General features: G+C 73.8%; 40 protein-coding genes, 1 tRNA gene and 1 other RNA gene. 29 read left to right on the plus strand and 13 right to left on the minus strand.

Annotation, left to right across the window (positions count from 1 at the left end):
• Nucleotides 1–458: 458 nt before the first annotated feature.
• The 5 genes from ACIPSC_RS25095 to ACIPSC_RS25115 all read right to left on the minus strand — a co-directional run bounded on the left by ACIPSC_RS25095 (nucleotide 459) and on the right by ACIPSC_RS25115 (nucleotide 6,047).
• On the minus strand, nucleotides 459–1,769 hold the full coding sequence (locus tag ACIPSC_RS25095) for a DUF58 domain-containing protein (protein WP_400828316.1): 1,311 nt from the start codon (nucleotides 1,767–1,769) through the stop codon (nucleotides 459–461).
• Nucleotides 1,770–1,889: 120 nt separating this feature from the next.
• Nucleotides 1,890–2,876, minus strand: a complete 987-nt coding sequence (locus ACIPSC_RS25100; RefSeq protein WP_400828479.1) for an AAA family ATPase — start codon at nucleotides 2,874–2,876, stop codon at nucleotides 1,890–1,892.
• Nucleotides 2,877–2,902: 26 nt separating this feature from the next.
• The gene (locus ACIPSC_RS25105) at nucleotides 2,903–4,186 is read right to left on the minus strand and encodes a DUF4350 domain-containing protein (protein WP_400828317.1); all 1,284 of its coding nucleotides are present in this window, start codon (nucleotides 4,184–4,186) and stop codon (nucleotides 2,903–2,905) included.
• Nucleotides 4,183–4,854, minus strand: coding sequence for a DUF4129 domain-containing protein (locus tag ACIPSC_RS25110; protein WP_400828318.1), 672 nt, complete (start codon nucleotides 4,852–4,854; stop codon nucleotides 4,183–4,185). The genes ACIPSC_RS25105 and ACIPSC_RS25110 overlap by 4 nt, the downstream gene beginning before the upstream one ends.
• A gap of 5 nt (nucleotides 4,855–4,859) precedes the next feature.
• Nucleotides 4,860–6,047 carry a hypothetical protein gene (locus ACIPSC_RS25115; RefSeq protein WP_400828319.1) on the minus strand — a complete coding sequence of 396 codons (1,188 nt, stop codon included), beginning with the start codon at nucleotides 6,045–6,047 and terminating at the stop codon, nucleotides 4,860–4,862.
• A gap of 285 nt (nucleotides 6,048–6,332) precedes the next feature.
• Between ACIPSC_RS25115 and mtrA the strand changes: the two genes are divergently transcribed.
• The 3 genes from mtrA to ACIPSC_RS25130 all read left to right on the plus strand — a co-directional run bounded on the left by mtrA (nucleotide 6,333) and on the right by ACIPSC_RS25130 (nucleotide 11,008).
• Nucleotides 6,333–7,010 (plus strand): MtrAB system response regulator MtrA, encoded by a 678-nt coding sequence (mtrA, locus tag ACIPSC_RS25120; protein WP_030061806.1) that lies wholly within the window; start codon nucleotides 6,333–6,335, stop codon nucleotides 7,008–7,010.
• A gap of 127 nt (nucleotides 7,011–7,137) precedes the next feature.
• Nucleotides 7,138–9,174, plus strand: a complete 2,037-nt coding sequence (mtrB, locus tag ACIPSC_RS25125) for an MtrAB system histidine kinase MtrB (protein WP_400828320.1) — start codon at nucleotides 7,138–7,140, stop codon at nucleotides 9,172–9,174.
• Nucleotides 9,152–11,008 carry an LpqB family beta-propeller domain-containing protein gene (locus ACIPSC_RS25130; RefSeq protein ID WP_400828321.1) on the plus strand — a complete coding sequence of 619 codons (1,857 nt, stop codon included), beginning with the start codon at nucleotides 9,152–9,154 and terminating at the stop codon, nucleotides 11,006–11,008. The genes mtrB and ACIPSC_RS25130 overlap by 23 nt, the downstream gene beginning before the upstream one ends.
• A gap of 34 nt (nucleotides 11,009–11,042) precedes the next feature.
• Here ACIPSC_RS25130 and ACIPSC_RS25135 read toward each other — a convergent pair whose 3' ends face one another.
• On the minus strand, nucleotides 11,043–11,798 hold the full coding sequence (locus ACIPSC_RS25135; RefSeq protein ID WP_400828322.1) for a ComF family protein: 756 nt from the start codon (nucleotides 11,796–11,798) through the stop codon (nucleotides 11,043–11,045).
• Nucleotides 11,799–12,165: 367 nt separating this feature from the next.
• Between ACIPSC_RS25135 and hpf the strand changes: the two genes are divergently transcribed.
• Entirely contained in the window at nucleotides 12,166–12,858 is a 693-nt protein-coding gene (hpf, locus tag ACIPSC_RS25140; RefSeq protein ID WP_400828323.1) for a ribosome hibernation-promoting factor, HPF/YfiA family, read from the plus strand.
• Between the two features lie 175 nt (nucleotides 12,859–13,033).
• Complete coding sequence (locus ACIPSC_RS25145) at nucleotides 13,034–13,792, plus strand: response regulator transcription factor (protein WP_238862835.1); 759 nt, start codon at nucleotides 13,034–13,036, stop codon at nucleotides 13,790–13,792.
• 66 nt (nucleotides 13,793–13,858) lie between these two features.
• Here ACIPSC_RS25145 and ACIPSC_RS25150 read toward each other — a convergent pair whose 3' ends face one another.
• Together ACIPSC_RS25150 and ACIPSC_RS25155 are read right to left on the minus strand one after the other, a co-directional pair.
• A complete protein-coding gene (locus ACIPSC_RS25150; RefSeq protein ID WP_400828324.1) occupies nucleotides 13,859–15,058 on the minus strand; it encodes a winged helix-turn-helix domain-containing protein in 1,200 nt (399 codons plus the stop codon).
• A gap of 111 nt (nucleotides 15,059–15,169) precedes the next feature.
• The gene (locus ACIPSC_RS25155) at nucleotides 15,170–15,820 is read right to left on the minus strand and encodes a GNAT family N-acetyltransferase (RefSeq protein ID WP_400828325.1); all 651 of its coding nucleotides are present in this window, start codon (nucleotides 15,818–15,820) and stop codon (nucleotides 15,170–15,172) included.
• Nucleotides 15,821–16,071: 251 nt separating this feature from the next.
• On the opposite strand from ACIPSC_RS25155, the gene secA reads away from it, so the two are divergent.
• A complete protein-coding gene (gene secA / locus ACIPSC_RS25160; RefSeq protein ID WP_400828326.1) occupies nucleotides 16,072–18,834 on the plus strand; it encodes a preprotein translocase subunit SecA in 2,763 nt (920 codons plus the stop codon).
• A gap of 245 nt (nucleotides 18,835–19,079) precedes the next feature.
• Here the strand turns inward: secA and ACIPSC_RS25165 are convergent, their stop codons facing one another.
• Nucleotides 19,080–19,586 carry an Rv3235 family protein gene (locus tag ACIPSC_RS25165; protein WP_400828327.1) on the minus strand — a complete coding sequence of 169 codons (507 nt, stop codon included), beginning with the start codon at nucleotides 19,584–19,586 and terminating at the stop codon, nucleotides 19,080–19,082.
• A 365-nt stretch (nucleotides 19,587–19,951) separates the two neighbouring features.
• On the opposite strand from ACIPSC_RS25165, the gene ACIPSC_RS25170 reads away from it, so the two are divergent.
• From ACIPSC_RS25170 to ACIPSC_RS25195, 6 genes are all read left to right on the plus strand, one after another.
• On the plus strand, nucleotides 19,952–21,085 hold the full coding sequence (locus ACIPSC_RS25170; RefSeq protein ID WP_400828328.1) for a patatin-like phospholipase family protein: 1,134 nt from the start codon (nucleotides 19,952–19,954) through the stop codon (nucleotides 21,083–21,085).
• 179 nt (nucleotides 21,086–21,264) lie between these two features.
• Complete coding sequence (locus ACIPSC_RS25175) at nucleotides 21,265–21,774, plus strand: DUF6912 family protein (protein ID WP_400828329.1); 510 nt, start codon at nucleotides 21,265–21,267, stop codon at nucleotides 21,772–21,774.
• A gap of 86 nt (nucleotides 21,775–21,860) precedes the next feature.
• Complete coding sequence (locus ACIPSC_RS25180) at nucleotides 21,861–22,517, plus strand: HAD family hydrolase (RefSeq protein WP_400828330.1); 657 nt, start codon at nucleotides 21,861–21,863, stop codon at nucleotides 22,515–22,517.
• 164 nt (nucleotides 22,518–22,681) lie between these two features.
• The gene (gene pruA, locus ACIPSC_RS25185) at nucleotides 22,682–24,307 is read left to right on the plus strand and encodes an L-glutamate gamma-semialdehyde dehydrogenase (protein ID WP_400828480.1); all 1,626 of its coding nucleotides are present in this window, start codon (nucleotides 22,682–22,684) and stop codon (nucleotides 24,305–24,307) included.
• A 358-nt stretch (nucleotides 24,308–24,665) separates the two neighbouring features.
• Complete coding sequence (locus ACIPSC_RS25190; RefSeq protein ID WP_400828331.1) at nucleotides 24,666–29,615, plus strand: NAD-glutamate dehydrogenase; 4,950 nt, start codon at nucleotides 24,666–24,668, stop codon at nucleotides 29,613–29,615.
• Nucleotides 29,616–29,721: 106 nt separating this feature from the next.
• A complete protein-coding gene (locus ACIPSC_RS25195; RefSeq protein WP_400828332.1) occupies nucleotides 29,722–30,543 on the plus strand; it encodes a hypothetical protein in 822 nt (273 codons plus the stop codon).
• 75 nt (nucleotides 30,544–30,618) lie between these two features.
• Here ACIPSC_RS25195 and ACIPSC_RS25200 read toward each other — a convergent pair whose 3' ends face one another.
• A complete protein-coding gene (locus ACIPSC_RS25200; RefSeq protein WP_400828333.1) occupies nucleotides 30,619–33,462 on the minus strand; it encodes an FtsK/SpoIIIE domain-containing protein in 2,844 nt (947 codons plus the stop codon).
• Nucleotides 33,463–33,873: 411 nt separating this feature from the next.
• On the opposite strand from ACIPSC_RS25200, the gene ACIPSC_RS25205 reads away from it, so the two are divergent.
• The 3 genes from ACIPSC_RS25205 (at nucleotide 33,874) to prfB (ending at nucleotide 38,415) form a co-directional block, all read left to right on the plus strand.
• Nucleotides 33,874–35,763, plus strand: a complete 1,890-nt coding sequence (locus ACIPSC_RS25205; RefSeq protein WP_400828334.1) for a protein kinase — start codon at nucleotides 33,874–33,876, stop codon at nucleotides 35,761–35,763.
• A 224-nt stretch (nucleotides 35,764–35,987) separates the two neighbouring features.
• Nucleotides 35,988–37,247, plus strand: coding sequence for a serine/threonine-protein kinase (locus tag ACIPSC_RS25210; protein WP_400828335.1), 1,260 nt, complete (start codon nucleotides 35,988–35,990; stop codon nucleotides 37,245–37,247).
• 58 nt (nucleotides 37,248–37,305) lie between these two features.
• Nucleotides 37,306–38,415, plus strand: coding sequence for a peptide chain release factor 2 (gene prfB / locus ACIPSC_RS25215; protein ID WP_400828336.1), 1,110 nt, complete (start codon nucleotides 37,306–37,308; stop codon nucleotides 38,413–38,415).
• Between the two features lie 63 nt (nucleotides 38,416–38,478).
• On the opposite strand, the gene ACIPSC_RS25220 is transcribed toward prfB, so the two are convergent.
• Nucleotides 38,479–38,673 (minus strand): hypothetical protein, encoded by a 195-nt coding sequence (locus ACIPSC_RS25220; RefSeq protein WP_238862823.1) that lies wholly within the window; start codon nucleotides 38,671–38,673, stop codon nucleotides 38,479–38,481.
• Between the two features lie 349 nt (nucleotides 38,674–39,022).
• Here ACIPSC_RS25220 and ftsE point away from each other — a divergent pair, with 349 nt between their 5' ends.
• The 8 genes from ftsE (at nucleotide 39,023) to ACIPSC_RS25260 (ending at nucleotide 47,995) form a co-directional block, all read left to right on the plus strand.
• On the plus strand, nucleotides 39,023–39,712 hold the full coding sequence (ftsE, locus tag ACIPSC_RS25225; RefSeq protein WP_148644607.1) for a cell division ATP-binding protein FtsE: 690 nt from the start codon (nucleotides 39,023–39,025) through the stop codon (nucleotides 39,710–39,712).
• A gap of 61 nt (nucleotides 39,713–39,773) precedes the next feature.
• Nucleotides 39,774–40,685 (plus strand): permease-like cell division protein FtsX, encoded by a 912-nt coding sequence (gene ftsX, locus ACIPSC_RS25230; RefSeq protein WP_238862822.1) that lies wholly within the window; start codon nucleotides 39,774–39,776, stop codon nucleotides 40,683–40,685.
• A gap of 112 nt (nucleotides 40,686–40,797) precedes the next feature.
• The gene (locus tag ACIPSC_RS25235; protein ID WP_400828337.1) at nucleotides 40,798–41,943 is read left to right on the plus strand and encodes a S41 family peptidase; all 1,146 of its coding nucleotides are present in this window, start codon (nucleotides 40,798–40,800) and stop codon (nucleotides 41,941–41,943) included.
• A 44-nt stretch (nucleotides 41,944–41,987) separates the two neighbouring features.
• Nucleotides 41,988–42,464 carry an SsrA-binding protein SmpB gene (gene smpB, locus ACIPSC_RS25240; protein ID WP_363571207.1) on the plus strand — a complete coding sequence of 159 codons (477 nt, stop codon included), beginning with the start codon at nucleotides 41,988–41,990 and terminating at the stop codon, nucleotides 42,462–42,464.
• 105 nt (nucleotides 42,465–42,569) lie between these two features.
• Nucleotides 42,570–42,951: a transfer-messenger RNA gene (ssrA, locus tag ACIPSC_RS25245) on the plus strand.
• Between the two features lie 153 nt (nucleotides 42,952–43,104).
• Nucleotides 43,105–45,408 carry a HelD family protein gene (locus ACIPSC_RS25250; protein ID WP_400828338.1) on the plus strand — a complete coding sequence of 768 codons (2,304 nt, stop codon included), beginning with the start codon at nucleotides 43,105–43,107 and terminating at the stop codon, nucleotides 45,406–45,408.
• Between the two features lie 323 nt (nucleotides 45,409–45,731).
• A complete protein-coding gene (locus tag ACIPSC_RS25255; RefSeq protein WP_400828339.1) occupies nucleotides 45,732–47,204 on the plus strand; it encodes an NAD-dependent malic enzyme in 1,473 nt (490 codons plus the stop codon).
• 509 nt (nucleotides 47,205–47,713) lie between these two features.
• Nucleotides 47,714–47,995: an HU family DNA-binding protein gene (locus ACIPSC_RS25260; RefSeq protein WP_030059737.1), complete on the plus strand. Its 282-nt coding sequence runs from the start codon at nucleotides 47,714–47,716 to the stop codon at nucleotides 47,993–47,995.
• A 74-nt stretch (nucleotides 47,996–48,069) separates the two neighbouring features.
• Here ACIPSC_RS25260 and murA read toward each other — a convergent pair whose 3' ends face one another.
• Nucleotides 48,070–49,410 (minus strand): UDP-N-acetylglucosamine 1-carboxyvinyltransferase, encoded by a 1,341-nt coding sequence (murA, locus tag ACIPSC_RS25265; protein WP_400828340.1) that lies wholly within the window; start codon nucleotides 49,408–49,410, stop codon nucleotides 48,070–48,072.
• 314 nt (nucleotides 49,411–49,724) lie between these two features.
• Between murA and ACIPSC_RS25270 the strand changes: the two genes are divergently transcribed.
• From ACIPSC_RS25270 to ACIPSC_RS25295, 6 genes are all read left to right on the plus strand, one after another.
• Nucleotides 49,725–50,309 carry a YqgE/AlgH family protein gene (locus tag ACIPSC_RS25270; RefSeq protein WP_238862816.1) on the plus strand — a complete coding sequence of 195 codons (585 nt, stop codon included), beginning with the start codon at nucleotides 49,725–49,727 and terminating at the stop codon, nucleotides 50,307–50,309.
• 110 nt (nucleotides 50,310–50,419) lie between these two features.
• Nucleotides 50,420–50,695 carry a DUF3039 domain-containing protein gene (locus tag ACIPSC_RS25275; protein ID WP_238862815.1) on the plus strand — a complete coding sequence of 92 codons (276 nt, stop codon included), beginning with the start codon at nucleotides 50,420–50,422 and terminating at the stop codon, nucleotides 50,693–50,695.
• A gap of 88 nt (nucleotides 50,696–50,783) precedes the next feature.
• A complete protein-coding gene (locus ACIPSC_RS25280) occupies nucleotides 50,784–52,457 on the plus strand; it encodes a beta-N-acetylhexosaminidase (protein ID WP_400828341.1) in 1,674 nt (557 codons plus the stop codon).
• A gap of 320 nt (nucleotides 52,458–52,777) precedes the next feature.
• Nucleotides 52,778–53,644 (plus strand): FAD binding domain-containing protein, encoded by an 867-nt coding sequence (locus ACIPSC_RS25285; RefSeq protein ID WP_400828481.1) that lies wholly within the window; start codon nucleotides 52,778–52,780, stop codon nucleotides 53,642–53,644.
• Entirely contained in the window at nucleotides 53,641–55,008 is a 1,368-nt protein-coding gene (locus ACIPSC_RS25290) for a 2Fe-2S iron-sulfur cluster-binding protein (protein ID WP_400828342.1), read from the plus strand. The genes ACIPSC_RS25285 and ACIPSC_RS25290 overlap by 4 nt, the downstream gene beginning before the upstream one ends.
• The gene (locus tag ACIPSC_RS25295; protein WP_400828343.1) at nucleotides 55,005–57,332 is read left to right on the plus strand and encodes a xanthine dehydrogenase family protein molybdopterin-binding subunit; all 2,328 of its coding nucleotides are present in this window, start codon (nucleotides 55,005–55,007) and stop codon (nucleotides 57,330–57,332) included. Before ACIPSC_RS25290 ends, ACIPSC_RS25295 begins: the two co-directional genes overlap by 4 nt.
• 176 nt (nucleotides 57,333–57,508) lie before the next feature.
• Here ACIPSC_RS25295 and ACIPSC_RS25300 read toward each other — a convergent pair.
• A tRNA-Cys gene (locus tag ACIPSC_RS25300) sits at nucleotides 57,509–57,580 on the minus strand.
• Nucleotides 57,581–57,671: the final 91 nt, after the last annotated feature.

Here is a 57,671-nt window from a genome sequence, read left to right on the forward strand (position 1 = left end):
ATGGTACTGCAGGGGGGACCCTGTGGGAGAGTAGGACGCCGCCGAACAATCATTCCGAAGAACCCCCGATCCATTCCGGATCGGGGGTTCTTTGCATTTCCGGGGACTGTCCAGGTGCCAGGGAATGCACGAGGGACTGGCCCTCTTCCAGGCCTTCAGGCTCTGGCACCGCAGAGGCCCAATCCTTGAGAGGCCGGTCCCGCCGGTCGCTCCGGGGCGCCTTGCAGGGACCCCCGCCGACCGGCCGCTGAGAGCCTGAGAGGCCGCCTCTGAAGAGCCGGAGCCGAGCTCCTGACGGCCTCCCGAAGGGATCCAGAGGGCACGTGAGAAGAGATCCCGACCACCCGCGGGCAACACACCACCGTCCTCCCCCACGCCCGGCCTCAGCAGGCCGGCGTACAGAAGAGCCCCGCTGCACTGCGCAGCGGGGCTCTGGCGTGTCTGTGGAGGGCCGCCGGTCAGAGGCGGCCGGCGGCCTTGAGGGCGAGGTAGGCGTCGGCGAGGGCCGGGGCCACCGAGGCGGGCGGGGCGTCGAGGACGGTGATGCCCTGGCGGGTGAGGCGGTCGGCCGTGCGGCGGCGGTCGGCGCGGGTCTGCTCGGCGGCGGCCGCGCCGTACACGGCCTCGACGGTGCCGCGGCCGGCGGCCAGCTCGTCCAGGCGGGGGTCGGAGACGGAGGCGAGGACGACCTCGTGTCGCTTGGTGAGCATCGGCAGCAGGGGGAGCAGGCCGTCCTCCACGGGAGCCGCGTCGAGGCCCGTGAGCAGGACGATCAGTGAGCGGTGCGGTGCCATCTTCAGCGCGGTGGCGACCATCGACCGCATGTCCGTCTCGTAGAGGGCGGGTTCCATGACGGCCATCGCGCTGGTGAAGGCCGGCAGGATCTCGCTGGGGGACCGCCCGGCCACGGAGACGCGCTTGCGCAGGTCGTGGGCGAGCAGGTCGACCCGGTCGCCCGCCTTGGTGGCGAGCGCGGTGAGCAGCAGTGCGGCGTCGAGCGAGGCGTCGAGGCGCGGGGCGTCGCCGACCCGCCCGGCGGAGGTGCGGCCGGTGTCGAGGACGATCAGGATGTGGCGGTCGCGCTCGGGCCGCCAGGTGCGGACCGCGACGGTGTGCCGGCGGGCGCTGGCGCGCCAGTCGATGGAGCGGACGTCGTCGCCGGCGAGGTACTCGCGCAGGGAGTCGAACTCGGTGCCCTGGCCACGGGTCAGGACGGAGGTGCGGCCGTCGAGTTCGCGGAGCCGGGCGAGCCGGGAGGGCAGGTGCTTGCGGCTGTTGAACGGGGGCAGGGCACGGACCGTCCAGGGGACGAGGTGCGAGCCCTGACGGCCGGCCAGACCGAGGGGGCCGAGGGAACGGACCGTCACCTTGTGGGCGTGGTGATCGCCGCGCCGGGTCGGGGTGAGGACGGTGGTGACGCGGCGTCGCTCGTGGCCGGGGATGCGCAGGCTGTGCCGGGAAGCGGCGAGCTCGGTGCCGGGCCGCCAGGCGGACGGGGCCCAGGCGTCGCGGATGCGGGCGCGGAGCGGGCGGCCGGAGGGGTTGGTGACGGTCAGTTCGACCGACGCGGGCTCACCGAGGCGGACGTTGGTGTCGCCACCGCGGGCGAGCCGGAGGCTGCGGACCGGGGCGGCGAGCACCAGATCGACGACGACGGCGAGCAGGACGGTGCCGGTGACGGCGGCGAGGCCGGCCGCGGACGGCAGGAGCAGGCCCACGACGAGCGCGCCGAGTGCGGCGAGGAGGGCGGTACGCCCGGTGAGGGCCATGCGTTGCGCTCCTTCGTCGAAGCGGGGTCGTCAGGAGGGGTCGTCAGGAGGGGGCGTCAGGTAGGAGAGTCGTCAGAACCGGGGCGGGCGTCGCACGCCCGCCCCACGGGACTGTGCGGCTCAGCGCGGGGCGGGCGTCTGGGCGAGGACGGCCTGGATGACGGAGTCGGCGGTGACGCCCTCCATCTCCGCCTCGGCGCGCAGCGCGACGCGGTGGCGCAGGGTGGGCAGGGCGAGCGCCTTGACGTCGTCGGGGCTGACGTAGTCGCGGCCGGCCAGCCAGGCCCAGGCGCGGGAGGCGCCCAGGAGCGCGGTGGCGCCGCGCGGGGAGACGCCGATGGAGAGCGAGGGGGACTGCCGGGTGGCCCGGCAGAGGTCGACGATGTAGGCGAGGACCTCGGGCGAGACGGTGAGCTTGGCGATCTGCTCGCGGGCGGCGGCGATGTGCTCGGGGCCGGCGACCGGGCGGACGCCGGCGGCGCCGAGGTCGCGCGGGTCGAAGCCGGCGGCGTGCCGGGCGAGGACCTGGAACTCCTGGTCGCGGTCGGGCAGCGGCAGGATCAGCTTCAGCAGGAAGCGGTCGAGCTGGGCCTCGGGCAGCGGGTAGGTGCCCTCGTACTCGACCGGGTTCTGCGTCGCGGCGACGAGGAACGGGACGGGCAGCGCGCGCGGCTCGCCGTCGACGGTGACCTGGCGCTCCTCCATGGCCTCCAGCAGGGCGGCCTGGGTCTTCGGAGGGGTGCGGTTGATCTCGTCGGCGAGCAGCAGGTTGGTGAAGACCGGGCCGGGCTGGAAGGAGAACTCGGCGGTGCGGGCGTCGTAGACGAGCGAGCCGGTGACGTCGCCGGGCATCAGGTCGGGGGTGAACTGGATGCGCTTGGTCTCCAGGCTGAGCGCGGTGGAGAGGGTGCGGATCAGCAGGGTCTTCGCCACGCCGGGGACGCCTTCGAGCAGCACGTGGCCGCCGCAGAGCAGGGCGACGACGAGGCCGGTGACGGCGGCGTCCTGGCCGACCACGGCCTTGGCGATCTCGGCGCGCAGGGCGGTGAGCGCCTGACGCGGGTCACTGGTGGTGCCGGGGGTGGCGGGCGCCGTGCCGGGGGTGATGCGGAGCTGGGCGGTGGCCTGTTCGGTCACGGCTTCCGTACCTGCCTTTCGAGGGCGTCGAGGTCGTCGGCGAGCCGCAGCAGGGCGGCGTCGTCGGTCGGGGGCGGGCCGTACAGGACCGCCTGGACGTCGCCGGCGGGGCGGTCGGGGAGGCGGTCGAGGACGGCCGCGCAGAGCGCAGTGGGGTCGGGGACCCCGGCGTCGAGCGGGACGCCCAGGGCGGGGGCGAGGCGGTGCGCGGCGGCGCGGCGAAGGGCGTCGGCGGCGCGGCCGCGGGCCTTGGCCCGGCGGTAGAGGCGGGCGCGGCCCTCGGTGGTCTCGGCCGCGCGGACCACGACCGGGAGGTTCTCGCTGATGACGGGGCCGAGCCGGCGGGCGCGCCAGAGGGCGGCGAGCAGGACGGCGACGGCGAGCTGGTAGCCGCCCCAGCGCCAGCCGTCGGGGACGAAGTCGCCGAGCTCCTTCCGGTGCCCGCCCTCGGCGAGCAGGGCGCCGTAGTCGGGCAGCTGCCAGGTGACGTTGGGCCGGGAGCCGAGCAGGCCGAGCGCGAGCGAGGCGTTGCCGTCCTTCTTGACGAGCTCGTTGGTGAGGAAGTCGCCGCTGCCGAGGACGACGACCTCGGCGTCCTTGCCGGTCCGGAGGGTGACCAGCGGGTAGCCGTGGCCGCGCGGGTAGCAGCCCTCGCCGCGGCTGCCGGCGGTGTAGAGCAGGCCGCCGAGGTGGGCGGTGCCGGCCCGGACGGCCTCGGGGAGCGAGCACTGGGCGGCGGTGCTGCGGACGGCCGCGTAGGGGGCGCCGCCGCCCTCGTCGGAGGGGCGGATGCCGGGCGCCAGGGCGCTGAGCGCGGCCGGGCCGGGGGAGAGCAGGACCAGGCGGGTGTGCTTGGCGGCGGCGAGGGCGCGCAGCTGCTCGGGGGTGAGCAGGTCGGGCTCGGGGATGACGAGGGTGTCGTTGCCGGCGGGGCGCCCGGTGAGGTCCTCGGCGATGTCGACCTTGAGGCCTTCGCGCTGGAGCAGGGCGACCACGGCGTGGGTGCCGGTGGCGTCGTAGGAGCGCGGGTCGAGCCGGGGGTAGCGGCGGTCCTGGTTCAGGCCGGCCAGCACGGTGGCAGCGAGCAGGAGCAGCGCGGCGCTGAGCAGGTACCAGCGGGAGCGGCGCCAGAGGCTGCGGCTGGTGGGCGCCAGGCTGGTGGCGCTGCCGGGCGCCTGCGGCGGCGGGCCGGCCGGGCCGGCCGGTGCGGCCTGGTCGGCGGGGGAAGCGGCCGCGGCGGGCTGCGGCGGGAGGGCCGGTCCGGGGGTGGTGGTGGTCATGCCGCTCCTCCCGGTGCCGCGGCGAGGGCCGGACGGGCGCGTTCGAGGGCCCGGTCGAGGTCGCGGAGCAGCTGGTAGGCGGCCTGGTCGGCGGTGCGGTCGCCGTAGGCGATGTCGTCGAAGGTGCGGGCGGCCGCGGTGAGGGCGGCGGCGTGCTCGGGCAGCGAGCGGCCGGCTTCGGCGGCGGCCTCGTCGGCGGTGCGGCCGGGGCGGGTGTCGAGCAGGGTGCGCTCCTCCAGAGCCCGGACCAGGGCGCGCATCTGCTCGCGGACGGCCTCGGCCCACTCGCCGGCGGCGGCGTGCCGCTCGGCGTCGGCCCGGTACTGGGCGGCGGTACGCGGTCCGGCGGTGCCGAAGACGTCGAGGATGGTGCGGGCGGCCCGGCGGGGGGCGCCGAATCGCCACCAGAGGCCGACGCCGATCAGGACGGCGACCACCAGGAAGACGACCAGCCCGGTGGTCCCGCTGGTGCCGTCGCCGGCGATGGCGTCCAGCGCGTCGTTGATCCGGTCCATGATCCAGTCGTAGACCCGCTCCTGGAGGCTCGGGTCGTGGCGGTGGTAGTCCGCCTTGAGCAGCTCGTCGCGGGCGGCCTCGCGGGCCGGGTCGCGAGGCACGGTGATCGGCGCACCGCCGGCCGCCCGCGGAACGTCCCCCCAGTTCGGCATCCGGTTCAGAGCCTCGCCGCGCTGGGGTCGCTCTGGCCGCTCCAGCCGGTGGCGCCGTACTCGGACAGGCCGGCGGCGCGGGCCAGCTCGATGTCCAGCGCCTCACGCCGGATCCGCTGGTCGACGTAGAGGAGCACGCCGATGGCGGCGGTGAACGGGATGGTGATCGTGGCGGAGATGACGCCGGCGACGGCGGTGGTGATCAGCATCGCGGCGGGCAGCGTGGCGGCGTCGCCGTTGTCGACCTGGCCGGCCAGGTCGTCGAAGCCGAGCACGAGGCCGACGACGGTGAACGGCACGCTGATCATCCCGGCGACGATGGCGGCCATCAGCTGGCTGAGCAGGTTGATGCCGAACAGCCGCCACCAGGAGCCGCGGACCAGGCGCCGGGAGCGGGAGAGGGCGGTCAGGATGCCCTGCTTCTCCAGCATCAGCGCAGGCGCGGCCAGGCTGAGCTGGATCCAGAGCCAGAGGGCGACCGGGAGGCTGAGCAGTCCGACCACGACGAGCAGCGCCGCGATCACGGGCTCGTGCGCCCCGGAGAGCAGGTAGCCGATCAGCGGGGTGAAGCCCAGCAGGACGACGCCGGCGCCGATCAGACCGGTCAGCAGGGTCAGGCCGGTGAGCTGGAGCATCCGGGGGCGGGCGTCGCGCCAGGCGTCCCGGACGGTGGCGTTCTGCCCGAGGATGGCGCGGCTGACGACCATGGTCAGCAGGGCGGTGGCGACGACGCCGAGCAGCATCGTCAGCGGCAGGCTGACCAGCGCGCCCAGGATCGGGGTGAGGTCGCCGGTGTCGCCGTTCACGGCGAACTGGGTGCCGGTGACGGCGGCCTGGTGGACCACGGCGACGCCGAGCGAGAGGCCGAGCGTGGTGCGCCAGTGCTTGCGGATGGTGGAGACGGCTCCGTCGAGGAGCTCGCCGAGGCCGAGCGGGCGCAGCGGGATGACGCCGGGCTTGGGGCTGGCCGGGACGCCCCAGCCGTACGGGCCGGGCAGGCCGTAGGGGAGCTGCCCGCCGGGGCCGGGCTGCGGGCCGCCGTGGCCGGCGCCCCAGGCGGGCGGCGGGGCGGGCACGCCCTGCGGTGGTACCGACTGCCCGGGCACGGCGGCGGGCGTGTCGGCCGGGGGCCGGGGCTCGTCGCGGGGCGGCTCGGACGAGCTGGGCGAGGCCCAGCCCGGAGTGTCGGTCATCACTGCTCCTCGGAGGGCTTCAGGTTCGCGGCGCCGGGTGGATCTTCATCCGCGCGCAGCGCCCATCGTGCCATGGTGCTCGGACGGGCCCCAGGGGTATCCGGTTGCTGTACGGCAACGGGGGCGCGCGGGGTGGCCGCGGGGTGGCTCCCGGGCGGCCGGGCGGCGGCGGGCGGTGGTCATTCGCCCGGTATGGCCGGAATTCGCCGGGTGGCTTGTTGGCCGTTCTGGAGCAATGGGACTGCTGTGCGGCAGGTCACAATCCGGTAATGAGAAGATGGACGCATGAAGGGACGCGTCCTCGTCGTTGATGACGACTCCGCACTGGCCGAGATGCTCGGCATCGTGCTGCGTGGTGAGGGTTTTGAGCCGTTTTTCGTCGCGGATGGGGACAAGGCACTAGCCGCGTTCCGGGAGACCAAGCCCGATCTGGTGCTGCTGGACCTCATGCTGCCCGGTCGGGACGGCATCGACGTCTGCCGCCAGATCCGGGCGGAGTCGGGCATCCCGATCGTCATGCTGACCGCCAAGACGGACACCGTGGACGTCGTGGTCGGCCTGGAATCCGGTGCCGACGACTACGTCACCAAGCCGTTCAAGCCCAAGGAGCTGGTGGCCCGGGTGCGCGCGCGGCTGCGCCGTGCCGAGGAGCCGACGCCCGAGCAGCTGACCATCGGCGATCTGGTGATCGACGTGGCCGGCCACTCGGTGAAGCGGGACGGCCGGGGCATCCCGCTGACCCCGCTGGAGTTCGACCTGTTGGTCGCGCTGGCCCGCAAGCCCTGGCAGGTGTTCACCCGCGAGGTGCTGCTGGAGCAGGTCTGGGGCTACCGCCACGCGGCGGACACCCGCCTGGTCAACGTGCACGTCCAGCGCCTCCGCTCGAAGATCGAGAAGGACCCGGAGCGCCCCGAGATCGTGGTGACCGTCCGCGGCGTCGGCTACAAGGCCGGGCCCAGCTGACGTGATGTACCGGGCTGACGAGACCCCGTCGGGTACCGCGACCGGCGGGGGCGCCGCCGTGCGCGGGGACGTGCTGAGTTCGACCACGCGCAGCCGCCGCCGGCGCGGGCCGCGTTCCCTGTTCGCGATGGCCGCCCGTCAGCTGCGCTGGCCGGTCCAGCGGGTGGTGGCCCTGTACCGCCGCTCGATCCAGCTGCGGGTGGTCGCGGCCACGCTGCTGCTCTCCGTCGTGGTCGTGCTGGTCCTGGGCGTGGTCGTGGTGGCCCAGGTCCGCAACGGCCTGCTGGACACCAAGAAGGACTCGGCGCGCAACCAGGCCAAGTCCGGGTTCCTGACCGAGCTGAAGAAGATCGACGAGGCGAAGGACCTGCGCCTCAAGGTGGGCGCGACCGCGGACCCGTCCACCGAGGAGATCGGCACCTGGCTGCTGAAGCAGGTCGGCGACCTCGCCGCCGGCGGGCAGGGCGTCTACTCGGTGATCGCCACGCTGCCCGGCAGCGGCCAGACGGTCACGCCCGAGCAGACCGGCCTCGGGCCGCGCTACTCCGGCGACATCCTGCCGAACAGCATCCCGGAGAGCCTGCGGGCGAAGGTCTCCTCCGAGACCGGGATCTTCGACCAGCCGACCGTGATCCACCGCGGCACCGAGAGCGGCGGGCGGACCGAGCCCGGCCTCGCCATCGGCACGCAGTTCTCCGGCCCGACCAATGAGCCGTACCAGCTGTACTACGTCTTCTCCTTCGGCCAGGAGACCAACACCCTCGGCCTGGTCACCGGGACGCTGGCCACCGCCGGCGTCTTCGTGGTGATCATGATGGGCGGCATCGCCTGGCTGGTGGTGCGCCAGGTGGTCACCCCGGTCCGGATGGCCGCCGGGATCTCCGAGCGGCTGGCCGCCGGGCACCTGGAAGAGCGGATGAAGGTCACCGGGACGGACGACATCGCCCGCCTCGGGGAGTCCTTCAACCGGATGGGCAACGCGCTGCAGGCGCAGATCCGCCAGCTGGAGGAGCTCTCCCGGGTGCAGCGGCGCTTCGTCTCCGACGTCTCGCACGAGCTGCGCACCCCGCTGACCACGGTGCGGATGGCCGCGGACCTGATCTACGACAGCCGCGAGGACCTCGACCCGATGGCGGCCCGCTCGGCCGAGCTGCTCCAGGGCCAGCTGGACCGCTTCGAGTCGCTGCTCGCCGACCTGCTGGAGATCAGCCGCTTCGACGCCGGCGCCGCGATCCTGGACGCCGAGCCGGTGGACCTGCGCGACATCGTCGGCCGGGTGATCGAGGCCGCCGATCCGCTGGCCCAGGCCAAGGGCAGTGCGGTGGTGATCCGCGGCGACGGCGAGCCGGTGGTGGCCGAGGTCGACTCCCGCCGGATCGAGCGCATCCTGCGCAACCTGGTGGTCAACGCCCTGGAGCACGGCGAGGGCCGTGACGTCGTGGTCCGGCTGGGCTCGGCCGACGGCGCGGTCGCGGTCGGCGTGCGCGACTACGGCATCGGGCTCAAGCCCGGCGAGGCCTCCCGCGTCTTCCACCGCTTCTGGCGGGCCGACCCCTCCCGGGTGCGGACCACCGGCGGCACCGGGCTCGGCCTCTCCATCGCGGTCGAGGACGCACACCTGCACGGCGGCTGGCTGCAGGCCTGGGGCGAGCCCGGCGGCGGCTCGCACTTCCGGCTCACCCTGCCGCGCACCCGCGGCGGCGAGATCAGCCGCGCGCCGTTCCGGCTGGAGCCGGAGGACTCGCGCAACAACCGGGGCCTCGGCACGTACGGGACGCCCTACCGCCGGGCGATCCGCCCGGCCGGCGCCACCGCGCTGACCGCCGCGGAGGACGCCGTCCCGGAGACCCCGGAGACCCCGGAGGCCTCCGGCAACGGCTTCGGCAGCGGGCTCGGCGGTGTGCTGAGCATCGGCCCGGGCCTCGGCAACCCCCGGCTGCCGGAGGGGCCGCGCTCCGACCCCTCGGACGTGCGGACCGCGGGCGCCGGATACGGTGCCACGGGTGCCCAGGTCATGGTGGACCCGACGCCCGGGCGGCCGTCGGTGGCACAGCGGACGGCGGGGCCGGACGAGGCGGACGGGCCCGGGGCGGCGGAGGCCGCGGTCGGCACGGGCGGGACGGACATGGAGGGGTCGCAGCGTGCGAAGGACCAGCAGGACTGAGCCGCGGCTGGCCGCGGCGGCCGGCGCGGTGGTGGGCACCCTGCTGGTGAGCGGCTGCGCCGCGATGCCGGACTCCGGCGGCATCGGCAAGGTCGAGCTCTCGCAGGGGACGGCCGACAAGAACCTGCAGGTCAGGGTCTTTCCGGTGGGTCCGGCCAAGGGGGCCAAGCCGGCCAACCTGCTGGCCGGCTTCCTGGACGCGCTGACCTCGGACGAGAGCTACGACACCGCCCGCCAGTACCTCACCGCCGAGGCGGGGATGCGCTGGAAGCCGGACGCCGGCATCAAGGTGCTCGCGGCGAACCCCGCGGTGCCGTCCAGCCAGACCGTGACCGACGCCGACACGTCGTTCGCGATCCGGGCCTCCAGCCGGGTCGTCGCCGAGGTGGACGACAAACACGCCTACCGGTTCGCGGACGGCCAGCGGGACGTCGCCCTCCCGTTCTCCTTCGTCCGGGAGAAGGGCGGCGAGTGGCGGATATCCGAGCTGCCCGACGGCGTCGTCATCAACGAGACCAACTTCCGCAACAGCTACCGCCAGGTGGACCGCTTCTTCTACGCGAAGCAGGACCCGTCCGCGGCCGCCGCCCCGGAGGTGCTGATCGCCGACCCGATCTATCTGCGGCGCCGGACGGACCCGCTGACCTCGGCCGCCCGCGCATTGGTGGCCGGTCCGTCCGACTGGCTCTCCCCGGTGGCCCAGACCGCCTTCCCGACCGGCAGCACCGTCGAGCATGTGAGCGTGGACGAGAGCCGCACCGCCCGGGTGGTGCTCAGCGGCGTCGACCTCGGCAGCACCATGCTCTGCCGGCGGATGGCCACCCAGCTCTTCTACACCCTCGCCGACCAGGGCAAGGGGCAGGTCGAGCGGCTGGACCTGAAGGGCCCGCGCGGAGCCGGCTGCCAGGCGAGCCGCACCGACGTGCCGTTCACCGGCCCCGGCGCGCTGGTCGGGCCGTCCGCGGGCCAGCAGTACCTCCAGCGCGCCGAGGACGGTGTGCTGATGGAGGTCCACGACGCCGAGGGCAGCACCGTCCGCGGCCCGCTCGGCAAGCCGCAGCCGAGCAAGCAGCCGCTCGGCACCATCGCGGTGGCCCGGGACGGCGCCCGCGCCGCGGCGATCGCGGCCAACGGCCACCAGCTCTACACGGTCGGGCTCTCGGACAACGTGCGGACGATGCCCGAGCCGCTGCTCACCACCCCGGTCCGCGCCGGGGACAAGGCCGAGGACGGCCTCGCCTCGCCCAGCTGGGACGGCCGCGGCGACCTCTGGGTGGTCGACCGCGACCCGCAGAACCGCCGGGTGCTGATGGTGCGCGGCGACAAGCCCGTCACCGTGCCGGTCGAGGGCCTGGACGGGAACACCGTGCAGGACCTCAAGGTCTCCTCCGACGGCGTCCGGGTCGCCCTGGTGCTCAAGGACGTCCGCGGCACCCGCTCGCTCTGGCTGGGCCTGGTGGTCCACGGCGGCAGCAAGGACGCGCCGACCGCGCAGGTCGTCGGGCTGCGCCCGGCCGCGCCGCTGCTCACCGAGGTCGCCTCGGTGTCCTGGGCGGAGGCGGACCAGCTGCTGGTGCTGGGCAAGGAGAACGGCCGGCTGCCGCAGCTGCACTACATGAGCACCGACGGCTCGCAGAACAGCGAGGCCCCGCTGCAGGGCGGTGAGGGGATGTCCTCGGCGGCGGCGTCCGAGGCACGCGGGGACGTCCTGCAGGAGGTCAAGCCGGTGCTGGCGCGGCAGGCCGCGGACGGCAAGGTGTACCGGCTCGTCAACAGTCAGTGGCGCGAGGTCAACCCGAGCTTCCGGGCGTCCGCCTTCGTCTACCCGGGCTGAGGGCCGGGGTCGTACCCGGGCTGCGGCCCGCCGTCTACCCGGACTGGGGCCCGCCGTCCAGCCGGGCCGAGGCCCGCGGGCGCGGGACGGCGGCCGCGACGGTGGCGGCGGCCTTCGGGGCGAGCCTGGCGGCGGTCAGGGCCCGCGCGGCCTCGGCCAGGCTGGCGCCGGTGGTCACCAGGTCGTCCACCAGCACCGGCTGACGCCCCTTCAACCGGCAGGCCGCGCGCGGCAGTACGGTGAGCGCGCCGTGCAGGTTGCGCCGCCGCTCGGCGGCGGACAGTCCGGCCTGGTCCGCGACCGGGCGGGTGTGCCGCAGCAGGGGCGCCGCACGGGCGTCCAGCCCCGACCGGCGCAGGGACCTGGCGGCCGCGTCGGCCAGCCGCAGCGTCGGGTCGTGGCCGCGGGCGCGGACGGCGGCCGGGGCGGAGGGCATCGGGACCAGCAGCAGCGGCGCGAGCCCGGCACGCGGCCCGAGCGAGGAGCGCACGGCCCTGGCGAGCGCGTCGCCCAGCGGGCCGGCCAGCCGAAGGGCCCCTCGTTCCTTGTGGGCGAGCAGCAGTTGGCGTACCGGGTCGGCATACGGGGCGGCGGCGTGCACCCAGGGCAGCGCGGTGGGCCCGGGCCGGGCGGTGGCCAGCGCGCGGCGGCAGACGGGGCAGAGCTGGCTGCGGTCGGTGCCGCAGCCGGCGCAGCGGGCCGGCAGCAGGACGTCCAGGAGGCCGGCCAGTGCGTGGGCGAACGGGCCCTGGGCGGTCTGCGGACGGGGGGTCGTGGAGGTGGGCGGCACGGCTGCTCCTGGCGGCTGCAGGCACGGAGAGTGAGCAAAGGATGCGCCGTACGAGGGGTGTTGTCCAGGTATTTACCCATGTTTCACTCGCTGGAGGGTAGACAGGGTGCAACAGCTTGACGACCAGGCCACAGCATCGGGTCATACCCACTTATCCGCCTGGGGAGGCGAAAACCCCCTGTGAGGTGTTCGATGAGGCTCCAGGGGGTTTCAACCGTCCCTGATGGGGAGGAAGTGAGGTGAGGGCCAGTCGCTTCCGCCGTTCGCGGTGGAGCGGGGGCCGGCAGTGGATTGGCTGGTCCAGCTGGGTCTCAGCCCGATTCGGTAGCACCCGGATCGGCGTCAGCACGAGGGATCGGAGTTCTGCGTGGACATCGTCGTCAAGGGCCGCAAGACCGAGGTGCCCAAGAGGTTCCGGGATCACGTGGCCGAGAAGCTGGAGAAGGTCCAGAAGTTCGACACCAAGGCGATCAGCCTCGATGTCGAGGTGTCCAAGGAACACAACCCGCGGCAGGCCGACCGGTCGGACCGCGTGGAGATCACTCTCCGTACCCGTGGCCCGGTGATCCGGGCCGAGGCCGCCGCCGGCGATCCGTACGCGGCGCTCGACCTGGCCTCGGCGAAGCTCGACGCGCAGCTGCGCAAGTCCGCGGACCGGCGCCGGGTACACAAGGGCGGCAACGGCCGCACCCCCATCAGCGTCGCCGAGGCGACCGCGGCCCTGGCCGCGCTGCCCGAGACGTCGCAGCCGGAGGGCGTGACCAACGGGGCCGTCCGCAAGACCATGATGGGATCCCTGGAAGTCGAGGGCGAAGGCCCGCTGGTGGTCCGGGAGAAGACCCACCCGGCCGCCCCGATGGCGCTCGACCAGGCGCTCTACGAGATGGAGCTGGTCGGCCACGACTTCTACCTCTTCGTGGAGAAGGACAGCGGTCTGCCGAGTGTCGTCTACCGGCGGCACGGCTACAACTACGGCGTCATCCACCTGAAGGCCGACGGCTCGGCCATGGCGGGTGGCGGCGCGGGCGGTGCGATCGGCGGGGCCGACGACGAGGACTGACCGTTCGAACAGTGTGGGAGAGGTGACCCCGGTGGCGGCTGCCGCCGGGGTCACCGGCGTTCCGGGGCGCTCCCGGGGTCACCGGATGCGGGGCGATCGGCGCCGGAGGGTGACCGCGGGGCCTCCCGGCCGTGGAATGATTGGCGCACGACTACCGGCAACGGGGGAGGAGCGGATGGGGGATCACTTCGGGCTGGGGCCCGCCAAGGGGCCTGTCGCGGGGGTGACGACCGGGCCCGGGGGGGAGCCCGAGTACGCCCTGCACCGGGGGGAGCCGATCCGCGTCCTGGTGGTCGACGACCACGCGCTGTTCCGCCGCGGGCTGGAGATCGTGCTCGCGGAGGAGGAGGACATCAAGGTCATCGGCGAGGCCGGGGACGGCGCCGAGGCCGTGCTCAAGGCCGCCGACCTGCTGCCCGACATCATCCTGATGGACGTCCGGATGCCCCGCCGCAGCGGGATCGAGGCGTGCACCGCGATCAAGGACGTGGTGCCCAGCGCCAAGATCATCATGCTGACGATAAGCGACGAGGAGGCCGACCTCTACGAGGCGATCAAGGCGGGCGCCACCGGCTACCTGCTCAAGGAGATCTCCACCGACGAGGTCGCCACGGCGATCCGTGCCGTCGCCGACGGGCAGTCCCAGATCAGCCCGTCGATGGCCTCCAAGCTGCTCACCGAGTTCAAGTCGATGATCCAGCGCCGCTCCGACGACCGGGAGCTGGTGCCCGCGCCGCGGCTGACCGACCGGGAGCTGGAGGTGCTGAAGCTGGTGGCCACCGGGATGAACAACCGGGAGATCGCCAAGGAGCTGTTCATCAGCGAGAACACCGTGAAGAACCACGTGCGCAACATCCTGGAGAAGCTGCAACTGCACTCCCGGATGGAGGCCGTGGTCTACGCGATGCGGGAGAAGATCCTCGAAATAGGGTGACGCGGGCGCCCCGCGCCGGCGCGTCGGGCCGGAGCTCTGTGCGCCGTCTCCGGCCCAAGGCAGGACCTAGCTGTCGAGCAGCTTCTCCAGGGCCGGGCGCAGCGACTCGTCCTGCAGGGCCTCGACCCGCACCGCGTCGCAGCCCACCCACGCGGCCGCCTCGCGCAGGGCGGTGGCCAGCGCCTCGACGTGCCGCGCGGCGTCCAGCGAGACCTGACGCGCCACCAGGGTCCGTCCCTCGCGGCCCGGATCGACCCGGCCGACCAGTCGGCCGCCGGCCAGCAGCGGCATCGCGAAGTAGCCGTGCACCCGCTTGTGCCTGGGCGTGTAGGCCTCCAGCTTGTGCAGCATGCCGAAGATCCGCTCGGTGCGCGGGCGGTCCCAGATCAGCGAGTCGAAAGGCGAGAGCAGCGTGGTGCGGTGGCGGCCGCGCGGTGCGGCGGCGAGCGCCGCGGGGTCGGCCCAGGCGGCGGCGGTGGAGCCGGCCGGGCCCCAGCCGGCGACCTCCACCGGGACGAGCCCGGAGTCGGCGACCACGGCGTCCACCTGCTCGGGGCGGAGCCGGTGGTAGTCCAGGAGGTCGGCCCGGGTGGCCACGCCGAGCGCGGCGCCGGACTGGGCGACCAGGGTGCGCAGGCACTCCTCGTCGGTCGGCTCGGCGTGGAACAGCTCGGCGGGGACGGCCTGTTCGGCCAGGGCGTAGACGCGCTTCCAGCCGCGGCGCTCGGCGCAGACCACGTCGCCGAAGGCCAGCGCCCGCTCCACCGCGATCTTGGTGTCGGACCAGTCCCACCAGTCCGCCGTCTTCTTGGCGCCGCCCAGCTCGGTGGAGGTGAGCGGGCCGTCGGCCCGCAGCCGGGCCAGCACCCCCTGGTAGGTGGCCTCGTCCACCTGCTGGCCCCAGACGTTGTTGCGCTCGCGGTACCGGCGGCGGCGGAAGGCGAACAGCGGCCACTCCTCGACCGGCAGGATGCAGGCCGCGTGCGACCAGTACTCGAAGGTGGTGCCCGCGCTCCAGTACGCCGCCTCGACGGCCGGTCGGCCGACCGCGCCGAGCCGCGCGTACGGGACCAGCTCGTGCGAGCGGGCCAGCACCGAGATGGTGTCGAGCTGGACGGAACCGAGGTGCCGCAGCATCGCGCGCACGCCGCCCCGGCGGTCCGGTGCGCCGAGCAGGCCCTGGGCGCGCAGGGCGATGCGGCGGGCCTCGTCGGCGCTCAGGGTCGCGACGGGGGAGGGGGCCGGAGCGGCGGACATGGCGGTCATACCGGCGAGCGTAGACCGGGGGTACGACAACGGGGGCTCCGGAGGACGGCCCCGGGACCCGGCGGGGCCTACCGGGGCCCGGGGTGCCTCGGCCGACGGGCCCGGGGCGCCTCAGCCGACCGGCCCGGTGCGCCGGTCGTCCGGGCCGGAAGGGTCGGTGAGGTCGGCGAGGTCGGCGAGGTCGGTGGCGAGCAGCGCGCCGATCCAGGCGTCGTGGAACCGGCCGCGCTGCTCGCCGTACGAGCGCAGGGTGCCCTCCATGCGGAATCCGACCTTCTCGGCGACCGCGCGGGAGGGCTCGTTGCCGACGTAGGCCACCCACTCCAGGCGGCGCAGGCCCAGCTCGGCGAGGCCGTAGCGGGCCACCGCGCGGGCGGCCTCGACGGTGTACCCGCGGCCGCGGTGCTCCTTGGCCGCCCACCAGCCGATCTCGGCGGTGCCGGTGCGGCCGGGGTTGCGGGTCAGGCCCTGGGTGCCGACCAGGGCGCCGCTCTCGCGCTCGAAGACGCACCAGACGAGGGCGTTTCCGGTGCGCCATCCGTCGGCGGCGAGGTCGTGGACGAAGAATTCGGCGTCCTCGCGCCGGTACGGCACCGGAACGACCGTCCAGCGCTGGATCTCCTCGTCCTGGCAGGCCCGGTGGACGGCCTCGATGTCGGACTCCTGCGGGGCCCGCAGCACGAGGCGCTCGGTGGTGAGGGTGACCGGGCCGGCGGCGGGCCGGCCGGGCTGCTGGTCCTGCTGTTCCGTGGTCTCTCCCATACACGGATTATTCAGTGCAGAGAGGAATTCGAGCATTCGATTAACCACCGTTACCGCCCAACTGCCCGGGAAGCTGACCGATTTGCCCCGGTGGACGGCGCTATCGTGGCATGTGCTCGCACGAGTGACACGGGAATAGCGTGCTGACGCACCTCCCGGGGTGTTGGACTCCTCGCATACGATGGCCCGTGCGGTGGGGTGGACCCGCCGTGCAGTCGTCCAGTGCCAATACAGGCAAGGAGCCCGCTCAAGTGTCCGTCTTCGACAAGATCCTGCGCGCCGGCGAAGGCAAGATCCTTCGCAAGCTGCAGCGGATTGCTGCCCAGGTCAACTCCATCGAAGAGGACTTCGTCAACCTCACCGACGCCGAGCTGCGCGCGCTGACCGACGAGTACAAGCAGCGGCTCGCCGACGGCGAGACCCTGGACGACATCCTCCCCGAGGCGTTCGCCACCGTGCGCGAGGCCGCCAAGCGCGTGCTCGGCCAGCGCCACTACGACGTCCAGCTCATGGGCGGCGCGGCCCTGCACCTCGGCTACGTCGCCGAGATGCGCACCGGTGAGGGCAAGACCCTGGTCGGCACCCTGCCCGCGTACCTCAACGCGCTCACCGGCAAGGGTGTGCACCTGATCACCGTCAACGACTACCTCGCCGAGCGCGACTCGGAGTGGATGGGCCGGGTGCACCGCTTCCTCGGCCTCGAAGTCGGCGTGATCCTCGGCAACATGACGCCCGCCGAGCGCAAGCGCCAGTACGGGATGGACATCACGTACGGCACCAACAACGAGTTCGGCTTCGACTACCTGCGCGACAACATGGCCTGGTCGAAGGACGAACTCGTCCAGCGCGGCCACAACTTCGCGGTGGTCGACGAGGTCGACTCGATCCTCATTGACGAGGCCCGTACCCCGCTGATCATCTCCGGCCCGGCCGACCAGGCGACCAAGTGGTACGCCGACTTCGCCAAGCTGGTGCAGCGCCTGAAGATCGACCGCGACTACGAGGTCGACGAGAAGAAGCGCACCGTCGGCGTGCTGGAGGAGGGGGTCGGCCGGGTCGAGGACTACCTCGGCATCGACAACCTCTACGAGTCGGTGAACACCCCGCTGGTCGGCTTCCTGAACAACGCCATCAAGGCCAAGGAGCTGTACAAGCGGGACAAGGACTACGTCGTGATGAACGGCGAGGTCATGATCGTCGACGAGCACACCGGCCGCATCCTGGCCGGGCGCCGCTACAACGAGGGCATGCACCAGGCGATCGAGGCCAAGGAGGGGGTGGAGGTCCAGAACGAGAACCAGACGCTGGCCACCATCACCCTGCAGAACTTCTTCCGCCTCTACGACAAGCTGGCCGGTATGACCGGTACCGGCACCACCGAGGCGGCCGAGTTCCACCAGATCTACAAGCTCGGCGTGGTGCCGATCCCGACCAACAAGACGCCGCTGCGCATCGACCAGCCCGACCTGATCTACAAGTCGGAGCCGGCCAAGTTCGCCGCCGTGGTCGAGGACATCGCCGAGAAGCACGAGAAGGGCCAGCCGGTGCTGGTCGGCACCGTGTCGGTCGAGAAGTCCGAGTACCTGTCGCAGGAGCTGCGCAAGCGCGGCATCCCGCACGAGGTGCTGAACGCCAAGCACCACGAGCGCGAGGCGCAGATCGTCGCGCAGGCCGGCCGCAAGGGCGCCGTCACCGTCGCCACCAACATGGCCGGCCGTGGTACCGACATCATGCTCGGCGGCAACGCCGACCACCTGGCTTCCGCCGAGCTGGCCCAGCGCGGGCTCTCCGCGGTGGACAGCCCGGAGGAGTACGAGGCCGCGTTCCCGGCTGCGCTGGAGAAGGCCAAGGCCTCCGTGAAGGCGGAGCAGGACGAGGTCAAGGAGGCCGGCGGCCTCTACGTCCTCGGCACTGAGCGCCACGAGTCCCGCCGGATCGACAACCAGCTGCGCGGCCGCTCCGGCCGTCAGGGCGACCCGGGCGAGTCCCGCTTCTACCTGTCGCTCGGCGACGACCTGATGCGCCTGTTCAAGGCCGGCATGGTCGAGCGCGTCCTCTCCATGGCCAACGTGCCCGAGGACGTCCCGATCGAGTCCAAGATGGTCACCCGCGCCATCGCCTCGGCGCAGACGCAGGTCGAGCAGCAGAACTTCGAGATCCGCAAGAACGTCCTCAAGTACGACGAGGTGCTGAACCGCCAGCGCGAGGTCATCTACGGCGAGCGCCGTCGCGTGCTGGAGGGCGAGGACCTGCAGGAGCAGGTCGGCCACTTCATGGACGACACCGTCGAGGCCTACGTCAAGGCGGCCACCGGCGAGGGCTTCGAGGACGACTGGGACCTGGAGAAGCTCTGGTCCGCCCTCAAGCAGCTCTACCCGCTCACGCTGGAGCTGGAGGAGCTGGAGGAGGAGGCCGGCGGCACCGCCGGGCTGACCCCGGAGTTCCTCACCAAGGCCGTCCAGGAGGACATCCAGGCGCAGTACGGCGCCCGCGAGGACCAGCTCGGTGCGGAGATCATGCGCGAGCTGGAGCGCCGCGTCGTCCTCTCGGTGCTGGACCGCCGCTGGCGCGAGCACCTCTACGAGATGGACTACCTCCAGGAGGGCATCGGTCTGCGGGCCATGGCGCAGCGCGACCCGCTGGTCGAGTACCAGCGCGAGGGCTTCGACATGTTCACCGCGATGATGGAGGGCATCAAGGAGGAGTCCGTCGGCTACCTGTTCAACCTGGAGGTCCAGGTCGAGCAGCAGGTCGAGGAGGTCCCGGTCGAGGACACCGAGGTGATGCTCGACAAGCTGGAGAAGGACGCCGCCCGCCCGGAGATCAAGGCCAAGGGCCTGGAGGCCCCGAAGCCGCAGCGGCTGCACTACACGGCCCCCTCGGAGGAGGTCGGCGGCGGTGTGGTCGAGGGCGAGTTCGACGACTACGCGCCGGAGGACGAGGGCGACGGGATGACCCGCGCCGAGCGCCGCAAGGCCGCCAAGTCGGCCAAGGGCCGCCGCCGCAAGGGCTGATCCGCGGCCGGGCCGACCGGTCCGCCGCCACGCAGGGCGCCGCTCCCGTACGGGGGTGGCGCCCTGCGCCGTTCTGCGGGCGGGCCGGGCGGGCCGGGCGGGCCGGGCGGGCCGGGCAGGTCGCGCGGACCTCGCGGGCCTGGTGAGCGACGGCCGGGCCGGACCGGGCCGGGCGGGCGCAGGCCGCGCGACGGCGGGGCGCCCGCGCCCGGCCCGCCGCGGGGCGGCCGGCGCCGCCGCGGCGCTCACCGGGCCTCCACCGCGGTGCACTGCCACTGCCCGGCGGGCCCGCGCAGCTCCAGCCGGAACGCCACCATGTGGTGCCGGCTGCCGAGGTCGACCCGGACGCAGGCCTCCACCGCGTCCGGGGAGGGCGACCGGTCGTGCACCGGCCCGAGCCGCGGCCGGGCGGCGCCGCCGCGCCGCAGCGCACCCGCACGGACCAGCGAGGCGAGCTGGCCGTAGCCGTCCAGCGAGGTGTGGCGCATCAGCTGGCCGGACGGCCGGGCGCCGACGAGCACCTCGACCAGCTGGTGGGCGAAGCGGGTCGTCAGCCCGGCCCGCAGCCCCGGGTCGGTGGCAGCGGTTCCGGGGGCGGTGGCGCCGGCACAGGCGGCCCGCGGGTGGCGCGGCTGCCGCCCGCCGGCCGGCTGCCGGCAGGGCTGGACGCCGGGGTGCGGGTGGCGCAGCGGGTGGGGCCGGTCCGGGCGGCTGTCGCTGTGCGGGGTGGCCGACGGGTGCAAGGCGGTCACGGGTGCTCCTCGGGGACGGTCGTGCGACTACGGACGGACCCTTGCTAGCCGGGCCCCGCGCGGGCCGGCAACCGGGTTGTGGGGCGCTCCCGGGCGGCCGGAAGGTTCACCTATCCGGATGAACGGGCCAGGGCGGTGGCGGGCCCCCGCAGCGCCCGCACGGCACCCGGTTGACGTGCGGGGCCGGGCGGGAGGGCCCGAAAGAGGACGGTCCGGCTCCGCACCTCCCCGGCGCGGCCGCCCCCGGCGGCGTTGCGCCGCCGACCGCCCGGCGCGCACGATCGGAGCCGGACCGGAAACCACCGGCGGACGGACCGCACCGCCCGGCACGGCGAGAACCGCCCCGACGACGACAGGCGGCCGGCATGACGACATGGGCATCGCAGCCCCCGCCCGCGGGGGCCGGAGCGGCGGCGCAGTGGCCGGCGCAGGCAGCGCACGCACGGCCGGCGGAGACCGGGGCGGCGCCTACGGCCACCGCCGACGCCACCCCCAGGTGCGGCCTGGTCCTGGGCGGCGGCGGGATGCTCGGCGCGGCCTGGACGGTCGGTGCGCTGTGCGCCGTGGAGGAGGCGACCGGCCGCCGCCCGGGCGACGCCGAGGTGCTGCTCGGCACGTCGGCGGGCGCGATCCTGGCCGCGCTGCTGACCGGCGGGGTCGGCGCCGACCAGCTCCGCGACCACCAGCGCGGCCTGCCCGTGACCGCCGGCCCGCTGGCCGGGCTGGACTTCGACTACGACACCGCGGTCGGCGGCGCCCTGCCGCCGCGCCCGCGCGTCGGGATCGGCTCGCCCGGCCTGTTGCGGGACGCCGTCCGGCACCCGCGCGCCCACCCGCTGCTGACCACGGTCTCCGCGATGGCGCCGCACGGCCGGGGCTCGCTGGCCATGGTCGGCGAGCTGGTGCGCGGCCTGCACGGCCCGGGCGGCTGGTCGGACGCCTCGCCGCTGCGGGTGGCGGCGGTGGACTACCGGACCGGCCACCGCGTGGTCTTCGGCGACCGTGGTGCGCCGCCCGCGGCGATCGCCGACGCGGTGATGGCCTCCTGCGCGATCCCGGGCTGGTTCACCCCGGTTCGGGTGGACGGCTCCGCGTACGTCGACGGCGGCTGCTGGTCGGCCACCAACGCCGACCTGATGATCGGCCGCGGTCTGGACGAGGTCTTCGTGCTCGCGCCGATGGCCCTGCGGTTGCAGCCCCGCGAGCGTGACGAGACCGGGCGGGGCACCCTGGCGGCACTGCGGGAGTGGCACGCCGACCGGGACCGGCCGCGCGGGGTGCTCACCCAGCTGGTCGGCGGCTACCGCCGGGCGGTGACCCGCCGGCTGATGCGCGAGGCCGGGCTGCTGCGGGCGAGCGGCGTCCGGGTGCACCTGCTCGCGCCGACGCCCGCCGACCTCGCGGTGATGGGCCCGAACCTGATGGACCCGGCCCGGCGCGCCGCGGTGCTGGAGAGCTCCCTGCACACCAGCCGGGCCGCCCTGGACGGTGTCCGCTGACCGGCCGGGGACGGCCCTGCCCGAACCGGGGCGCTCCGCCCGGCGGCGTACCGCGAACGGCCGCGCGCCCGGCGCACACGGCGCGGGCATGCGCCGAACGGTGATCACGAGCGCCCTCGCGCAGCTTATTCTTGGGGCGCTGGAAGCTGTGCCGCTGGACGAACCGGAGAGTGCCACCGATGCGCGTGTACGTGCCCACCACCCTGACCGGCCTGGCGGCGGCGCACCCGGGCGGCGCCCTGGACCAGACCGCGGCGTACGCCGTGACCCCCGCGCTGCGCGAGTGGTACGTCAGCGACGACATCGAGGAGCTGGAGTACGCGGCGCTCAACCGGGCCGCCCAGTCCTCGCTGCGGCTGCTGGCCACCGACCCGCAGGCGCCGCGCCGCCGGGTCGTGGTGGCCCTGGACGTCGCGGACTCCGCCGTGAAGCCGTTCCCCGGCGACGAGTACCAGGACCAGGCCTCGCTCGGCCGCGTGGTGCTGGCCGGCCCGGTGCCGCTGGCCAAGGCGGCGGCCGTGCACGCGGACGTCTCCGACACGGACGTGGTCGCGGACGTCGCGGCGGCGGTCGAGGCGGTCGCCCGGGCGGACGCGGGCGACCAGGACGCCCAGTTCACCGTGGACGGTGCCGAGGACCACGAGCTGCTCTGGTTCGCCACCCAGGAGATCCCCGCGCTGCTGGCCTGAGCCCGCTGCCCCGGCCCGGGCCCGGGCCGGGGCGGGGTGAGCCCCGTCCTACCGGCCGGGTGACGGCCGGGGTTACCGTTCCCTCCGTGCGCGCTCATATCGTCTGGGACTGGAACGGGACTCTCTTCCACGACATGGAGGCGGTGCTCGGCGCGAGCAACGCCGCATTCGCGACCGTCGGCATCGGGCCGATGACCATGCAGGAGTACCGGGAGCAGTACGAGATCCCGATCCCCCGCTTCTACCGGCGGCTGCTCGGCCGGATGCCGTCCGAGGCCGAGTGGCTGCTGCTGGACGACGCCTTCCACGACCGCTACCGGGAGCTCAGCGCGGCCTGCGGCCTGACCGACGGCGTGCTGGAGCTGCTGGCCGGCTGGCGGGCGGCCGGCCACAGCCAGTCGCTGCTGTCGATGTACGAGCACGAGAGGCTGGTGCCGATCGTCGACGGCTTCGGGCTGACCGGCCACTTCCTGCGGGTCGACGGCCGCAGCGGCCCGTCCGGCGGGCAGAAGGCGGAGCACCTCACCCGGCACCTGGCCGCGCTCGGCGAGCACGTGGACCCGGCCCGGACGGTGCTGATCGGCGACGCCGCGGACGACGCGCTGGCGGCGCTGCACGCGGGCGCGCACGCGGTGCTGTACACCGGCGGCTCGCACACCCGGGAGAAGCTCGAGCCGGTGGGCGTGCCGGTGGTGGACAGCCTGGCCGAGGCGGTCGAGCTGGCCGGACGGATCGCCGGCTGAACCAACGGCTCTGCCGGGCCCGCGCCGCGGTCGGCGCGGGCCGCTCGACGTGGCGCGGACCACGTCCACCGGTGGCGTGTCTGAGCGGGCGAACCGGCCCTTCCCTCGTCAGGCTGGATTGACGCCAGCCCACCCCGGCGAGGAGAGCGAGAGCCGCCATGCCCATCGACGCAGTCACCCAGGTCCCGACCCCGGGCAACGAGCCGGTGCAGGGCTACGCGCCCGGCAGCCCGGAGCGGGCCCGGCTGGTGCGCCGGCTGGACGAGCTGGCGGCCGAGCAGATCCCGCTGCCGATGACCATCGGCGGCGAGCAGCGCTTCGGCGGCGGCGAGCGGATCGACGTCGTCCAGCCGCACCACCACGCGGCCAAGCTCGGCGTCCTCGGCAACGCCACCCGGGAGGACGCCCGGGCGGCGGTGGACGCGGCGCTGGCGGCCGGGCGGGAGTGGCGCTCGCTCTCCTTCGACGACCGGGCCGCGGTCTTCCTGCGCGCCGCCGACCTGCTCGCCGGGCCCTGGCGGGAGACGCTCAACGCGGCCACCATGCTCGGCCAGTCCAAGACGGTGCAGCAGGCCGAGATCGACTCCGCCTGCGAGCTGATCGACTTCTGGCGGTTCAACGTCGACTTCGCCCGGCGGATCCTGGCCGACCAGCCGATCTCCTCGCCGGGGGTGTGGAACCGGACCGACCACCGCCCGCTGGAGGGGTTCGTCTACGCGATCACCCCGTTCAACTTCACCGCCATCGCCGGCAACCTGCCGACGGCGCCCGCGCTGATGGGCAACACCGTGGTCTGGAAGCCCGCGCCGACCCAGACGCTGGCCGCGCACCACCTGATGCGGCTGCTGGAGGCGGCCGGCCTGCCGCCCGGCGTGATCAACCTGGTGACCGGCGACGGGCTGCAGCTCTCCGCGGTGGCACTCGCCGACCCGGCCCTGGCCGGGCTGCACTTCACCGGCTCCACCGCCACCTTCCAGTCGCTCTGGCAGACCGTCGGCGCCAACATCGCCGGCTACCGGACGTACCCGCGGATCGTCGGCGAGACCGGTGGCAAGGACTTCCTGCTGGCCCACCGTTCGGCCGACCCGGACATCCTGCGGACCGCGCTGGTCCGCGGCGCCTTCGAGTACCAGGGCCAGAAGTGTTCGGCGCTCTCCCGCGCCTACCTGCCGCGCAGCGTCTGGCAGCGGATCAAGGACGACTTCCTGGCCGAGGTGGACGCGCTGGCCGTCGGGGACGTCACCGACTTCTCGAACTTCATGGGCGCGCTGATCGACCGGCGGGCCTTCGAGAAGAACCGGAACGCGATCGACCGGGCGAAGAGCGACCCCACGGTGGAGCTGGCCGCCGGCGGCCAGTACGACGACGCGATCGGCTGGTTCGTCCGCCCGACCGTGCTGGTCTCCTCCGACCACCGCAACGAGATGTTCCGGACCGAGTACTTCGGCCCCATCCTCGCCGTGCACGTCTACGAGGACTCCCGCTGGGAGGACGTGCTCGGCCGGGTCGACGGCGGGGCGCCCTACGGCCTGACCGGAGCGGTGATCGCCCAGGACCGGTACGCGATCGCCCAGGCGGTGGAGGCGCTGCGGTTCACCGCGGGCAACTTCTACATCAACGACAAGCCGACCGGCGCGGTCGTCGGCCAGCAGCCGTTCGGCGGCGGCCGGGCCTCGGGCACCAACGACAAGGCGGGCGCGGCGCAGAACCTGCTCCGCTGGACCTCCGCCCGCTCGATCAAGGAGACCTTCGTCCCGCCGACCTCGTACGGCTACCCGCACATGGGCTGACCGGCCCGCCGGGGGCGGGGGGCGTTGCCGCTGGTGGCGACGGCTTCAGCGTTACTGCTGGTGGCGACGCCGACGGCGAACATGACCGGCCGGTTTGGACATGGTGTCCAGGACGGACGGATCTTCCTACAGGATTGCGCCTCCCTGTCCCCTGACACCTTGGATTCCTCCCGTTAGGCTGGCTGGCGTCGTCGGGTGGCTGCAGGCCGAACGTCTCGTCCTACCCGCTGAAGAGCCTTTTCATGCGTGCCATGGAGGTCTTTCAGCCGGTAGGTGCGGCAGGATTGCGGAAGACCCGGCGGTGCACATCCACACACCACCGAGTCACGCAACGGCGCGCGACAGGAGCCAAGAAGTCATGCAGACCAAGCTGGACGCAGCCAAGGCCGAACTGCTCACGAAGGCAGCAGCAGCCGCTGAGAACAGCCAGGTGGGGGGAGCGGCGCCGGGGGAGGGCCTGAGCAACGGCGCTCTGACCGCGTACCTGCACCACTACTACCTCCACACCGCGCCCGAGGACCTGGTCAACCGCGACCACGTCGACGTCTACGGCGCGGCCGCCTCGCACTACCGTCTCGGGCTCAAGCGCCCGCAGGGCACCGCCGAGGTGCGGGTGCACACCCCCTCGGTGGAGGAGAACGGCTGGTCCTGCGGCCACACCGTGGTCGAGGTCGTCACCGACGACATGCCGTTCCTGGTCGACTCGGTCACCAACGAGCTGTCCCGCCAGGACCGCGCGATCCACATCGTGATCCACCCCCAGCTGGTCGTCCGCCGTGACATCACCGGCAAGCTGCTGGAGATCCTGGACATCGACGCCTGCGCCCGCAGCAAGGCCGCCGGCGCCGAGTGGCCCGCCGACGCCATCGTCGAGTCGTGGATGCACATCGAGATCGACCGCGAGACGGACCGCGAGGACCTCCGCTCGATCGAGGCCAACCTGCGCCGCGTGCTCGGCGACGTCCGCGAGGTCGTCGAGGACTGGGGCAAGATGCGCGACTCCGCGCTGCGCATGGCCGACGAGCTGGCCGAGCAGCCCCCGGCCGGCCTGCCCGAGCAGGAGGTCGGCGAGGCCTGGGAGCTGATGCGCTGGCTCGCCGACGACCACTTCACCTTCCTCGGCTACCGCGAGTACGACCTGGTCGAGCACGAGGGCGAGGAGGTCCTGAAGGCCGTCGCCGGCACCGGCCTCGGCATCCTGCGCTCCGACCCGCTCAGCCACGACGACGACCACCACCCGGTCAGCGAGGCCTTCGGCCGGCTCTCCGCCCCGGTGCGCGCCAAGGCCCACGAGAAGAAGCTGCTCGTCCTCACCAAGGCCAACAGCCGCGCCACCGTGCACCGCCCGGCCTACCTCGACTACGTCGGCGTGAAGAAGTTCGACGCCAACGGCGAGGTCGTCGGTGAGCGCCGCTTCCTCGGCCTGTTCTCGGCCGCCGCCTACACCGAGTCGGTCAACCGCATCCCGGTCGTGCGCCGCAAGGTCCAGGACGTCATCGCCCAGTCCGGCTTCTCCACCGAGAGCCACGACGGCCGCGACCTGCTGCAGATCCTGGAGACCTTCCCCCGGGACGAGATCTTCCAGACCGCGGCCGACGAGCTGCTCCAGATCGCCACCAGCGTCCTCTACCTGCAGGAGCGCCGCCGGCTGCGGCTGTTCCTGCGCCAGGACGAGTACGGCCGCTACTTCTCCGCGCTGGTCTACCTGCCGCGCGACCGCTACACCACCCGCATCCGGCTGCGCCTCATGGACATCCTGATGCAGGAGCTCAACGGCGCCTCGATCGACTACACGGTCTGGTCGACGGAGTCGGTGCTGACCCGTCTGCACTTCGTCGTCCGGGTCACCCCCGGCAGCGAGCTGCCGCACCTGACCGACGCCGAGGTCGAGCGGATCGAGGCCAAGCTGGCCGAGGCCGCCCGCTTCTGGATGGACGGCTTCAACGACCAGCTGCACCTGGAGCTGGGCGAGGAGAAGGCCGCCGAGCTGTCCCGCAAGTACGCCAACGCCTTCCCCGACGGCTACCGCGCCGACTTCACCGCGCGCACCGCCGTGGCCGACCTCAAGCAGATCGAGTCCCTGCACGGCGAGGGCGACTTCCGGCTCAACCTGTACCAGCCGGTCGGCGCGGGCGACGACGAGCGCCGCTTCAAGATCTACCGGGTCGGCGGCCCGATCTCGCTCACCGAGGTCCTGCCGGTCCTGCAGCGCCTGGGCGTCGAGGTGCTCGACGAGCACCCGTACGCGCTGACCCGCGCGGACGGCACCACCGCCTGGGTCTACGACTTCGGCCTGACGCTGCGCGAGGCCACCGAGCTCACCGACGAGGCGCGCGAGCGCTTCCAGGAGACCTTCGCCGCCACCTGGACCGGCAAGGCCGAGAACGACGGCTTCAACGAGCTGGTCCTGACCGCCGGGCTGACCTGGCGCCAGGCGATGATGCTGCGTGCGTACGCCAAGTACCTGCGCCAGGCGGGCTCCACGTTCTCCCAGGACTACATGGAGGACGCGCTCCGCAACAACACCCACACCACCCGCCTGCTGGTCAACCTCTTCGAGGCCCGGCTGAGCCCGAGCCACCGCTCGGGTGCGCTCGAGCTGACCGAGGGCATCCTGGAGGAGCTGGCCGGCGCGCTGGACGAGGTCGTCTCGCTGGACGAGGACCGCATCCTGCGCTCCTTCCTGCACCTCATCACGGCCACCCTGCGCACCAACTTCTTCCAGCACACGGGCGACTCGGGCGAGTGGCACTCCTACGTGTCGATGAAGTTCGACCCGAAGGCCATCCCGGACCTGCCGGCCCCGCGCCCGGCGTTCGAGATCTGGGTCTACTCGCCGCAGGTCGAGGGCGTGCACCTGCGCTTCGGCAAGGTCGCCCGCGGCGGTCTGCGCTGGTCCGACCGGCGTGAGGACTTCCGCACCGAGATCCTCGGCCTGGTCAAGGCGCAGATGGTGAAGAACACCGTCATCGTGCCGGTCGGCGCCAAGGGCGGCTTCGTCGCCAAGCAGCTGCCGGACCCGTCGGTGGACCGCGACGCCTGGCTGGCCGAGGGCATCGCGTCCTACAAGACCTTCATCTCGGCGCTGCTCGACATCACCGACAACCTCGTCGGCGGCGAGGTCGTCCACCCGGCCGACGTGGTCCGCCACGACGAGGACGACACCTACCTGGTCGTCGCCGCCGACAAGGGCACCGCGACCTTCTCCGACATCGCCAACGGTGTCGCCGAGTCGTACGGCTTCTGGCTGGGCGACGCGTTCGCCTCCGGCGGTTCGGCCGGCTACGACCACAAGGGCATGGGCATCACCGCCCGCGGCGCCTGGGAGTCGGTCAAGCGCAACTTCCGCGAGCTGGGCGTCGACACCCAGGCCGAGGACTTCACGGTGGTCGGCATCGGCGACATGTCCGGTGACGTCTTCGGCAACGGCATGCTGCTCAGCGAGCACATCCGCCTGGTCGCCGCCTTCGACCACCGGCACATCTTCCTCGACCCGAACCCGGACGCGGCCGTCTCCTACGCCGAGCGCCGCCGGCTCTTCGACCTGCCGCGCAGCTCCTGGGACGACTACGACAAGTCGCTGATCTCCGCGGGCGGCGGCGTCTTCCCGCGCAGCGCCAAGTCGATCCAGCTCAGCCCGCAGGTCCGGGCCGCGCTGGGCATCGAGGACGCCCGCCTCACCCCGGCCGAGCTGATGAAGGCGATCCTGCAGTCGCCCGTCGACCTGTTCTGGAACGGCGGCATCGGCACCTACATCAAGGCCGCGGCCGAGACCAACGCCGAGGTCGGCGACAAGGCCAACGACGCCATCCGCGTCAACGGCGAGCAGGTCCGGGCCCGGGTCATCGGCGAGGGCGGCAACCTCGGCTGCACCCAGCTCGGCCGCATCGAGTACGCGGCCTCCGGCGGCCCGCAGGGCACCGGCGGCTGGGTCGACACCGACGCCATCGACAACTCGGCCGGCGTGGACACCTCGGACCACGAGGTCAACATCAAGATCCTGCTCAACCAGGTGGTCGCCGACGGCGACATGACGGTCAAGCAGCGCAACGCCCTGCTGGCGGAGATGACCGACGAGGTCGGCCGCCTCGTGCTGCGCAACAACTACGCGCAGAACGTGGTGCTGGCCAACGCCGTCGCCCAGGCGCACAGCATGGTCAACGTCCACTCCCGGATGATCAACCGCCTGGAGGCGGGCGGCCAGCTCGACCGGGCCCTGGAGTTCCTGCCCGCCGAGCGGCAGATCCGCGAGCGCCAGCAGAACGGCCGCGGGCTCTCCCAGCCCGAGCTGTCCGTGCTGCTCGCGTACACCAAGATCACCCTGGCCGACGAGCTGCTCGCCACCGAGCTGCCCGACGACCCGTACTTCCGCACCGCGCTGCACGAGTACTTCCCGAGCGCGCTGCGGGCGAAGTTCGCCGACGCGATCGACCACCACGCGCTGCGCCGCGAGATCATCACCACGCTGATCGTCAACGACACGATCAACCGCGGTGGCTGCACCTTCGCCTTCCGGCTGAAGGAGGAGACCGGCGCCACGTACGAGGAGATCGCCCGGACGCACACCGCCGCGCGGGCCGTCTTCGGCCTGGAGGAGATCTGGTCCGAGATCGAGGCCCTGGACAACAAGGTCCCGGCCCGTGCCCAGACCAAGATGCGCCTGCACTCGCGCCGGCTCGTCGAGCGCGCCACCCGGTGGATGCTCAACAACCGCCGCCAGCCGCTCGACATCGCCGGCACCATCGAGTTCTTCCACGACCGGGTGAACCAGGTCTGGGGCTCGCTGCCCAAGCCGCTGCGCGGCGAGGACCTGGCGTGGTTCGAGTCGGTCTACCACGAGCTGGCCGCGGCCGGCGTGCCGGAGGACCTGGCCACCCGGATCGCGGGCCTGTCCTCGACCTTCCCGACCCTGGACATCACCGAGGTCGCGGACCGGTCCGGCAAGGACGTCGCCGAGGTCGCCGAGCTGTACTACGACCTCGCCGACCGCCTCCAGATCACCCACCTGCTCGACCGCATCATCGAGCTGCCCCGGGTCGACCGCTGGTCGTCGATGGCCCGCGCCGCCATCCGCGAGGACCTCTTCGCGGCCCACGCGGCCCTGACCGCCGACATCCTGGCCTGCGGCCCCGAGGGCGCCACCCCCGAGGAGCGGTACACGGCCTGGGCGGAGCTCAACGCCACCCTGCTGAACCGCGCCAAGAGCACCCTCGACGACATAAGGGGTTCGGACAACTACGAGCTGTCCAGCCTGTCGGTCGCGATGCGCGTGATCCGCACCCTGCTCCGTACGGGGTCGATGCGCTGACGGCAGTCGGCTCCACCGGCGGGGCCCGCGTCTTCGGACGCGGGCCCCGCCGCGTTCCCCCACCCGCGTTCGGTACGGTGGCCTGCGAACGAGGGGGATGATCACTGTGCTGGATGCACGTTCCCGGCGCTCGGCTGCCGCCGTCCTGGCGGTCGCGCTGGTCGCCGGAGGGGCCGCGGCCTGCGGGCCGGACGGGGCGGGCGCGACCGCGGCGGCGTCGGCGTCGGCCACCGCCACCCCGGCCCCGGAGCCCTTCGGCACCGGCGGCTACCGGGGGCTGAAGCTCGGGATGACCAAGGACGAGGCGCTGGCCACCGGCGCCCTGGAGACCGCTCCGGTCTCGCTGCTCAACGGCTGCACCGACTACGCCTACAAGGGCGGCCCGGCCCCGGACCAGGTCCGGATGGCCGCCGAGGACGCGCTCAGGGCCAAGTACGTCCAGGCGGACGCCCGGTCGGAGGAGACCAAGCAGGGGTTGGGCCCGATGCCGACCATGCCGCCCGACGCCTCGACGCAGCAGGTGAAGGACTACGTGGACCAGATGGGGCGCATGCCCGAGAAGCTGAGGGTCCACCAGGAGGCGCACGAGCAGCTGATGAAGGTGCTCGACGAGATGAAGACCGCCCGGGAGACCCGGGACAAGGCCTTCCTCGCCACCGGCCGGGCCGGGTTCGGCACGCAGGGCCTGCGCGAGCTGGTCGCCCCGGCCGGGACCCGCACCGCGGAGGGGATCGGCGCAGGCTCGACCCTGGACGAGCTCAAGCAGGCCTACGACGCCAAGGGCCTGAAGGCGGCCGAGAGGGACGGCCGGTTCGAGATGCCGGCCGAGGGCAGGCAGAGCAGCGAGGGCTGGGTGTACGAGTTCACCGTGGACGGCGCCAAGGTCGCCGGCCTCGCCCTGGTCAAGCGCGGCACGTACTGCTCCTGAGGCCCGGGCCCCCTCGGCCCGCCCGGCCCTTCGTCGGGCGGCGGGCCGGGGGGTCGGTGGTGCCGCCCCGGCCGGTCAGTGCTTGGCCGCCCGCTGGAGGGCGCTGGCGAGCAGGGCGAGGTCGGTCGGCCCGTTGCCCAGCTCGCGGACCGGCCGGCGGGCCGGCGGGGCGCCGAGCTGGAGCGGGTCTATGGCGACGACGGTGGGCCGCAGCGTCGCGGTGCGAGGGATGCGGCCGCTGATCCGGGCGGTCTGGAAGGCGGTCACGCCGCCGTCCGGCAGCCGCAGGTAGCCGCGGCCGGGGGTGTCCTCGGCGAGCGAGGCGGCGTCGCCGAGGTGGATCAGCAGGTCGGAGTCGGCGGGGTCGTCCGTGCGCAGGGCGATCCGGAGCAGGGCGGCGTCGTCGACCTCGGTACCGGCGCTCTCCTCCGGGCGGCCGGTGGCGACCGCGAGGTGGACGCCGAGCGGGCCGCCGCGGCGGGCGACCGCCGCCAGGGCGCGGGCGAGCGGGCGCCCGGCCGGGGAGGTGGGGGAGAGCAGCGCGTCGTAGTCGTCCACCACGACGACCAGCCGGGCCGGCACCGGCGCGGCGGCGGGCCGGCGGGGCTCGGCGGTGCGCGGCGGGCCGCTCTTCGAGGCCTGCGCCGGTACCTGGGCCACCGGGCGCGCGGCCCCGACCACGGCCGGCACCGGCACGGCGGGCCGCTCCGCGTCCAGGCCCCCGCCGGCGAGGCCCCGCTCGCCGTCGAGGATGCGCGCGGCGTGCCAGGAGGCGAAGTCCAGGCCGTCGAAGAGCCGCTCGCGCAGGGCGAGTTCGTCCTCCAGCGCCTCGGCCGCGAGCAGCGCGGCGCGCGGATCGGCGGCCGCGTTCACATGGCCGGTGACGTGCGGCAGCTCGGTACAGCCGTCGAGGCCGTCCTCCACCGCGCGGCCCTCGATGACGGTGACGGCCAGCCGCTCGGGCCGCTCGGAGACGGCCAGCGAGGCGATCAGCGTGCGCAGCAGCTCGGTCTTGCCGGAGCCGCGCGCGCCGCCGACCAGCAGGTGCGGGCCGCCCGGATCGGGGGAGGGGAGGGTGAGCTCGGGGTCGGCGAGGTCGAGCGTGCAGAGCTCGTCACGGGTGGTGCCGAGCAGGGCGGTGGCGGCGCCGATGCCGCCGGCGTGGGCCGCCCAGCGGGCGGACAGCTTGGCCGGGGTGACGGTGTCGAGCTGGAGCAGGTCGAGCAGGCGCAGCGCGTCCGGCAGCGGGCCGCGGGCGGCCGGGACGGCCTCGCGCAGCGGGGCCAGCACCCGGGCCAGCCGCTCCGCCCAGGCGTCCGAGACGGCGTCCAGCGCGATCTCGTGCAGGGTCTCGCGGCCGCGCGCGACCGGCCGGTCGAGCGAGAGGTGGGTGCCGACCTCCCCGGTGATCAGGGCGGTGGCGCCGAGCCCGCGCGGCAGCAGCTCGGGCTGCTCGGCGAGGCAGATCGGGAAGATCCCGACCGCCGGGCCCTGGCGCAGCAGCAGGTCCAGCGCCTGCCGGGCGGCCTCGGTGGCCGGGCGGCCGTCGACCACGACCACGGTGGCCGGGTGGCCGCCGAGGCCGACCGGGCCGCTGAGCCGGGCGGTGAGCTCGCCGAGCCGGGCGGCGGCCTGCTCGTCGTCGAGGCCGATCAGCAGCCGGCAGTCCTGGCCGTCGGTGGGGCGCAGGTGTGGCAGCCAGAGGGCCCAGGCCCAGGTGTCGGCGCGGTTCTGGGCCGGGCGGGCCGGGTCGGCGTCGACCACGACCAGGCTGAGGCCGGTGGGCGGGTGCAGTGCGGCGAGCTGGGCGACGACGGCGCGGGTGAGGGCGTCGAGGCGCTCGCGCGGGCCGCTCAGGCCGAGGCTGCCGGCGGTCTGCAGGTCGAGGGTGACCGGGACGGCGGACAGCAGGGTGCCGGGGCTGGTGCCGGGGCCGCCGGGCCGGTCGCCGGTGCCGAGGCGCAGGGTGAGCGCGTCGGGGTGGCCGGGGCCGCGCTCCCAGAGCCGCGGGCCGGGGCCGAGGGCGTTGAGCAGCACGGTGGCGAGGTCGGGGAAACGCTCGCGCCGGGCGGTGGTCTGGCGGAGCCGGACGGCGGCGTGGTGGCGCTCGGCGCTCTCCTCGGGCGGCTCGGCGGCGGAGCGGCCGAGCCGGAGCGAGAGCAGGCCGCGACCGCGGCCGGCGGCGGGCTCGGGGATGGCCGGCGGTTCGGCGGCGGGCGGGGCGGGCCGGGCCGGCGGGGGCGGGGCGAGCTGGAGGTGGCCGTGGCCGTCGGGCAGTGCGGCGCGGACCGGCGCCCCGGAACCGTCCCCGGGGGCGGCGACCTGGAGGGTGGACTCGCCGATCCGGAGCAGGGCGGTGCCGTCGAGCGGGACGGCCTCCTCCGGAGGGCCGGGCGGGACGAGCCGGCCGTCCAGCGTGGTGCCGTTGGTGGAGCCGAGGTCGCGGACGGTGACCCGGCCGTCCTCGCCGAGGTGGAGGGCGAGGTGGAGGCGCGAGACGTCCGGGTCGTCGAGCGGGACGTCGGCCTCGCCGGAGCGGCCGACCCGGATCTCCCGGCCGTGCAGCCGGTGCACGCCGCCGGCGTCGGGGCCGCCGACCACGCGCAGCTCGGCGGCGGCGGTGCCGTCGTCGGGGTCGTCGGCGGTCGGGTCGGGCTCGTTGAGGCTGAGCACGGCGCCGTCGAGCAGCGGGGGGTGGCCGAGGAGGGTGTGCTCGTCCACCCGGTGCGCCCCGGCGTAGAGGTGCACATGGGTGGCGGCCCGTGGGCCGCGCACGCCCACGGCGCCCGCGAGGGCGCCCGCGACGGAGCCGAGCGCGGTGCCCACGGGTGCGGTGACCAGCACGTCCACGTAGGGGATGGCGGAGCCGGCGGCTGCCGGGCCGCTGCGCGGTCGGAGGACGGTCAGCCGGATCTGCATCTCGCCCGCGGTCCCTTCTGCTGGTGATGACGCCTGGTGCTGACGCCTGCTGCCCTGCCTGCCGGCGGTCGGCGCGCCGGTCGGCGGCCGTGACGGCACTGGGCCACAAGAGTGGCGAGTGTCATCCTGCCATCCGTCACCGACAGTCCGCGCACGGTACCGGATTTGACGATCTTGCGATCATCGCCATGTTGCGGGCGACGGGGAGTCAGGTCAACCGCCGCCCTCGGGCCCCGGCCCGGCGGCCTCCGGGGAGCCCGTAGGGGATGTCCCCGAGACCCGTGCGCGCCCCTCGCCGGTCACCTCAAAAACGTGAACGGACACCGTTAGAGTGGCCGGAACACGGGCCCGGCAGGCTCACCGCACCGGCGGAGGAGCGCACCGCGGCCGGCACGGCGAGGAGTGCGACAGGTGCGGCCAGTCGGCAGCAAGTATCTGCTTGAGGAGACCCTCGGACGGGGGGCCACCGGCACCGTCTGGCGCGGACGGGTGCGCGGCGACGTCGCGGTGCCGGGCAGCGAGCCGGGGCAGCAGGTGGCGATCAAGGTGCTGCGCGAAGAACTGGCGGCCGACCCGGACGTGGTGATGCGGTTCCTGCGGGAGCGCTCCCTGCTGCTGCGGCTCACCCACCCCAACATCGTCAAGGTCCGCGACCTGGTCGTCGAGGGCGAGCTGCTGGCCCTGGTGATGGACCTGATCGAGGGGCCCGACCTGGCCCGCTACCTGCGCGGCAACGGCCCGTTCAGCCCGATCGCCGGCGCCCTGCTGATGGCCCAGGTGGCCGACGCGCTGGCGGCCAGCCACGCCGACGGCATCGTCCACCGCGACCTCAAGCCGGCCAACGTGCTGCTCGCCTCCACCGTGGTGGAGGGCACCGAGCAGATGCACCCGATGCTGACCGACTTCGGCATCGCCCGGCTCGCCGACTCCCCGGGCATCACCCGCACCCACGAGTTCGTCGGCACCCCGGCGTACGTCGCGCCGGAGTCCGCCGAGGGCCGCCCGCAGACCTCCGCGGTGGACGTCTACGGCGCCGGGATCATGCTGTACGAGCTGGTCACCGGCCGGCAGCCGTTCCAGGGCGACGGCCCGCTGGCGATCCTCCAGGCCCACCTGTCCCAGGAGCCGCAGCGCCCGTCCACCATGCCCGACCCGCTCTGGGCGGTGATCGAGCGCTGCCTGCGCAAGGATCCGGCCCAGCGCCCGAGCGCCGTCTCGCTGGCCCGGGCGCTGCGCGTGGTGGCCGCCGGCGTCGGTGTGCACGCCTCCCCGGCGGCGGTGGACGCGGCCCTCGCGGTCGGAACGCTGCTGCTGCCGGACCCGCAGCCGGCCGCCGTCCCCGGCAACGCTCCGGAGGGCGCCGGCCCCCTCGGCGCGCCCGGGGCCGACGACCGCACCCAGGTGCTGCCGGCCGGGCAGCCGGGCGGGCAGTTCGACCCGGCCGCCGCGACCCGGGTGATGGGCACCCAGCCGCCGGCGGCCCCGTACGGCGCCGCCGACCGCACCCAGGTGATGCCGCCGACGGCGGTCCCCCCGACTCCGCCCGGACCGCCGCAGGCCGAGGCGCCGCACCCGTGGCAGACCCAGCTGCGGGCCGCCCGGGACCGCAACCAGCAGACCGAGATCGGCTACTTCGACCCGGCGGACTTCGACGCCCCGCAGGTCGCCCCGCCGCCCTACCAGGCCGGACAGGGCGGCCAGGCCGGCCCGCCCGGGTACCGGCCGCCGCAGCCGCCGCCGCGCGGCTACCAGCAGGCCCCGCCGCCGGGGTACGCCCAGCGCCCGCCGGTGGCCCCGCCGCCCTACCAGGCCGGGCAGGGCGGCCACGCGCCGTCCGGCGGCCGCCCGCAGCCGCCCGGCGGCTACAACCAGCCGCCGTCGCCCGGCTACCAGCAGGCCCCGCCGCCCGGGTACGGGCAGCCGCAGGGCCGCCCGGCGCAGCAGCCGCCCGGCGGCTACCAGGCCCCGCCGCCGCAGCCGGCTCCGCCCGCCGTGCCGCGCCGGGCCGAGCCGCCCGCGCCGCAGTACCGCGAGGCCCCGCAGCGCCGGGAGGCGCCGCCGGAGCCGGCCCGCCGTGAGCCCAGGCCGGCCCGCGAGCCGCGCCCGCGCAGCCGCAACCGGATGTACATCCCGGGCCTCGGCTGCCTCAAGGGCTGCCTGATGGTGCTGCTGGTGCTGGCCGTGGCGGCGGTGGCGCTGTGGAACTTCACGCCGCTGCCGGAGTACTGGGCCACTGTGCAGAGCTGGTTCCACACCGCGAGCGACTGGGTGAGCAACCTCGTCGGGAGCTCGAAGAGCTGACCCGGGGGAGTGCCGCCGGGCGGGGCACGCCGTTCCCGCTGCCCTGCCCGGCGGCAACTTTGACGCTTTGTCGACAATTCACAGGATTTCCTGCCGCCAGGACCCGCCGAGCGGCCTCAGGCGGCCCGCGGAGGGGTCCGGGGCGCGTAGGTTGGTCGCTGTTGTCCCGCCCCACCGAGCGCCCCGGACCCTCCCGGTGCGCTCCCGCCGCCCACGGAGCAGCATTGGCACGCAAGATCGGCAGCCGCTACACCGTCCACCAGGTGATCGGCCGCGGCTCGGCCGGGACGGTCTGGCTCGGCGAGGGGCCGGACGGCCCGGTGGCGGTCAAGCTGCTGCGCGAGGACCTCGCCTCCGACCAGGTGCTGGTCGGCCGCTTCGTCCAGGAGCGCGCCGCGCTGACCAGCCTCGACCACCCCCGGGTGGTCGGCGTCCGCGACATGGTCGTCGACGGCAGCGACCTCGCCCTGGTCATGGAGCTGGTCCAGGGCACCGACCTGCGCTCCCGGCTGGAGCGCGACGGCGCGCTCGCCCCGCAGACCGCCGTCTCGATCATCGCGGACGTCGCCGACGGCCTGGCCGCCGCGCACGCCGCCGGCATCGTCCACCGCGACGTCAAGCCCGAGAACGTCCTGCTCGACCTCGCCGCCGTCCCCGGCCCCGGCGGCGCCCCGCGCGCCAAGCTGACCGACTTCGGCGTGGCCCGCCTGGTCGACGCCCCGCGCCGGACCAGGGCCACCCGGATCATCGGCACCCCCGACTACCTCGCGCCCGAGATCATCGAGGGCCTGGAGCCGCGCGCGGCCGTCGACATCTACGCCCTCGCCACCGTCCTGTACGAGCTGCTGGCCGGCTTCACCCCGTTCGGCGGCGGCCACACCGGCGCGGTGCTGCGCCGCCACGTCACCGAGCAGGTGCCGCCGGTGCCCGGCCTGCCCGAAGGGCTCTGGCGGATCATCGCCGAGTGCCTGGCCAAGGCCCCGGCCTCCCGGCTGCGCGCCGCCGAGCTGGCCGACCGGCTGCGCGAGCAGCTGCCCGCGCTGGCCGGGCTGCCGGTGCTGGCGATCCCGCAGCAGGGCCGCGCCCCGGCGGAGGAGGCGCTGACCCCCGGCGAGGCGGTCTACGCCGAGGTGGACGCCGGCCCCGGCACCCACAAGCGCCGCCGCGGCCCGGCCGTCCCGCTGGTGCCCGGCGCCGCCCCCGACTCCACCCGCGACACCCACACCAGCCTGCGCCGCCCCTCCGCCGAGGAGCTGGCCTCCTACGCGGCGGAGTCCCGCGCCCAGCGCACCGCCCCCGGCGCCGCCCACCGGCGGGACCGCCAGGCCCTGCTGCGCCGCCGCCGGGTGCTGGCCGTGCTGCTGGCCGTCGTCCTGCTGCTGGCCGGTGCCGCGGCGGCCTGGACGGCCTTCGCCGCGACCGCCCCGGACGCCGGCCACCCGGCCCGTCCGGCGGTCCACTCCACCGCCCCGCGGGCCCCGTAGCGGACCGGAGGACCCCGGTGTCGTCATGACCACCCCCGGAACCATTACCCTGGGGGGCGTGGCAGCCGTCGATCCTTCCGAAGAGCTCAAGAACCTCGAAACGACCATGGGGTCGATCGAGGCCGTCCTCGACCTGGACAAGATCCGGGCCGACATCGCGCGCCTGGAGGAGGAGGCAGCCGCCCCCGACCTGTGGGACGACGTCGCGAACGCGCAGAAGGTGACCAGCCGGCTCTCCTTCCTCCAGGGCGAGCTGCGCCGGGTCGAGAACCTGCGCGGCCGAATCGAGGACCTCGGCGTCCTGTTCGAGCTCGCCGAGGCCGAGGACGACGCGGACACCCGCGTCGAGGCCGAGAACGAGCTGGCGGCCGTCAAGAAGGCGGTCGAGGAGCTGGAGGTCCGCACCCTCCTCTCCGGCGAGTACGACGCCCGCGAGGCACTGATCAACATCCGCGCCGAGGCCGGTGGCGTGGACGCCGCCGACTTCGCCGAGCAGCTGATGCGCATGTACCTGCGCTGGGCCGAGCGGCACGGGTACCCGACCGAGGTGTACGACACCTCGTACGCGGAGGAGGCCGGCATCAAGTCCGCGACCTTCACCGTCAAGGCCCCGTACGCCTACGGCACGCTCTCGGTCGAGCAGGGCACGCACCGCCTGGTCCGCATCTCGCCGTTCGACAACCAGGGCCGCCGGCAGACCTCGTTCGCCGGTGTCGAGGTCCTCCCGGTCGTCGAGCAGTCCGACCACGTCGACATCGACGAGTCGGAGCTGCGCATCGACGTGTACCGCGCCTCCGGCCCCGGCGGCCAGGGCGTCAACACGACCGACTCGGCGGTGCGCATCACGCACATCCCGACCGGCGTCGTGGTCTCCTGCCAGAACGAGCGCTCGCAGATCCAGAACAAGGCGTCCGCGATGAACGTCCTCCAGGCCAAGCTGCTGGAGCGGCGCCGCCAGGAGGAGCGGGCGGCGATGGACGCGCTCAAGGACAGCGGCAGCTCCTGGGGCAACCAGATGCGCTCCTACGTGCTGCACCCGTACCAGATGGTCAAGGACGTCCGCACCGAGTACGAGGTCGGCAACCCGCAGGGTGTGCTGGACGGCGACATCGACGGCTTCATCGAGGCCGGCATCCGCTGGCGCAAGCAGCGCGAGACCGCCGCGTAGCGGTCAGGACGTCGAAAGGGCCCCCCGACACCGGTCGGGGGGCCCTTTCGTACGTCCGATGCGTCAGGCCAGTGCCTGGCGGGCGATCAGCGCCACCGCGAGCAGTCCGGCCAGCAGGGCCAGCAGCATCGCGGGCGAGAGCGCGGCGAACGGACCGTGCTGCTCCTGCAGTCGCGCCCGGTTGGCGCGGCACACCGGGCACCGGCCCTCGCTCACGCGGCCGTTGCAGTTGGCGCACACCAGATGGTCGCAAGTCATGCGATCTCCTCCTTGCTGCTGAGCCAACGCACCGGACGGGGCTTTGGTTCCTTCTCGTGCCCTGTGCGGGGGAGCGGCCGGTCACGGCCACCACCTCCACTCTGCCAGGTTCCGGGCGTTCCGGCCCCCGCGCTGTGAGATGCCTCCTAATTTTCCGGGCATAACGGGGCATTGTCCCCCAGGTTTCGCCAAATGTCGCGGGCGGGCCCTGCGAGCCCGGTGCCGGTTCGCGTATGGTCCCAAGCCGGGAGCGGCCCTTCCGCTCCCTCCGCCCGTCCCCGGGCCGGGCGGCCCTGGGGTGGATCGACCGAGGACTGGCGCCGCCTAGGATGGCCCCCGTGATGCAGCCGTGATCAGATTCGACAACGTCTCCAAGACCTATCCCAAGCAGAATCGTCCCGCCCTGGACAACGTCTCGCTGGAGATCGAGAAGGGTGAGTTCGTCTTCCTGGTCGGCTCGTCCGGCTCGGGCAAGTCCACCTTCCTGCGCCTGTGCCTGCGCGAGGAGCGCCCCAGCACCGGCGAGGTGCACGTGCTCGGCAAGGACCTGGGCAAGCTGTCCAACTGGAAGGTGCCGCACATGCGCCGCCAGCTGGGCACCGTCTTCCAGGACTTCCGCCTGCTGCCGAACAAGACGGTCGCGCAGAACGTGGCCTTCGCCCTCGAGGTGATCGGCAAGCCCAAGAGCGCCATCAACAAGGTGGTGCCCGAGGTGCTCGACCTGGTCGGCCTCGGCGGCAAGGAGGACCGCATGCCCGGCGAGCTCTCCGGTGGTGAGCAGCAGCGCGTCGCGATCGCCAGGGCGTTCGTGAACCGCCCGATGCTGCTGATCGCGGACGAGCCCACCGGCAACCTCGACCCGCAGAACTCGGTCGGCATCATGAAGCTGCTCGACCGCATCAACCGCACCGGGACCACGGTGCTGATGGCCACGCACGACCAGGCCATCGTCGACCAGATGCGCAAGCGCGTGATCGAGCTCGACAAGGGGCTGCTGGTCCGCGACCAGGCCCGCGGCGTCTACGGGTACCAGCACTGATCCCGTAGGCCGCCGGCCGTCTCGCCAGACCAGCAGTACCGACCCTGGAGTTGTTGAACGCATGCGCGCCCAGTTCGTCCTGTCGGAGATCGGTGTGGGTCTCCGCCGCAACCTGACGATGACCATCGCGGTCGTCGTCAGCGTCGCGCTCTCCCTCGCCCTCGCCGGTGCCTCCCTCCTGGTCCGTGACCAGGTGAACTCCATGAAGGGGTACTGGTACGACAAGGTCGAGGTGAGCATCTACTTCTGCACGAAGTCGGACGCCCGCAACTCGCCGCAGTGCCAGGCGGGCGCGGCCACCGACCAGCAGATCGCCGACATCAAGTCCCAGCTGGACAAGATGGACTCGGTGGTCCAGTCGTCGACCTTCGAGAACTCGACGGAGGCGTACAAGCACTGGAAGGAGATGAACCCGGAGAACCCGCTCATCTCCGTCCTCGGCCCCGAGGCGATCCCGCAGTCCTGGCGGGTGAAGCTCAAGGACCCCACCAAGTACGACGTCATCCAGAGCGCCTTCGCCGGCAAGCCCGGCGTGAAGTCGGTCGAGGACCAGCGGAAGATCCTGGAGAACCTCTTCGGCCTGCTGAACGGTCTGCAGACCGCGGCGTTCGTGATCATGGTGCTGATGCTCTTCGTGGCCCTGCTGCTGATCGTCAACACCGTCCGGGTGTCGGCGTACAGCCGCCGGCGCGAGACGGGCATCATGCGTCTGGTCGGCGCCTCGAACTTCTACGTCCAGATGCCGTTCATCGCCGAGGCCGCGTTCGCCGCGCTGCTCGGCGCGGTCATGGCCTCCGGCCTGCTGCTCGGCGGGCACTTCTTCGTCCACAACTGGCTGGCCGACCGGGTGCAGTTCATCCACTTCATCGGGCTCGGCTCGGTGCTGGCGGTGATACCGCTGCTGGTGGTGGTCGGTATGGGCATGGCCGGCATCGCGGCCTTCTTCACCCTCCGCAAGTACCTCAAGGTCTGACCCCGCCGGCCCCGACGGCCCCGTACGGCACTGCGCCGTACGGGGCCGTCGGCGTTCCGCCGTCACCCGTTCCGGCCCGCCGCGCGGCGCGCTGCGCCTACACTCCGATGCCATGCCAGAAACTCCGCGCAGGGCACGTCAGGCGGCCACCCTCAGCCTGGTGTTCGGCGCCGTGCTGCTGGCCGGCGCCGCGGCCGGCGCCTGGGGCGACTCGGGCGCGCCCGGGCGGCGGGTGTCCGCCGACGCTGCCCCGGCCGCCGTCGCCACCCTCGCGGCCGGACAGGACCCGGCCGGCGCCGCGCTCTCCGAGCAGCAGGCCGAGCACCTGATCGGCGCCAGCGGCGACCGCTGGGGGGCCTACTACAGCGCGCAGGAGTACGCCGAGTTCAGCCAGGGCCTGGACGGCCGCTACCTGGGCGTGGGGCTCTCGGTCGGCCGCGGCCAGGACGGCGTGACCGCCGTCTCGCAGGTGCAGCCGGGCGGGCCGGCGGCCGAGGCCGGGATCGCGGCGGGCGACCGGCTGCTGCGGATCGGGACGGACCAGGCCGACCGCCTGCCGGTCACCGAGGTGGTGGCCCGGCTGCGCGGGCGCGAGGGCGAGCGCCAGGTCGGCTCGGAGGTTGTGCTGGCCGTCCAGCGCGACGAGGGCGAGGTCCGCGAGGTCCGGCTGCGCCGGGCACTGCTGGACAGCCAGCAGGTCGCGGTCGAGCGGCTGGACCGGGGCGTCGTCCGGATCGCCGTGCGGGCCTTCACCAGCGGCGTGGCCGAACAGGTGCGCGCCGCCCTGCGCGGCCCGCACTCCGGCGTGGTGCTCGACCTGCGCGGCAACTCCGGCGGGCTGGTCGAGGAGGCCGCCGGCACCGCCGCGGCCTTCCTGGACGGCGGCCCGATCGGCTCCTACCAGGAGCGCGGCGAGACCCGGGAGCTGACCGCCCCGGCCGGCGGCGACCAGCGGACCCCGCTGGTGGTGCTGGTGGACGGCGGCACCATGAGCGCGGCCGAGCTGCTCACCGGCGCCCTCCAGGACCGCAGCCGGGCCGTCGTGGTCGGCGCCCGGACCTTCGGCAAGGGCACCGTCCAGCAGCCCAGCCGGCTCGCCGACGGCGCGGTGCTGGAGCTGACCGTCGGCCGCTACTTCACGCCGTCCGGCCGGTCGCCGGAGGGCGGCGGCCTGACCCCGGACGTGCCCGCGGCCGGCACCGAGGACGCCGCGGCGCTCGCGCTGCGGGTGCTCGCCGGGCTGGGGACGCGCACCTAAAGGGGCTGCCCCGACCCGGGCGGAGGTGCGAGAATGCCCGTGTTATGGCAAAGGAAACCGGACACAAGCTGATCGCGCAGAACAAGAAGGCGCGGCACGAGTACACCATCCTCGACACCTACGAGTGCGGCCTCGTGCTCACCGGCACCGAGGTCAAGTCGCTGCGGGAGGGGCGGGCCAACCTGGTCGACGGCTACGCCTACATCCAGAACCACGAGGCGTGGATCGACAACGTCTTCATCCCCGAGTACACCCAGGGGACGTGGACCAACCACGCGGCGCGGCGCAAGCGCAAGCTGCTGCTGCACAAGCTGGAGATCCGCAAGATCGAGACCAAGGTCCGGGACGCCGGCCACACCCTGGTCCCGCTCTCGCTGTACTTCAAGGACGGCCGGGTGAAGCTCGAACTCGCGCTCGCCGTCGGCAAGAAGCTGTACGACAAGCGCCAGACGCTGCGTGAGAAGCAGGACACCCGCGAGACGGCCCGGGCCGTTGCGGCGGCCCGGCGCCGCCAGGGCTGACCCGGCGACGCGGAGTTAATCCGCTGGACCCTCGCCAGCCGCCTCGCGTACTATGGCGCCAGCAACACGGACGGCCACCGTCCGAGCTGTTTCTCAACAAAACATGGGGATGATCGGTTTCGACAGGGGACGTCGAAACAGGAGAAGCGAGCCGAGGAACGCGGCAATGATCTCGTTAACCATCTGTCGCAAACAAATAATCGCCAACTCTAAGAGCGATTCCCAGCAGTTCGCTCTCGCTGCCTAATAAGCACCGATAGCGCTTGGGTGTCAGACCGGGGAGTTCCCGACCCGGACCCTGGCATAATCTAGGGAACTCAACCGTCCGCCCGGGCTGCGGGGGTGGATGGGAAATCAAACAGCAGCTGGGCCTGTTGGCGGCTTGTCCGCGTGACCGCCAGGGCCGAGAAACTCACAGCGGACTGCGCTCGGAGAAGTCCTGAATCCACTCCACTGGACCCGGGTTCGATTCCCGGCATCTCCACCACCCCATGTTCACAGTGAAGGCCGTCCACCGCACCGCGGGGGGCGGCCTTCACGTTTTCCCGGCTCCCGGTGCGGCGCGCGGCGGGGCTGACGGCGTAGGATCTTCCGTCCGCTCGTTTCCCAGAGCCGGACTCCCGCTTCAACCACCGAGGCCATGCAGAGCAACACGGACACCACCGCCGCCACCGACTCCGAGACCGTCCGCGAGCGCGAGATCGCCGGCGAGCAGCGCCACCTCGACACGGTCTACCACCGTCTGGAGGAGAAGCTCGCCGAGGCCGAGTACATCCTGGAGGACGCCGCCAGGCGCGTGCACGTCGGCACCCCCGGCGCGCTCGCCGAGCGCGACGCCCAGGTCTACCGGGCCGGTGCGCACCTCCAGCGGCTCAACAACGAGTTCGAGGACTTCCTGTTCGGCCGGATCGACCTCCAGCAGGCCGATGCCCCGGAGGAGCACGGCATCCCCTCCAACACCCCGCTCGACCCGGCCGACCCGGCCGTCGCGGAGACCCTCCACATCGGCCGGCTCGGGGTGCTGGACGCGGAGTACGGCCCGTTGGTGATCGACTGGCGGGCGCCCGCGGCTGCGCCGTTCTACCGCTCCACCCCGGTGGAGCCGGGCCGGGTCATCCGCCGTCGGGTGATCCGCTCCAAGGGCCGCAAGGTGGTCGGCGTCGAGGACGACCTGCTCCGCCCCGACCTCACCCCCACCCTCGACGGCCGCGAGCTGGCGGTGGTCGGCGACGGCGCGCTGATGGCCTCGCTCGGCCGGGCCCGCAGCCACTCGATGCGCGACATCGTCTCGTCCATCCAGCGGGAGCAGGACGAGGTGATCCGCGCCGCCGCGGCCGGCGCCACCCTGGTCACCGGCGGCCCCGGCACCGGCAAGACCGCCGTCGCCCTGCACCGTGCCGCCTTCCTGCTCTACCAGGACCGGCGCCGCTACGCCGGGGGCATTCTGGTGGTCTCCCCGACCCCGCTGCTGGTCTCGTACACCGAGGGCGTGCTGCCCGCGCTCGGCGAGGAGGGCCAGGTCGCCATCCGCGCGGTCGGCTCGCTGGTGGACGGCATCGAGGCGGGCACCTACGACACCCCGGAGGCGGCCCGGATCAAGGGCTCGGCCCGGATGGTCCAGCTGCTGCGCCGGGCCGCCCGGGGCACGCTGGAGCTGCGCGCCCCGCAGGAGCTCAAGGTGGTCGCCCGCGGCGAGGTGCTGCGGCTGGACGCGGGCCGGCTGAAGGCCGTGCGCGGCCACGTGATCGGCTCCGGCGGCACCCCGCTGAACCTGCTGCGCCCGCGCGCCCGCCGGCTGCTGCTGGACGCGCTCTGGCAGGAGGCCACCCGGCACCTGCCCAAGCCCGCCGACCACTACGCCCGCGAGCAGCGCCAGGAGGAGAAGGAGGCGTTCGACGAGTACGTCTCGGACGAGGCGCCGTTCCTGGACTTCCTGGACGCCTGGTGGCCCGCCCTGACCCCGCGCGGGGTGCTCGGCACGCTGAAGCAGAGCCGCCACACCAACCGGATCGCCCGCCGCGCGGTCACGCCGGAGGAGGCGAAGGTGCTGGCCGCGTCCTGGCGGCACCTGGACGGCCGCGGCGAGGGCGCGCTCTCGGCGCACGACGTGGCGCTGGTGGACGAGCTCCAGGTGCTGCTCGGCGAGGCGGCCCGGCCGAAGGTCCGCGAGGTGGACGCGGTGGACCTGCTGAGCGGACTGGAGGAGGTCACCACCTTCGCCGACCGCAGCTCCAGACAGCGTGAGCGGGTGCCGGTGGAGCGCACCGAGTACGCCCACGTGATCGTCGACGAGGCGCAGGACCTCACGCCGATGCAGTGGCGGATGATCGGCCGCCGGGCCCGGACGGCCACCTGGACCATCGTCGGCGACCCGGCACAGTCCTCCTGGCCGTTCCCCCGGGAGGCGCAGGCCGCGCTGGACGAGGTGCTCTCCGGCAAGCCGCGCCGCCGCTACACGCTGACCGTGAACTACCGGAACCCGGCCGAGATCGCCGAGGTGGCGGCGAAGGTGCTGGCACTGGCCGCGCCGGGCACGCCGTCGCCGAGCGCGGTGCGCCACGTCGGCGTGGAGCCGCGGTTCGCCGCCGTCGCCGACCCCTCGCCGGAGGCCTTCGGCGCGGCGGCCCGGGCCGAGCTGGAGCGGCTGCTGGCGGAGGTGGACGGCACCGTGGCGGTCGTCGTGCCGATGGACCGCCGGGCCGAGGCGGCCGGCTGGACCGAGGGCCTGGGCGAGCGTGCGGTGGCGCTGGGCAGCCTGGAGGCCAAGGGCCTGGAGTACGACGCGACCGTGGTGGCCGACCCGACCGGGATCGCCGGTGAGTCGGAGGCCGGCCTGCGGGTGCTCTACGTGGCGCTGACCCGGGCGACCCAGCGGCTGACCGTGCTCTCCGGCCCGGACGACCTGCCGGACGCGGCCGGAGTGCCCGCGCTGCTGCACGGCTGACGGTCGGTCCGCCGGGACGGCGAAGGCCCCTCACCGATGGTGAGGGGCCTTCAGACGTTAGATGACACCGACCCGCCATGCTCGCCTCGCGGCAAGTGGTCCCTCGAAGGGACGAAGGTTGGGCCCGGGGGCTTGGATCGAGCCGGTGTCCCGTCCAATGTAACGCATCGGCCCGGAGAGGCAAGAAGTTGTCGGATCCGCACACTCAATGAACGTTATTTCTGGCTACCCCTTGGAAGGTGCGACGATCGAGGTCTAGCATGCGCAGGCGATGCCTTCAACAAAATGTTGAGCCTGCCGATGGACGGAAGAAGGAAGCGTCGATGGCGACGGTGCCCAGTGTCTCCAACTCGATCACGGTGCGGCTCGAAGTCCCGGCCCGGGGCAACGCCGTCAGTGCGATCACCACGGCGGTCGAGTCCTCGGGCGGTTCCGTCACCGGCCTCGACGTCACCGCCTCCGGCCTGGAGGCGCTGCGGATCGACGTGACGGTCGCGGCCTCGTCCGTCGCCCACGGTGAGGAGATCGTCGAGAAGCTCCGCACCATCGACGGCGTGTCGATCGGCAAGGTCTCCGACCGTACCTTCCTGATGCACCTCGGCGGCAAGATCGAGATGTCCTCGAAGCTGCCGATCCGCAACCGTGACGACCTCAGCATGATCTACACCCCGGGTGTCGCCCGGGTCTGCATGGCGATCGCCGAGAACCCCGAGGACGCCCGCCGCCTCACCATCAAGCGCAACAGCGTCGCCGTGGTCACCGACGGCTCCGCGGTGCTCGGCCTGGGGAACATCGGCCCGGCCGCCGCGCTGCCGGTGATGGAGGGCAAGGCGGCCCTGTTCAAGCGCTTCGCGGGCATCGACGCCTGGCCGATCTGCCTGGACACCCAGGACACCGACGAGATCGTGGCCATCGTCAAGGCGATCGCCCCGGGCTTCGCCGGCATCAACCTGGAGGACATCTCCGCACCGCGCTGCTTCGAGATCGAGGCGCGGCTGCGCGAGGCGCTGGACATCCCGGTCTTCCACGACGACCAGCACGGCACCGCGATCGTGGTGCTGGCGGCGCTCACCAACGCGCTCAAGGTGGTCGGCAAGCAGATCGGCGATATCCGGGTCGTCATGTCGGGCGCCGGCGCAGCCGGTACCGCGATCCTCAAGCTGCTGCTGGCGGCCGGCGTCGAGCACGCCACCGTCGCGGACGTGCGGGGCGTGGTCCACCAGGGCCGCGACGACCTCAACGAGAACCTGCGCTGGATCGCCGACCACACCAACCGCTCGGGCCGCACCGGCAGCCTCAAGGAGGCCGTCGCGAACGCCGACGTCTTCATCGGCGTCTCGGCCCCGAACGTGCTGGACGGCGACGACATCGCCACCATGGCGGAGGACGCGATCGTCTTCGCGCTGGCCAACCCGGACCCGGAGGTCGACCCGGCGGTGGCCCGGCAGACCGCCGCGGTGGTCGCCACCGGCCGCAGCGACTTCCCCAACCAGATCAACAACGTGCTGGTCTTCCCGGGCGTCTTCCGCGGCCTGCTGGACGCCCAGAGCCGGACGGTCAACACCGAGATGATGATCGCCGCCGCCCGGGCGCTGGCCACCACCGTCGCCGACGACGAGCTGAACGCGAACTACATCATCCCCAGCGTCTTCCACAAGGACGTCGCCAAGACGGTGGCCTCCGCCGTCCGCGAGGCCGCGCTGGCGGGTGCTCAGGAGGCCCCCGTGGCGGCCCGTCCGACCCCGGGCATCGTCGGCACGCTCGACACCGCCTCCTTCCCCGCCGTCAAGCTCTGACGGGGGCCCCGCGGCTCGTGTCGCGGATCGGCCAAATGTCCGAATAGCGCGCTTACCCACCCAGGCCCGCCCCGAACCCTTGCGACACAAGGGCGAGGGGCGTGTTTGGGCTTGTCAGTCCTAGGGCGTACGGTAGCCCTGCACGGGGCAGGCGTGTCCGACAAGTACGGAACGTCCCCCTGGTCTTCCGGCGAGTCGTCCCGACCGCCGTCCGCGCCCGGTCCGCCGGAGCCGACGGAGCGTCACACCTCCAACGGGCGGGCGATGTTCGGGTGGCCCGGCCGGGGCCCGATTGGCTTTCTCGGGGCCGGACGGGGCAGGATTCGTATCCAGGCAGGCGGGCGGGCCTTCGAAGGCTCCGGCGCGCGGCATCGGGTACGGACCCGGCCTGCGACCACGCATTGCCTGCATGAGCACAGTGTGCGGACCTGCGGCCCATCCGGGTGCCCCCCGGTGGGAGCACCGGTGGGCCCCCGCACACCGCAAGCGAACAGACCACAGGAGTACACATGAACCGCAGTGAGCTGGTGGCCGCGCTGTCCGAGCGCGCCGAGGTGACCCGCAAGGACGCCGACGCCGTTCTGGCCGCCTTCGCCGAGATCGTCGGCGAGGTCGTCGCCAAGGGCGACGAGAAGGTCACCATCCCCGGTTTCCTGACCTTCGAGCGCACCCACCGCGCTGCCCGCACCGCCCGCAACCCGCAGACCGGCGAGCCGATCCAGATCGCGGCCGGCTACAGCGCCAAGGTGAGCGCGGGCTCCAAGCTCAAGGAAGCCGCCAAGGGCGCCTGAGCAACCCCTTGAACGCCGAGAGGCCGGGCTCCCCTTCCGGGGGGCCCGGCCTCTCGCCGTAGGCGGGGTGCCGGTCAGGCGTCGACCAGCTGCCCGGCGGGCAGCTCGACGTGGGCGCCGAGGTCCCGCAGCTTCTCCATGAAGTTCTCGTAGCCGCGGTTGATCAGGTCGATGCCGTGCACGGTCGAGGTGCCCTCGGCCGCCAGCGCCGCGATCAGGTACGAGAAGCCGCCGCGCAGGTCCGGGATGACCAGCTCGGAGCCGATCAGCTTGGACGGGCCGGAGACGACCGCGGAGTGCTGGAAGTTGCGGGCGCCGAAGCGGCACGGGGTGGCGCCGAGGCACTCGCGGTAGAGCTGGATGTGCGCGCCCATCTGGTTCAGCGCGCCGGTGAAGCCGAGCCGCGACTCGTACACCGTCTCGTGCACGATGGACAGGCCGGTCGCCTGGGTCAGCGCGACCACCAGCGGCTGCTGCCAGTCGGTCTGGAAGCCGGGGTGGACGTCGGTCTCCAGCGCGATCGCCTTGAGCTCGCCGCCCGGGTGCCAGAACCGGATGCCCTCGTCGTCCACCTCGAAGGCGCCGCCGACCTTCCGGAAGGTGTTGAGGAAGGTCATCATCTCCAGCTGGCGGGCGCCGCGGACGTAGATGTCGCCCTTGGTGGCCAGCGCCGCGCAGGCCCAGGAGGCGGACTCCAGGCGGTCCGGCAGCGCGCGGTGGGTGTAGCCGCCCAGCTCGTCGACGCCGGTGATCAGGATGGTCCGGTCGGTGCCCATCGAGATGATCGCGCCCATCTTCTGCAGCACGCAGATCAGGTCGACGATCTCCGGCTCGATGGCCGCGTTGCGCAGCTCGGTGACGCCCTCGGCGAGGACGGCGGTGAGCAGCACCTGCTCGGTGGCGCCGACCGACGGGTACGGCAGCTCGATCCGGGTTCCGCGCAGGCGCTGCGGGGCGACCAGGTAGGTGCCCTGCGGGTGCTTCTCGATGTTGGCGCCGAACTGGCGGAGCACCTCGAAGTGGAAGTCGACCGGGCGGCCGCCGATGTCGCAGCCGCCCAGGCCGGGGATGAAGGCGTGGCCGAGGCGGTGCAGCAGCGGGCCGCAGAAGAGGATCGGGATGCGCGAGGAGCCGGCGTGCGCGTCGATGTCCGCGACGTTGGCGCTCTCCACGTGGGACGGGTCGAGGATCAGCTCGCCGTCCTCGTCACCGGTGCGCACGGTGACACCGTGCAGCTGGAGCAGTCCGCGGACCACCTTGACGTCACGGATGTCCGGGACGTTGCGCAGTCTGCTGGGGCCCTGCCCGAGAAGGGCGGCGACCATGGCCTTGGGGACCAGGTTCTTCGCACCACGGACGCGGATTTCGCCTTCGAGCGGGTTTCCGCCGTGGACCAGCAGGACGTCGTCGGTCATCGTTCTCGCAATCCGGGGTGCCAGAGGAGTGGGTGGGGCTCCGGAACGGGAGCCGGGCGGTGGACCGGTCGTACGGGCGCGTTCGGGCCCCCGGCATGACCGAGTCGGCACCGCATAAGGGCGTCCACCATCAGTAGATGGTAGTGGGCGTCCCGGTGGTTCCCGTGAGCCTCTCCCGTGATGGTGCTCTCGCCGGGTGGTGCCGCGCCCGCCGGTGCGTCCGTACGGGTGTTCGCGCGGCGTGGCGGCGGCGGTCCGGACGGCCTTCGTGTTGCGGTGTCCGCCCCCGGCCGTTCTGCGGGATCATGTGAGGCATGACGGCGGCCCATTCGCACGGAGACCGGTCCCACACCGGCCGTTTGCTCGTCGCGACCCCCGTGCTCACCGACCCGAACTTCGCCCGGGCGGTGGTGCTCCTCCTCGACCACGACGCCGAGGGGGCGCTCGGTGTCGTGCTGAACAGACCGACCCCGGTCGAGGTGGGCAGCGTGCTGGACGGCTGGGGCGGGCTGGTCGGCCAGCCGGCCGTGGTGTTCCAGGGCGGGCCGGTGGCGCTGGACTCGGCGCTCGGCCTGGCGGTGGCGCCGGGGGAGCCGGGCACCGTCGAGCCGCTCGGCTGGCGGCGGGTGCACGGCGCGATCGGCCTGGTGGACCTGGAGGCGCCGCCCGAGGTGCTGGCCGGCGAGCTGGGCGGGCTGCGGATCTTCGCCGGGTACGCGGGCTGGTCGCCGGGGCAGCTGGAGGCGGAGATCTCCTCCGGCGCCTGGTACCTGGTCGACTGTGAGCCGGGCGACATCTCCAGCCCGGAGCCGGAGCGGCTCTGGCGCTCGGTGCTGCGCCGCCAGCGCGGCCCGCTGGCGCTCCTGGCGACGTACCCGGACGACCCCACGCTGAACTGAGCCCGGAGGTCGCCGGCGGGCCGTGCCCCCCGCCCGACCGGGGCCGCGGCGACCGGCCGCCGGGCCCGACACTGGCCGGGTTTCCCGGACCGCCCATAGACTTGGCACTCATGAGCACTCTTGAGCCCGAGCGCGGCCTCGGCACCGGCACCCTGGTCGAGCCCGTCCCGCAGGTGTCCCACGGGGACGGCGACCACGAGCGCTTCGCGCACTACGTCCAGAAGGACAAGATCATGGAGAGCGCGCTCTCCGGGTCTCCCGTGGTGGCGCTCTGCGGCAAGGTGTGGGTCCCCGGACGCGACCCGAAGAAGTACCCGGTCTGCCCGATGTGCAAGGAGATCTACGACGGCATCGGCAAGCCGCAGGGCGGCGACGGCGACAAGTAGCGGACCGCCCGGCCCGGACCGTTCCGCATCGCGACACGTTCGCGGATTGGTCTATGCCAGTTGACCGCGCCGGGGGCAGGATGACGGGATGGACCTCATCCCCGCCCCCCTGGGCTCCGTCCGCCTCCCGGACCGGGACTTCCCGCTCGACCACGCCACCACCCTCACCGCCCCGCCCGCACTGGCCGGGGCGGAGCGGTGGCTGCGGTCCGCGCTGACGGCCGCGACCGGCCTTCCGCTCACCCCCGGGCGGCCCGGTGAGGGCATCGAGCTGGTCCACGACGAGGCGCTGGCCGGCGAGGCGTACCGGCTCTCGGTGCGCCCGGGCCGTGCCGTGATCACCGCCGGCGGCCCGGCCGGCGCGCTCTGGGGTGCGCAGACGCTGCGCCGGCTGCTCGGCCCGGACGCCTACCGGCGGGCGCCGCTGCGCGACGGCGGCTGGGTGCTCCCGGGCGCCGACATCGAGGACGCCCCGCGCTTCGGCTGGCGCGGCGCGCTGCTGGACGTCGCCCGGCACTTCCTGCCCAAGGCCGACGTGCTGCGCTTCGTCGACCAGCTCTCCGCGCACAAGCTCAACGTGCTGCACCTGCACCTGACCGACGACCAGGGCTGGCGGGTGGAGATCAAGCGCTACCCGCGGCTCACCGAGCGGGCCTCCTGGCGCGAGCGTTCGATGGTCGGCTACCGGGCCGGGCAGCGGCGCGACGACCGGCCGCACGGCGGCTTCTACACCCAGGACGACCTGCGCGAGATCGTCGCGTACGCCGCCGAGCGGGCGGTCACCGTCGTCCCGGAGATCGACCTGCCGGGCCACACCCAGGCGGCCGTCGCCGCCTACCCGGAGCTGGGGAACACCGACGTGGTGGACACCGCTGCGCTGGGCGTCTGGACCGACTGGGGCGTCAGCCACAACGTGCTCAACCCCTCCGAGGCCACGCTGCGCTTCTTCGAGGGCGTGCTGGAGGAGGTCCTGGAGGTCTTCCCGTCCGAGTTCATCCACCTCGGCGGCGACGAGTGCCCGAAGGAGCAGTGGAAGGAGAGCCCGGCCGCCCAGGCGCGGATCCGGGAGCTGGGCCTGGCCAACGAGGACGAGCTGCAGAGCCACCTGATCCGGCACTTCGACCGCTGGCTGGCCGACCGCGGCCGCCGGCTGATCGGCTGGGACGAGATCCTGGAGGGCGGCCTGGCCGTCGCCGCCCCGCCGACGGGCGCGGCAGTGCCGGCCGCCGGGCGTCCCGGGGCGGGGTGGCGCTCGCGAGCCGCGGTCTCGTCCTGGCGGGGCTTCGGCGGAGGGATCGCCGCCGCGCGGGCCGGGCACGACGTGGTGATGTGCCCCGAGCAGCACGTCTACCTCGACCACCGGCAGGCCGACGGCCCGGACGAGCCGATCCCGGTCGGCTTCGTGCGGACCCTGGAGGACGTCTACCGCTTCGAGCCGGTGCCGGCCGAACTGGACGAGGCCGCGGCCCGGCGGGTGATCGGCACCCAGGCCAACCTGTGGAGCGAGTTCACGGACAGCGCCCGGGACATCGACTACCGGGCCTTCCCCCGGCTCGCCGCCTTCGCCGAGGTCGCCTGGTCCGCCCTGCCCGCCGACCCGGCCGCGCGGGACTACGCCGGCTTCGAGCGCCGGATGGCCTCCCACCTGGAGGTACTGGACGCGCTCGGGGTGGAGTACCGCCCGGCCGGCGGTCCGTACCCCTGGCAGAGGTGGCCCGGCGTGGCCGGCCGGCCGATCGACGGGCCGCCGCCGGCGGTCTGAGCCCGGCCCGGCCCCGGGCGGTGAACGGCCGGGGGAACTTCTGAGCGGCCGTCGGACGTCAAGAACAGATGAACATCTGCTCCGGTCCGGTCCGGATCGGAGCAGATACCGCCCGGTATCCGTCCCAATCGGGCAGTCCCGTTCGCAGGCCCCGAAATGATCATCGAGCATTGTGTGCCAGAGTTGCCCAACCCGGCCCGATCGCCCGTACCCTACGGGCCAGGCCGGGCTGCCGACGCGGACACCCGGCCGAGGGCCGCGGGCGGCAGGCGATCGATGAGCAAGTGGAGCACGGTGGGACCCAGGTGAACCGGACGATCATGCTGCCGGCCTCCCTCGACGAGGCCGTCGACGCGCTGGCCGCTCACCCGGCCGCGGTGCCGGTGGCCGGCGCCACCGACCTGATGGAGGCCGTCAACGCCGGACGCCTCCGCCCCGCCGCCCTGATCGGCCTCGGCCGGATCACCGAACTGCGCGGCTGGCGCTACGAGGACGGCGGCACCGCCGTGCTCGGCGCCGGACTCACCCACGCCAGGATGGACCGCCCCGACTTCGCCGCCCTCATCCCCGCCCTCGCCGACGCCGCCCGCACCGCCGGCCCCCCGCAGGTGCGCAACGTCGGCACCCTCGGTGGCAACATCGCCACCGCCGCCCCGGCCGGCGACACCCTTCCGGTGCTCGCCGCCCTGGAGGCCACCGTCACCCTCGCCCGGGCCGGCGCCAGCCGCGAGGTCCCGGTCAGCCACCTGCTCACCGGCCTCGACCCGCTGCGCCCGGGCGAACTGCTCACCTGGGTGCGCGTCCCGCTGCTGCACGCCCCGCAGGTCTTCCTCAAGGCCACCGGCCGCAGCGGCCCGGCCCGCGCCACCGCCTCGGTCGCCCTCGTCCTCGACCCCGCCCGGCGCGCCGTGCGCTGCGCCGTCGGCGCCGTCGCCCCGGTGCCGCTGCGCCCGCTGGAGGCCGAGGCCTGGGTGGCCGGCTGCATCGACTGGGACGGCAGCCGGGAGATCGACCCCGCCGCGACGGCCGCCTTCGGCGAGTACGTGGCCGCCGCCTGCGTCCCGGACAGCTACGGCGCCGAGGGTGCCTGGGAGGCCGTGACCGAGGGGCCGAGCGCGGCCGCCGTCCGGCTGCGGCGTACCGTATCGGTGCTGGCCCGCCGGGCACTGGGAAGGGCGCTGAAGTGACCACTGACCCCATCGAGACCCTCGACGCGGGCGCGTTCGACCACGCGCCGCAGGTCAGCCGCGAGCTGCGCCCCTGTGCCTCGTACACCCTGCGGGTCAACGGTTTCGAACGGCCCGTCACCGACGCCTGGATCGGCGAGAGCCTGCTCTACGTGCTGCGCGAGCGGCTCGGCCTGGCCGGTGCCAAGGACGGCTGCGAGCAGGGCGAGTGCGGCGCCTGCTCGGTGCAGGTCGACGGCCAGCTGGTGGCCGGCTGCCTCGTCCCGGCCGCGCTGGCCGCGGACAGCGAGATCAACACCGTCGAGGGCCTGTCGGCCGGCGGCGGCGCCAGCGACGTCCAGCAGGCGCTGGCCGAGTCCGGCGCGGTGCAGTGCGGCTACTGCGCCCCCGGCATGGCGATGGCCGTGCACGACCTGCTGCAGCGCAACCACCGGCCCACCGAGGTCGAGGCCCGGCAGGCGCTCTGCGGCAACCTCTGCCGCTGCACCGGCTACCGCGGTGTACTGGCCGCGGTGCAGAACGTCGCCGACGCGCGCGCCGCCGAGGCCGAGGAGGCGGAAGCGGCGCTCGCCGCCCAGGCGGCCGCCGAGGGCGCCGACCCGGCCACCGCCGCGGCCGCGGCGGAGGAGTCGGAGCAGCCGGCCGACCCGCCGGTGTACACCGACGAGGACGCCTGGATCGAGCACGTCCCGCAGCCGCCGACCGAGGAGACCCCGACCACCGCGGGCACCGGCGTCGGCGTCGGCATGCAGTACGGCACCCCCGACGGCCTGGGCGGTTACGACACCGGCGTCTACGACACCGGGGTGCTGCCGCAGGTGCACGACATCCCGGCGCAGGGCGGCGAGCCGTCCGGCTACTACCCGCAGCCCGGCTACCCGGAGCAGCCCGGCTACCCGGAGCAGGCCGGCTTCCCCGGGCAGGCCGCCCACCCCGGGCAGGCCGCCCACCCCGAGCAGGCAGGCTTCCCGGAGCAGGCCGGCTACGCGCCGGCCGGGCCGGGCCACACCCCGGCCCACGGCACCTACCTGCCCGGCGGCGGGCCGGAGGGCGGCTACCCGGACCAGGGCTACCCGCAGCAACCCGGCTACGACGCCTCGCCCTACGACGGCCCGGTCTACGAGCCGACGCCGGCCCACGGCACCCCGGTCCCCGGCCCCGAGGGCGCGGCCTTCGACGGCACCGCCTTCACCGGCACCGCGTTCCAGGGCGCCGGGTACGAGGGCACGCCCGCCCACGGCACGCCGTACGTCCCCGCGCCCCCGCTCGGCGCCCCGGCCGACGGCACCGCCCCCGCCGGCGTCCCGTACGGCGCCACCCCCGCCCACGGCATCCGGCTCCCCGAGGACGACCACGCATCATGACGTCGCCTACCGACATCGGCGCAGCACCCCAGCAGGACGGCGGCGAGGGCGGCGCACCGGAGCCGTTCGGGCTCGGCAGCTCCCCGCTGCGCAGCGACGCGCTGCCCAAGGCGCTCGGCATCTACCCGTACGCCGCCGACCTCTGGGCCGAGGGCCTGCTCTGGGGTGCGGTGCTGCGCTCGCCGCACCCGCACGCCCGGATCAGGGGCATCGACACCTCCGCCGCGCTCGCCCTGCCCGGCGTGCACGCCGTGGTCACCGCCGCCGACCTGCCGGAGGGTCCGGACGGCGGCCCCGACGGCGCCCCGGCCGGCCCGATCGTCGCCGACCGGCCGGTCCTGGCCGCCGGCGTGGTCCGCCACCACGGCGAGCCGGTCGCGGCGGTCGCCGCCGACCACCCGGACACCGCCCGCCTCGCCGTCGGCCTGATCGCCGTCGACTACGAGCCGCTGGAGGCGGTCACCGACCCCGAGCAGGCCTTCACCGCCGCGCCACTGCACCCGGACGGCAACCTGTTCCGGCACCTGCCGCTGCGCACCGGGGACCCCGAGGCGGCCGGCGAGATCGTGGTCGAGGGCCTCTACCAGGTCGGCCGGCAGGACCCGGCGCCGCTCGGCGCCGAGGCCGGCCTCGCCGTGCCGCGCCCGGACGGCGGCGTGGAGCTGCACCTGTCCTCCACCGACCCGCACGGCGACCGCGACCGCACGGCCGGCTGCCTCGGCCTGGAGCCGGACCGGGTCCGGCTGGTGGTCACCGGCGTGCCCGGGGCCACCTCCGACCGCGAGGACCTCTCCTTCCAGGTCACCCTGGCGCTGCTGGCGCTGCGCACCGGGCGGCCGGTGAAGATGACCCTCACCCGCGAGGAGTCCTTCCACACCCACACCTCGCGCCACCCGGCGCTGCTGCGCTACCGCCACCACGCCGACGCCGAGGGCAAGCTGGTCAAGGTCGAGGCGCAGATCCTGCTGGACGGCGGCGCGTACGCGGACGTCTCGGCAGAGGCGCTGGCCGCCGCCACCGCGTTCTCGGTCGGCCCCTACGTCTGCCCGAACGTCTTCGTGGACGCCTGGGCGGTGCGCACCAACAACCCGCCGGCCGGCCGGATGCGCGGCGAGGGCGCGCTCCAGGCGTGCTTCGCCTACGAGTCGCAGCTCGACCAGCTGGCCGCCCGGGTCGGCGTGGACCCGGTCGAGATCCGCCGCCGCAACGCGATGGCCACCGGCGACCCGATGCCCACCGGACAGGCCGTCACCTGCCCCGCGCCGGTGGCAGCGCTGCTGGACGCGGTCTCCTCGGAGCCGCTGCCCGCGCTCCCGGTGGACGACCCGGACGCCGAGTGGCTGCTGCCGGGCGGTCCGGGCGGCGCCGGCGACCCGGCGGCCGTGCGGCGCGGCATCGGCTACGCGGTGGGCATGGTGCACATGCTGGGCGCCGAGGGCGAGGACGAGGTCTCGACCGCGACGGTGCGGGTCAGTGGCGACCACGCCACGGTGATCTGTGCCGCCGTCGACTCCGGCCAGGGCTTCGCCACGCTGGCCCGCCAGATCGTGCAGTCGGTGCTGGGCGTCAGCGAGGTCTACATCGCCCCGGCCGACAGCGACCAGTCGATCGCCGGCCCCTCCGCGCGCGGCCGGCACACCTGGGTCTCCGGCGGTGCGGTGGAGCGGGCCGCGCTGATGGTCCGCCACCAGCTGCTGCAGCCGATCGCCGCCAACTTCGGGATGTCGGCCGAGCTGCTGCAGATCGCCGACGGCAAGATCACCTCCTACGACGGGGTGCTCGGCATGCCGGTCGCCGAGGCGCTGGAGGGCAAGGAGCTCTGGGCGACCGCCCAGTGCCGGCCGCACCCGACCGAGCCGCTGGACGAGGCCGGCCAGGGCGACGCCTTCGTCTCGATCGCCTTCTGCGCGATGCGGGCGGTGGTGGACGTGGACATCGAGCTCGGCGCCGTCCGGGTGGTGGACGTGACGGTCGCCCAGGACGTCGGCCGGGCGCTCAACCCGCGTCAGATCGAGGACCGGATCGAGGCGGGCGTCGCCCAGGGCGTCGGCCTGGCCCTGCTGGAGGACCTGCGCACCGAGGGCGGCCTGCTGGTCAACCCCTCGCTCACCGGCTACCGGATGCCGACCTCGCTGGACACCCCGGAGGTGCGGATCGCGGCCCTGCTGGAGGAGCGGGACGTGGTGGCCACCTTCGGCGCCAAGGCGGTCAGCGCGGTGCCGGCCGTGGTCGCCCCGGCCGCGGTGGCGGCGGCGGTCCGTGCGGCCACCGGGCTGCCCGTCGGCCGGCTGCCGATCCGGCCCGAGGACGCCGTCACGGCCTGAGCGTGCCGGGCCGGGCGGAACCGCGCCCGGCCCGCGTCCGCCCCGCGTTCGACGTGCGTCCGCCCCTCCGCATTTCCCGGCCCGCTTTCGTGCGGTCCGCACGGGAATTCCGGGTCAATGGCACGACGAATTGCCGGGAGGCGCATTTCGCGCCGACCGGCAATTCGCTTTCACGGAGGCCATGACGGGATTCGAACCCGTGTAAACCGCTTTGCAGGCGGTCCCCTGAACCACTCGGGCACACGGCCGTGGGGTCGAGCTGGGGCGGAGCTGGGTGGAGCCGGGCCGGAAACGGCCCGAGGGCTGGACTGCGGGCGCGTTCAGGCGCAGCGGCAGCAG

It is taken from the genome of Kitasatospora sp. NPDC090091, from assembly GCF_044747365.1.
In the GTDB taxonomy this organism is placed as follows: domain Bacteria; phylum Actinomycetota; class Actinomycetes; order Streptomycetales; family Streptomycetaceae; genus Kitasatospora.

Coding starts and splice junctions, on each gene's coding strand:
- ACIPSC_RS25095 (WP_400828316.1), bottom strand. CDS start 1,769: ATGGCCCTCACCGGGCGTACCGCCCTCCTCGCCGCACTCGGCGCGCTC.
- ACIPSC_RS25105 (WP_400828317.1), bottom strand. CDS start 4,186: ATGACCACCACCACCCCCGGACCGGCCCTCCCGCCGCAGCCCGCCGCG.
- ACIPSC_RS25110 (WP_400828318.1), bottom strand. CDS start 4,854: ATGCCGAACTGGGGGGACGTTCCGCGGGCGGCCGGCGGTGCGCCGATC.
- ACIPSC_RS25115 (WP_400828319.1), bottom strand. CDS start 6,047: ATGACCGACACTCCGGGCTGGGCCTCGCCCAGCTCGTCCGAGCCGCCC.
- mtrA (WP_030061806.1), top strand. CDS start 6,333: ATGAAGGGACGCGTCCTCGTCGTTGATGACGACTCCGCACTGGCCGAG.
- mtrB (WP_400828320.1), top strand. CDS start 7,138: ATGGCCGCCCGTCAGCTGCGCTGGCCGGTCCAGCGGGTGGTGGCCCTG.
- ACIPSC_RS25145 (WP_238862835.1), top strand. CDS start 13,034: ATGGGGGATCACTTCGGGCTGGGGCCCGCCAAGGGGCCTGTCGCGGGG.
- ACIPSC_RS25150 (WP_400828324.1), bottom strand. CDS start 15,058: ATGACCGCCATGTCCGCCGCTCCGGCCCCCTCCCCCGTCGCGACCCTG.
- ACIPSC_RS25155 (WP_400828325.1), bottom strand. CDS start 15,820: ATGGGAGAGACCACGGAACAGCAGGACCAGCAGCCCGGCCGGCCCGCC.
- ACIPSC_RS25170 (WP_400828328.1), top strand. CDS start 19,952: ATGACGACATGGGCATCGCAGCCCCCGCCCGCGGGGGCCGGAGCGGCG.
- ACIPSC_RS25175 (WP_400828329.1), top strand. CDS start 21,265: ATGCGCGTGTACGTGCCCACCACCCTGACCGGCCTGGCGGCGGCGCAC.
- ACIPSC_RS25190 (WP_400828331.1), top strand. CDS start 24,666: ATGCAGACCAAGCTGGACGCAGCCAAGGCCGAACTGCTCACGAAGGCA.
- ACIPSC_RS25200 (WP_400828333.1), bottom strand. CDS start 33,462: ATGCAGATCCGGCTGACCGTCCTCCGACCGCGCAGCGGCCCGGCAGCC.
- ACIPSC_RS25220 (WP_238862823.1), bottom strand. CDS start 38,673: ATGACTTGCGACCATCTGGTGTGCGCCAACTGCAACGGCCGCGTGAGC.
- ftsX (WP_238862822.1), top strand. CDS start 39,774: ATGCGCGCCCAGTTCGTCCTGTCGGAGATCGGTGTGGGTCTCCGCCGC.
- ACIPSC_RS25235 (WP_400828337.1), top strand. CDS start 40,798: ATGCCAGAAACTCCGCGCAGGGCACGTCAGGCGGCCACCCTCAGCCTG.
- smpB (WP_363571207.1), top strand. CDS start 41,988: ATGGCAAAGGAAACCGGACACAAGCTGATCGCGCAGAACAAGAAGGCG.
- ACIPSC_RS25250 (WP_400828338.1), top strand. CDS start 43,105: ATGCAGAGCAACACGGACACCACCGCCGCCACCGACTCCGAGACCGTC.
- ACIPSC_RS25255 (WP_400828339.1), top strand. CDS start 45,732: ATGGCGACGGTGCCCAGTGTCTCCAACTCGATCACGGTGCGGCTCGAA.
- ACIPSC_RS25260 (WP_030059737.1), top strand. CDS start 47,714: ATGAACCGCAGTGAGCTGGTGGCCGCGCTGTCCGAGCGCGCCGAGGTG.
- murA (WP_400828340.1), bottom strand. CDS start 49,410: ATGACCGACGACGTCCTGCTGGTCCACGGCGGAAACCCGCTCGAAGGC.
- ACIPSC_RS25270 (WP_238862816.1), top strand. CDS start 49,725: ATGACGGCGGCCCATTCGCACGGAGACCGGTCCCACACCGGCCGTTTG.
- ACIPSC_RS25275 (WP_238862815.1), top strand. CDS start 50,420: ATGAGCACTCTTGAGCCCGAGCGCGGCCTCGGCACCGGCACCCTGGTC.
- ACIPSC_RS25280 (WP_400828341.1), top strand. CDS start 50,784: ATGGACCTCATCCCCGCCCCCCTGGGCTCCGTCCGCCTCCCGGACCGG.
- ACIPSC_RS25285 (WP_400828481.1), top strand. CDS start 52,778: ATGCTGCCGGCCTCCCTCGACGAGGCCGTCGACGCGCTGGCCGCTCAC.
- ACIPSC_RS25295 (WP_400828343.1), top strand. CDS start 55,005: ATGACGTCGCCTACCGACATCGGCGCAGCACCCCAGCAGGACGGCGGC.